General features: G+C 65.5%; 49 protein-coding genes, 1 pseudogene and 1 riboswitch (2 of these 51 cut by a window edge). Of the genes and pseudogenes, 28 read left to right on the top strand and 22 right to left on the bottom strand.

What is annotated here, in order from left to right:
- Together gbdR and KF707C_RS01805 are read right to left on the bottom strand one after the other, a co-directional pair.
- A protein-coding gene (gbdR, locus tag KF707C_RS01810) for a choline metabolism transcriptional regulator GbdR (protein ID WP_003455418.1) crosses the window boundary here: on the bottom strand, positions 1-519 show its beginning. Its footprint begins 585 nt before the window's first position; the window shows 519 of its 1,104 coding nt (coding positions 1-519); its start codon is at positions 517-519; its stop codon lies off the left edge, out of view.
- A 396-nt stretch (positions 520-915) separates the two neighbouring features.
- Positions 916-2,292: an L-serine ammonia-lyase gene (locus KF707C_RS01805; RefSeq protein WP_003455420.1), complete on the bottom strand. Its 1,377-nt coding sequence runs from the start codon at positions 2,290-2,292 to the stop codon at positions 916-918.
- 306 nt (positions 2,293-2,598) lie between these two features.
- On the opposite strand from KF707C_RS01805, the gene choX reads away from it, so the two are divergent.
- The 6 genes from choX (at position 2,599) to betI (KF707C_RS01775) (ending at position 8,818) form a co-directional block, all read left to right on the top strand.
- The gene (choX, locus tag KF707C_RS01800) at positions 2,599-3,555 is read left to right on the top strand and encodes a choline ABC transporter substrate-binding protein (protein ID WP_003455432.1); all 957 of its coding nucleotides are present in this window, start codon (positions 2,599-2,601) and stop codon (positions 3,553-3,555) included.
- A gap of 416 nt (positions 3,556-3,971) precedes the next feature.
- Entirely contained in the window at positions 3,972-5,168 is a 1,197-nt protein-coding gene (locus KF707C_RS01795; RefSeq protein WP_003455434.1) for a quaternary amine ABC transporter ATP-binding protein, read from the top strand.
- A gap of 2 nt (positions 5,169-5,170) precedes the next feature.
- Positions 5,171-6,055 carry an ABC transporter permease gene (locus tag KF707C_RS01790; protein WP_003455437.1) on the top strand — a complete coding sequence of 295 codons (885 nt, stop codon included), beginning with the start codon at positions 5,171-5,173 and terminating at the stop codon, positions 6,053-6,055.
- Positions 6,056-6,089: 34 nt separating this feature from the next.
- Positions 6,090-7,034, top strand: coding sequence for a choline ABC transporter substrate-binding protein (locus KF707C_RS01785; RefSeq protein ID WP_003455439.1), 945 nt, complete (start codon positions 6,090-6,092; stop codon positions 7,032-7,034).
- A 146-nt stretch (positions 7,035-7,180) separates the two neighbouring features.
- Positions 7,181-8,038: a glycine betaine ABC transporter substrate-binding protein gene (locus KF707C_RS01780; RefSeq protein WP_003455445.1), complete on the top strand. Its 858-nt coding sequence runs from the start codon at positions 7,181-7,183 to the stop codon at positions 8,036-8,038.
- 186 nt (positions 8,039-8,224) lie between these two features.
- Entirely contained in the window at positions 8,225-8,818 is a 594-nt protein-coding gene (gene betI, locus KF707C_RS01775; protein WP_003455447.1) for a transcriptional regulator BetI, read from the top strand.
- Between the two features lie 590 nt (positions 8,819-9,408).
- On the opposite strand, the gene KF707C_RS01770 is transcribed toward betI (KF707C_RS01775), so the two are convergent.
- Positions 9,409-10,953 (bottom strand): BCCT family transporter, encoded by a 1,545-nt coding sequence (locus KF707C_RS01770; protein ID WP_051050778.1) that lies wholly within the window; start codon positions 10,951-10,953, stop codon positions 9,409-9,411.
- Between the two features lie 288 nt (positions 10,954-11,241).
- Here KF707C_RS01770 and betI (KF707C_RS01765) point away from each other — a divergent pair, with 288 nt between their 5' ends.
- The 3 genes from betI (KF707C_RS01765) (at position 11,242) to betA (ending at position 15,133) form a co-directional block, all read left to right on the top strand.
- Positions 11,242-11,835, top strand: coding sequence for a transcriptional regulator BetI (gene betI / locus KF707C_RS01765; RefSeq protein ID WP_003455456.1), 594 nt, complete (start codon positions 11,242-11,244; stop codon positions 11,833-11,835).
- A gap of 46 nt (positions 11,836-11,881) precedes the next feature.
- Positions 11,882-13,354, top strand: coding sequence for a betaine-aldehyde dehydrogenase (gene betB, locus KF707C_RS01760; RefSeq protein ID WP_003455458.1), 1,473 nt, complete (start codon positions 11,882-11,884; stop codon positions 13,352-13,354).
- A 96-nt stretch (positions 13,355-13,450) separates the two neighbouring features.
- The gene (gene betA, locus KF707C_RS01755) at positions 13,451-15,133 is read left to right on the top strand and encodes a choline dehydrogenase (RefSeq protein ID WP_003455459.1); all 1,683 of its coding nucleotides are present in this window, start codon (positions 13,451-13,453) and stop codon (positions 15,131-15,133) included.
- Between the two features lie 80 nt (positions 15,134-15,213).
- On the opposite strand, the gene torT is transcribed toward betA, so the two are convergent.
- Positions 15,214-16,248 (bottom strand): TMAO reductase system periplasmic protein TorT, encoded by a 1,035-nt coding sequence (gene torT, locus KF707C_RS01750; RefSeq protein WP_003455460.1) that lies wholly within the window; start codon positions 16,246-16,248, stop codon positions 15,214-15,216.
- Positions 16,249-16,483: 235 nt separating this feature from the next.
- Here torT and dbpA point away from each other — a divergent pair, with 235 nt between their 5' ends.
- Positions 16,484-17,863: an ATP-dependent RNA helicase DbpA gene (dbpA, locus tag KF707C_RS01745; protein WP_003455461.1), complete on the top strand. Its 1,380-nt coding sequence runs from the start codon at positions 16,484-16,486 to the stop codon at positions 17,861-17,863.
- 7 nt (positions 17,864-17,870) lie between these two features.
- On the opposite strand, the gene KF707C_RS01740 is transcribed toward dbpA, so the two are convergent.
- Complete coding sequence (locus KF707C_RS01740; protein ID WP_003455462.1) at positions 17,871-18,620, bottom strand: substrate-binding periplasmic protein; 750 nt, start codon at positions 18,618-18,620, stop codon at positions 17,871-17,873.
- Between the two features lie 216 nt (positions 18,621-18,836).
- Here KF707C_RS01740 and yccS point away from each other — a divergent pair, with 216 nt between their 5' ends.
- Positions 18,837-21,014, top strand: a complete 2,178-nt coding sequence (gene yccS, locus KF707C_RS01735; protein ID WP_003455463.1) for a YccS family putative transporter — start codon at positions 18,837-18,839, stop codon at positions 21,012-21,014.
- A 162-nt stretch (positions 21,015-21,176) separates the two neighbouring features.
- Positions 21,177-21,626 (top strand): REP-associated tyrosine transposase, encoded by a 450-nt coding sequence (locus tag KF707C_RS01730; protein WP_003455464.1) that lies wholly within the window; start codon positions 21,177-21,179, stop codon positions 21,624-21,626.
- A 31-nt stretch (positions 21,627-21,657) separates the two neighbouring features.
- Here the strand turns inward: KF707C_RS01730 and KF707C_RS01725 are convergent, their stop codons facing one another.
- Positions 21,658-23,073 (bottom strand): aminotransferase-like domain-containing protein, encoded by a 1,416-nt coding sequence (locus tag KF707C_RS01725; RefSeq protein ID WP_003455466.1) that lies wholly within the window; start codon positions 23,071-23,073, stop codon positions 21,658-21,660.
- A 188-nt stretch (positions 23,074-23,261) separates the two neighbouring features.
- On the opposite strand from KF707C_RS01725, the gene KF707C_RS01720 reads away from it, so the two are divergent.
- Positions 23,262-23,495, top strand: a complete 234-nt coding sequence (locus KF707C_RS01720; RefSeq protein WP_003455469.1) for a DUF1127 domain-containing protein — start codon at positions 23,262-23,264, stop codon at positions 23,493-23,495.
- Here KF707C_RS01720 and KF707C_RS01715 read toward each other — a convergent pair.
- The 9 genes from KF707C_RS01715 to KF707C_RS01675 all read right to left on the bottom strand — a co-directional run bounded on the left by KF707C_RS01715 (position 23,492) and on the right by KF707C_RS01675 (position 32,993).
- On the bottom strand, positions 23,492-24,349 hold the full coding sequence (locus KF707C_RS01715) for an HDOD domain-containing protein (protein WP_003455470.1): 858 nt from the start codon (positions 24,347-24,349) through the stop codon (positions 23,492-23,494). The two genes, KF707C_RS01720 and KF707C_RS01715, sit on opposite strands and share 4 nt — an antisense overlap.
- An 85-nt stretch (positions 24,350-24,434) precedes the next feature.
- Positions 24,435-25,190, bottom strand: a complete 756-nt coding sequence (locus KF707C_RS01710; protein ID WP_003455471.1) for a substrate-binding periplasmic protein — start codon at positions 25,188-25,190, stop codon at positions 24,435-24,437.
- Positions 25,191-25,242: 52 nt separating this feature from the next.
- Positions 25,243-25,737 carry a YgjP-like metallopeptidase domain-containing protein gene (locus tag KF707C_RS01705; protein WP_003455472.1) on the bottom strand — a complete coding sequence of 165 codons (495 nt, stop codon included), beginning with the start codon at positions 25,735-25,737 and terminating at the stop codon, positions 25,243-25,245.
- 126 nt (positions 25,738-25,863) lie between these two features.
- On the bottom strand, positions 25,864-26,928 hold the full coding sequence (fba, locus tag KF707C_RS01700; protein ID WP_003455473.1) for a class II fructose-bisphosphate aldolase: 1,065 nt from the start codon (positions 26,926-26,928) through the stop codon (positions 25,864-25,866).
- A 110-nt stretch (positions 26,929-27,038) separates the two neighbouring features.
- On the bottom strand, positions 27,039-27,356 hold the full coding sequence (locus KF707C_RS01695; RefSeq protein WP_003455490.1) for an MliC family protein: 318 nt from the start codon (positions 27,354-27,356) through the stop codon (positions 27,039-27,041).
- Positions 27,357-27,402: 46 nt separating this feature from the next.
- Entirely contained in the window at positions 27,403-28,566 is a 1,164-nt protein-coding gene (locus tag KF707C_RS01690; protein ID WP_003455492.1) for a phosphoglycerate kinase, read from the bottom strand.
- A gap of 28 nt (positions 28,567-28,594) precedes the next feature.
- A complete protein-coding gene (gene epd, locus KF707C_RS01685; protein ID WP_003455495.1) occupies positions 28,595-29,644 on the bottom strand; it encodes an erythrose-4-phosphate dehydrogenase in 1,050 nt (349 codons plus the stop codon).
- A gap of 111 nt (positions 29,645-29,755) precedes the next feature.
- Positions 29,756-31,756: a transketolase gene (gene tkt / locus KF707C_RS01680; RefSeq protein WP_003455497.1), complete on the bottom strand. Its 2,001-nt coding sequence runs from the start codon at positions 31,754-31,756 to the stop codon at positions 29,756-29,758.
- Between the two features lie 103 nt (positions 31,757-31,859).
- Positions 31,860-32,993 (bottom strand): TDT family transporter, encoded by a 1,134-nt coding sequence (locus KF707C_RS01675; protein WP_003455500.1) that lies wholly within the window; start codon positions 32,991-32,993, stop codon positions 31,860-31,862.
- Positions 32,994-33,099: 106 nt separating this feature from the next.
- Between KF707C_RS01675 and KF707C_RS01670 the strand changes: the two genes are divergently transcribed.
- The 9 genes and pseudogenes from KF707C_RS01670 to ligB all read left to right on the top strand — a co-directional run bounded on the left by KF707C_RS01670 (position 33,100) and on the right by ligB (position 43,046).
- Positions 33,100-33,981, top strand: a complete 882-nt coding sequence (locus tag KF707C_RS01670; protein ID WP_003455504.1) for a LysR family transcriptional regulator — start codon at positions 33,100-33,102, stop codon at positions 33,979-33,981.
- A 77-nt stretch (positions 33,982-34,058) separates the two neighbouring features.
- Complete coding sequence (locus KF707C_RS01665; RefSeq protein WP_003455507.1) at positions 34,059-35,060, top strand: ArsR/SmtB family transcription factor; 1,002 nt, start codon at positions 34,059-34,061, stop codon at positions 35,058-35,060.
- Between the two features lie 19 nt (positions 35,061-35,079).
- Positions 35,080-36,270, top strand: a complete 1,191-nt coding sequence (gene metK, locus KF707C_RS01660) for a methionine adenosyltransferase (protein WP_003455510.1) — start codon at positions 35,080-35,082, stop codon at positions 36,268-36,270.
- A 505-nt stretch (positions 36,271-36,775) separates the two neighbouring features.
- Positions 36,776-37,462 carry a helix-turn-helix transcriptional regulator gene (locus tag KF707C_RS28965; protein WP_231992298.1) on the top strand — a complete coding sequence of 229 codons (687 nt, stop codon included), beginning with the start codon at positions 36,776-36,778 and terminating at the stop codon, positions 37,460-37,462.
- Between the two features lie 160 nt (positions 37,463-37,622).
- Positions 37,623-37,784 carry a hypothetical protein gene (locus KF707C_RS29300; protein WP_158526746.1) on the top strand — a complete coding sequence of 54 codons (162 nt, stop codon included), beginning with the start codon at positions 37,623-37,625 and terminating at the stop codon, positions 37,782-37,784.
- Between the two features lie 48 nt (positions 37,785-37,832).
- The gene (locus KF707C_RS01650) at positions 37,833-39,008 is read left to right on the top strand and encodes a YcaO-like family protein (protein ID WP_081608123.1); all 1,176 of its coding nucleotides are present in this window, start codon (positions 37,833-37,835) and stop codon (positions 39,006-39,008) included.
- 4 nt (positions 39,009-39,012) lie between these two features.
- Positions 39,013-40,758, top strand: a complete 1,746-nt coding sequence (locus KF707C_RS01645) for an ATP-binding cassette domain-containing protein (RefSeq protein ID WP_003455512.1) — start codon at positions 39,013-39,015, stop codon at positions 40,756-40,758.
- A 307-nt stretch (positions 40,759-41,065) separates the two neighbouring features.
- Positions 41,066-41,197 (top strand): annotated as a pseudogene (locus KF707C_RS01640) (methionine adenosyltransferase); the annotation flags it as partial.
- A gap of 181 nt (positions 41,198-41,378) precedes the next feature.
- Positions 41,379-43,046, top strand: coding sequence for an NAD-dependent DNA ligase LigB (ligB, locus tag KF707C_RS01635; RefSeq protein ID WP_003455515.1), 1,668 nt, complete (start codon positions 41,379-41,381; stop codon positions 43,044-43,046).
- On the opposite strand, the gene KF707C_RS01630 is transcribed toward ligB, so the two are convergent.
- Together KF707C_RS01630 and KF707C_RS01625 are read right to left on the bottom strand one after the other, a co-directional pair.
- Positions 43,040-43,492, bottom strand: coding sequence for a c-type cytochrome (locus KF707C_RS01630; protein ID WP_036993836.1), 453 nt, complete (start codon positions 43,490-43,492; stop codon positions 43,040-43,042). The genes ligB and KF707C_RS01630 overlap by 7 nt on opposite strands.
- Before the next feature lie 204 nt (positions 43,493-43,696).
- Positions 43,697-45,271 carry a methyl-accepting chemotaxis protein gene (locus KF707C_RS01625; protein WP_003455521.1) on the bottom strand — a complete coding sequence of 525 codons (1,575 nt, stop codon included), beginning with the start codon at positions 45,269-45,271 and terminating at the stop codon, positions 43,697-43,699.
- A 307-nt stretch (positions 45,272-45,578) separates the two neighbouring features.
- Positions 45,579-45,660: riboswitch (S-adenosyl-L-homocysteine riboswitch) on the top strand.
- 22 nt (positions 45,661-45,682) lie between these two features.
- Between KF707C_RS01625 and ahcY the strand changes: the two genes are divergently transcribed.
- The 4 genes from ahcY (at position 45,683) to KF707C_RS01605 (ending at position 51,055) form a co-directional block, all read left to right on the top strand.
- Positions 45,683-47,092, top strand: a complete 1,410-nt coding sequence (gene ahcY / locus KF707C_RS01620; protein WP_003455525.1) for an adenosylhomocysteinase — start codon at positions 45,683-45,685, stop codon at positions 47,090-47,092.
- 63 nt (positions 47,093-47,155) lie between these two features.
- Complete coding sequence (metF, locus tag KF707C_RS01615; RefSeq protein ID WP_003455528.1) at positions 47,156-48,001, top strand: methylenetetrahydrofolate reductase [NAD(P)H]; 846 nt, start codon at positions 47,156-47,158, stop codon at positions 47,999-48,001.
- A 151-nt stretch (positions 48,002-48,152) separates the two neighbouring features.
- The gene (locus tag KF707C_RS01610) at positions 48,153-48,914 is read left to right on the top strand and encodes a substrate-binding periplasmic protein (protein ID WP_003455530.1); all 762 of its coding nucleotides are present in this window, start codon (positions 48,153-48,155) and stop codon (positions 48,912-48,914) included.
- Between the two features lie 182 nt (positions 48,915-49,096).
- Positions 49,097-51,055, top strand: a complete 1,959-nt coding sequence (locus KF707C_RS01605; protein ID WP_003455532.1) for a DEAD/DEAH box helicase — start codon at positions 49,097-49,099, stop codon at positions 51,053-51,055.
- Positions 51,056-51,205: 150 nt separating this feature from the next.
- Here the strand turns inward: KF707C_RS01605 and KF707C_RS01600 are convergent, their stop codons facing one another.
- The 3 genes from KF707C_RS01600 to KF707C_RS01590 form a co-directional block, all read right to left on the bottom strand.
- On the bottom strand, positions 51,206-51,781 hold the full coding sequence (locus KF707C_RS01600) for a YceI family protein (protein ID WP_003455543.1): 576 nt from the start codon (positions 51,779-51,781) through the stop codon (positions 51,206-51,208).
- A gap of 31 nt (positions 51,782-51,812) precedes the next feature.
- The gene (locus tag KF707C_RS01595) at positions 51,813-52,367 is read right to left on the bottom strand and encodes a cytochrome b (protein WP_003455546.1); all 555 of its coding nucleotides are present in this window, start codon (positions 52,365-52,367) and stop codon (positions 51,813-51,815) included.
- 411 nt (positions 52,368-52,778) lie between these two features.
- On the bottom strand, positions 52,779-54,248 hold the full coding sequence (locus KF707C_RS01590; RefSeq protein WP_003455548.1) for a flavin monoamine oxidase family protein: 1,470 nt from the start codon (positions 54,246-54,248) through the stop codon (positions 52,779-52,781).
- A 162-nt stretch (positions 54,249-54,410) separates the two neighbouring features.
- Here KF707C_RS01590 and KF707C_RS01585 point away from each other — a divergent pair, with 162 nt between their 5' ends.
- A complete protein-coding gene (locus KF707C_RS01585) occupies positions 54,411-55,817 on the top strand; it encodes an adenosylmethionine--8-amino-7-oxononanoate transaminase (protein WP_003455551.1) in 1,407 nt (468 codons plus the stop codon).
- Positions 55,818-55,896: 79 nt separating this feature from the next.
- Entirely contained in the window at positions 55,897-56,616 is a 720-nt protein-coding gene (locus KF707C_RS01580) for a 16S rRNA (uracil(1498)-N(3))-methyltransferase (protein ID WP_003455553.1), read from the top strand.
- 61 nt (positions 56,617-56,677) lie between these two features.
- Here KF707C_RS01580 and KF707C_RS01575 read toward each other — a convergent pair whose 3' ends face one another.
- Complete coding sequence (locus KF707C_RS01575; RefSeq protein ID WP_003455555.1) at positions 56,678-57,148, bottom strand: chemotaxis protein CheW; 471 nt, start codon at positions 57,146-57,148, stop codon at positions 56,678-56,680.
- Positions 57,145-57,549: the end of a chemotaxis protein CheB gene (locus KF707C_RS01570; RefSeq protein WP_003455557.1), read on the bottom strand. The gene runs 627 nt beyond the window's last position; 405 of the gene's 1,032 nt are visible here — the last part of the coding sequence; the start codon falls outside the window, past its right edge; it ends in the stop codon at positions 57,145-57,147. Before KF707C_RS01570 ends, KF707C_RS01575 begins: the two co-directional genes overlap by 4 nt.

Here is a 57,549-nt window from a genome sequence, read left to right as displayed (position 1 = left end):
GGTGCCGCCGGAGGAGGTGTTGCGGTTGCGGTCGATGGAGAACAGGCGGGTGGTGATGCCGGCGCGCGGGAAAGCCTCCTGCATCGCCGCAAGGCACTCCCAGTGCACGCTGCACTCGAAGCCATCGAGCAGGCCGGCCTTGGCCAGCGCCCAGCTGCCGGTGCACACCGCGCCGAGCTGACGGCCCTGGCGGGCCTGGGACTGGAGCCATTGCACGTGCTCACGACCGACGCTGTGCTGGATATCCACACCGCCGCAGACGATGACCGCGTCCAGGGACGGGGCGTTGTCCAGGCCGCTGTCCGGGGTGATCTGCAGGCCGTCGCTCGCACTCACCGGACGACCGTCCTGGCTGAGCGTGTGCCAGCGATAGAGTTCGCGTCCCGACAGGTGGTTGGCCATGCGCAGCGGTTCCACCGCAGAGGCCAGGGAAATCAGGGTGAAGTTGTCCAGCAGCAGGAAACCGATGGACTGGGGAACACGGTTCTGGGGCTGGGCCCCCTGGTTGAACTGTGACATTTCTGAACCCTCAGGCTAGGCACGGAGCGGGCCTCGTTTGGAGGCTTTTTGTTATGACCCGGTACTGCGATGACCGGGGAGTACTCAATCTAGGCAAAGGTCGTGCCTAACTTGATTGGTCGTTCAATCAAAAACAGGGGATTCCATCCAAAGCCCATGCCAGCGGGCCTAGGCGAGAGCGACAGAATCTTTCTGATTGCGACCCGCGAAGCCCGCCGTTGGCGGGAGCTGGGGACTTAGGTGACACCGCCTGGGTCGGTGGATGTCACTGGGTCGCGCAAGACAATACCTTCAGTAACAGACGGACAATTCCAGTCTAGACCCGTTGGTCACAACGGTTTTCGCCGCCGACTGCACCATGAATGGGCGACGGCGGCATCCCCGGGCCAGGACGGGTCAGCACTCGATGGCGCTGACCGCCAGTCCGCCCCTGGAGGTTTCCTTGTACTTGTCGTGCATGTCGGCACCGGTGTCGCGCATGGTGCGGATCACTCGGTCCAGGGAGATGAAGTGCTCGCCGTCACCGCGCAACGCCATCTGCGCCGCGTTGATCGCTTTCACAGCCGCGATGGCGTTGCGTTCGATGCAGGGGACCTGCACCAGTCCGCCCACCGGGTCGCAGGTCAGCCCCAGGTTGTGTTCGAGGCCGATCTCGGCCGCGTTCTCCAGCTGTGCCGGGGTTGCGCCGAGGATCTCGGCCAGCCCCGCCGCCGCCATGGCGCAGGCCGAGCCGACCTCGCCCTGGCAACCCACCTCGGCGCCCGAGATGGATGCATTCTTCTTGCACAGGATGCCCACCGCCGCCGCCCCCAGGAAGTAGGCCACCACGTCGTCTTCCGTGGCCTCCGGGTTGAAGCGCATGTAGTAGTGCAGCACCGCCGGGATGATTCCCGCCGCGCCATTGGTGGGCGCCGTCACCATGCGTCCGCCTGCGGCATTCTCCTCGTTCACCGCCAGGGCATAGAGGTTCACCCACTCCATGGCGCTCATGGTGGAGCCGATCACGTTGGGCTTGCCCAGCTCCTGCAGGCTGCGGTGCAGCTTCGCCGCGCGGCGGCGCACGTTCAGCCCGCCCGGCAGGATGCCCTCCTGGCCCAGGCCATTGGCCACGCACTCCTGCATGGCGTCCCAGAGCTTGAGCAGCCCCGCGCGGATCTCCGCCTCGCTGCGCCAGGCCTTCTCGTTCTCCATCATCAGCTCGGAGACCCGCAGGCCGTGGCGACGACAGAGTTGCAGCAGCTCTTCGCCGCTGGAGAAGTCGTAGGGCAGCTCGGTGCTGTCCTGGTCCAGTTGGCCGGAGCGGGCCTGGGTCTCGTCGACGACGAAACCGCCGCCGATGGAGTAATAGGTGTCGCGGTGCAGCTCGCCGGCATCGCCCTCGGCCACCAGGGTCATGGCGTTGGGGTGATAGGGCAGGTTTTCTTCCAGCAGGAGCAGGTCGCGGTTCCAGTCGAACGCCACGGCGTGGCGGCCATCCAGCAGGAGTTGGCCACTGGCCTTGAGCGCCTCGATGCGCGGGCCGATCTGTTTCGGGTCCACCTGGTCCGGCCATTCGCCCATCAGCCCCACCAGGGTGGCGCGGTCGGTGCCGTGTCCGACACCGGTGGCGGACAGCGAACCGTAGAGCCGCACCTCCACCCGTTGCACCAGCTCCAGCAGGCCGCGCTCGCGCAGGGCCGTGGCGAACAACGCCGCCGCCCGCATGGGGCCCACGGTGTGGGAGCTGGACGGGCCGATGCCGATCTTGAACAGGTCGAATACGCTGATTGCCACGGGTAGAACTCCGGTAGGGGCCGCACTTGCGCACCATCATCGGCATTTCAGCAATCGCGGAACGTCCCCAACCGACCTGTTCGTGCCCAAACACGCCCTGGCCAACGCGATCGAATCCCCCAACGCGCCACCCGGTTCCACGCATCGCCCGCGACAGATACATTCTGCCTGCGACCGGGTCGGTAGCCAGGGAAAGCCCAAGCCCCGCATCATCCCGGCGCGCCGGGGAGGCGAGGCCTGCCGCAGTCCGACAGCCACGCACGTCCGGAGAACGATACAACGACCTGCCGTGGATGGACCCTCGCCATGACCCGACCTACCGCCCTCTCCCTGGCGGCCGCGCTGCTGGCCACTGCCCTTTTCACCAGCCAGGCCAGCCTGGCCGCCGCCGACCCCGAACGCTGCGGCACCGTGCATTTCGCCGACGTCGGCTGGAGCGACATCACCGTCACCACGGCCGTGACCCGGCATGTGCTCAGCGAACTGGGCTACATCACCAAGGTGAAGCGCCTGTCGGTCCCGGACACCTACAAGGCGATGAGCGAAGGCCGGGTCGACGTGTTCCTCGGCAACTGGATGCCGAGCATGGAGAACGACATCCGCCCCTATCTGGAGAACGGCACGGTGGAGAGCCTGGGGGCCAACCTAACCGGCGCCAAGTACAGCCTCGCGGTGAACCAGGCGGCCTGGGACGGCGGAGTCAGGACCTTCGCCGACCTGGCCCGCCACCGCGAGCAGTTGGGCGGACGGATCTTCGGCATCGAGCCGGGCAACGACGGCAACAAGCTGATCCTGAAGATGATCGAGAGCGACGCCTTCGACCTCGGCGGGTTCAAGCTGATGGAGTCCAGCGAGAACGGCATGCTGTCCCAGGTCAAGCGCGCCGACCACCTGGGCCAATGGGCGGTCTTCCTCGGTTGGGAACCACACCCGATGAACAACCAGTTGAAGCTGCATTACCTGGCCGGCGGGGACGACTGGTTCGGCCCCGACTATGGCGGCGCCACCGTCCATACCAACGTGCGCAAGGGGCTGACCCGGGAGTGCCCGAACCTCGGCCGGCTGCTGGCGAACCTGAAGTTCAGCCTGGCCATGGAGAACCACCTGATGGAGGCCATACTCAATAGCAGCACCAACCGCAGACGCGAGGCCAAGGCCTGGTTGCAGGCCAATCCCGACACCCTCGCCCGCTGGCTCGAAGGCGTCACCGCCCGCGATGGCGGTGCGCTACCGGCGACCCTCGTCCAGGCCGACACGCGCTGACGGGGGCCATTCCGCGATATCCACTGGCCATGTCGCCACCCAACATATGAACGTCGCAAACCGACAATTGCCAAGGCCTCAAGGCTTTATCGTTGAGACACCCGATTTCGTCGCTGTCGGTTCCCGTGGATCGACAGACCGTGGGCACTCCGCCCCGGACCGAATAACACAAGCGGCAGCCTCCCCCCGAGTCGAGGCTGGCCTAATAAGAAATTTCGGAAGTACGCGCACCTCCGGTCGAGGTGCAGAACCCGCCCAGGGAATGGGTTTCGTAGCACTGCCAGAGGGCTGTCAGGTTCTCGAAACATTGTTATCCACACAGGCAAGACAGTCGGCATCACCAGGCTGGGCGTCGTCGAGCGCCCGATCTGGCTCCGTGTAGCTGACCTGGATGTCTACTGAAGGGGAACTATCCCATGCAGTCTGGAAAGATCGTGGTTCAAAACCTTTACAAGGTTTTCGGGCAACAACCACAAGAAGCAATCGATTTACTCAAGCAAGGCTGGAGCAAGGAAAAGATCCTCGCCGAGCGGGGCGCCGTGATCGGCGTCAGCGATGTGTCCTTCAGCGTCAACGAAGGTGAGATCTTCGTGCTGATGGGGCTGTCGGGCTCTGGCAAGTCCACCCTGATCCGCCTGATCAACCGCCTGATCGAACCCACCGCCGGCGATGTCTTCATCGACGGCCAGAACGTCGCCAAGCTGCCCAAGTCGCAATTGATCGACCTGCGCCGCCGCGACATGAGCATGGTGTTCCAGTCCTTCGCCCTGATGCCTTCGCGCAGCGTGCTGGACAACGCCGCGTTCGGCCTGGAAGTGGCCGGCAAGGGCAAGAAGGAGCGCGAGAAGCGCGCCATGGAAGTGCTGGAGCAGGTCGGCCTGGCCAGCTTCGCCCACAAGTACCCCCATGAGCTGTCGGGTGGCATGCAGCAGCGTGTGGGCCTGGCCCGCGCCCTGGCCGTGGACCCCTCGATGATCATCATGGACGAGGCCTTCTCCGCCCTCGACCCGCTCAAGCGCCGCGAGATGCAGGACGTGCTGCTGGACCTCCAGAAGAAGCACAGCCGCACCATCATCTTCGTGTCCCACGACATCGAGGAAGCCATGCGCATCGGCTCGCGCATCGGCATCATGGAAGGCGGCAAGCTGATCCAGGTGGGCACGCCCCAGGAGATCATCGAAAACCCCGCCAACGACTACGTCCGCAACTTCTTCAACACCGTCGACACCAGCCGCTACCTCACCGCCGGCCAGCTGAAGTCCGACAGCGTTCCGCTGTTCGTGCACAACGGCAGGGCGCCCGACGCCCAGGCCGTGTGCCAGAAGCTGCTGGCGATGGACAAGCACTACGCCTTCATCGTCGACGAGAAGAACAACTTCCGTGGCTCCATCAGCCTGGAGAAGATCGCCCTGCTGGTGGAGGGCGGCCGTACCCTGGAGCTGGAGCAGGACCTGCTCAAGCACATCGACCCGGTACCGGAAGACCTGCCTCTGGACAGCGTCATCCAGCGCCTGGTGATCAATGAAGGGCCGATCCCGGTGGTCGACCAGAGTGGCCGCTACAGCGGCGCCATCAGCAAGGGCCGCCTGCTGAGCCGCCTGCGGGGAGAATGACGATGAGCGAGAAACTGGATCTGGGTAGCTGGGTCAACGATGTCGTCCAGCACCTTCTGGACAACTACAGCGGTGCCTTCGAAAGTGTCGGCCAGGTGGTCAGCGGCTTCTCCGAGCTGATCGAACGCTTCCTCATGTGGCCGCCGGCCTGGGTGCTGATCGCGGTCTTCGTCGGCCTCGGCCTGTGGCGCATCGGGGTGAAGTTCGCCCTGTTCACCGCCGCCTCCCTGATACTCATCGTGCTCACGGGCTTCTGGGAGCAGACCGTGGTCACCCTCGGCCTGACCTTCTCCTCCACCCTGATCAGCCTGCTGCTGGGGATTCCCCTGGGGATCTGGGCCGCCAAGAGCGAGCGCGTGGCCGTCGTCATCCGCCCGATCCTGGACTTCATGCAGACCATGCCGGCGTTCGTCTACCTGATCCCGGCCGCCATGCTGTTCGGCCTGGGCCGGGTCCCCGGCATCATCGCCACCGTGATCTTCGCCATGCCCCCGGCGGTGCGCCTGACCGCCCTCGGCATCCGCCAGGTGAACAAGGAAATCGTCGAGGCCGGGCAATCCTTCGGCTGCACCGGTTGGCAGCTGCTATACAAGGTGCAGCTGCCCAATGCCATGCCGTCCATCATGGCCGGCGTGAACCAGACCATCATGATGGCGCTGTCCATGGTGATCATCGCCTCGATGGTGGGCGCCGGTGGCCTGGGTAACGACGTGCTCGCCAGTATCCAGCGCCTGGACATCGGCCTGGGCTTCGAGAGCGGCATGGCGGTGGTACTGCTGGCGATCATCCTCGACCGCATCACCGAGAGCTTCGGCACCCGCCAGGCGTCCCGGGGTCGCATGTTCGGCCGGCTCGGCGCCAGATTGCAGCGGCAGCAAGCGCAATAAGAACGCTTCACCTTCACTGTCAGGGAGTCGCTTAATGAAGAAAATCAAGAAAGTCGCAGCGCTGGGCCTGCTGGCCTGCGCACTGGCCCAGGGTGCCTGGGCCCAGGAACCGCAGAGCTGCAAGCAGGTGCGCTTCGCCGAAATCGGCTGGGCGGACATCGCCGCGACCACGGGCGTCGCCATGGTGCTCACCGAGGGGCTGGGTTATACCCCGCGCAAGATCATGGCCTCGGTTCCCATCGCCTTCACCGGCGTGAAGAACAAGCAGATCGACGTCTTCCTCGGCTACTGGGCGCCCTCCATGGACGCGGTGATCGAGCCCTTCACCAAGGACAACGGCGTGAAGGTGCTGCCGACCCCCAACCTCGAAGGCGCCAAGTACACCCTGGCGGTGCCGACCTACGCCGCCGAGTCGGGCCTGAAGAGCTTCCAGGACATCGCCAAGTTCAAGGACCAACTGGGCGGCAAGATCTACGGCATCGAGCCGGGCAACGACGGCAACCTGCTGATCGACAAGATGATCAAGGGCAACCAGTTCGGCCTGGGTGAGTTCCGCATGGTGGAATCCTCCGAAGCCGGCATGCTGGTCCAGGTCCAGCGCGCCGTGAAGAAGAAGGAACCGGTGGTGTTCCTGGGCTGGGCGCCGCACCCGATGAACACCCAGTTCGACATCACCTACCTGGCCGGTGGGGATGATGTCTTCGGTCCGGACTACGGCGCCGCCAAGGTCTACACCGTGGTGCCGCCGGATTACGAGGCGCGCTGCGGCAACGTCGGCAAGCTGCTGAACAACCTGCAGTTCACCGTCGAGATCGAAAGCCAGCTGATGGAGAAGATCCTCGAGAAAGAGGATCCGGTGAAGGTCGCCACCACCTGGCTCAAGGCCAACCCCGCCGCGCTGGACAAATGGCTGGCGGGCGTCACCACCTTCGACGGCCAGGACGGCGCCGCGGCCGTCAAGAAGCACCTCGGCCTCTGAACCCAGGGCTCCCCTGAGCCCGCTTCCTTGCATCACGCCCATCGTGGCCCGGTAACGGGCCACGAGAGGCACAGTCGCACCCCCGCTTTAGAACGGGCCATCGACCACGTAGTTGGCTGCCAATCCCACCTGATGGAGCAATACGTATGCGCAAGTTGAAATCCCTTTGTCTCAAGACGCTCGGCGTCGCCACCCTGGCCCTCGGCATGGGCATGGTCCAGGCCGCCGATAAACCCACCCTGAAGATCGGCTTCGTCAATGGCTGGGACGACAGCGTCGCCGCCAGCTACGTGGCCGGCGAAATCCTCAAGGAAAAGCTCGGCTACGGCATCGAGCTGAAGCCCGTCGAGCCGGCCATCATGTGGCAGGGCGTAGCCCGGGGCGACCTGGATGCCACCCTCTCCGCCTGGCTGCCAGCCACCCACGGCGAGTACTACGCCAAGCTCAAGGACAAGGTCGTGGTGCTGGGTTCCAACTACACCGGCGCCAAGATCGGCCTGATCGTGCCTGACTACGTGCAGGCCAAATCCATCGAGGACCTGAATACCTACAAGGCCGACTTCGACGGCAAGATCACCGGCATCGACGCCGGCGCCGGCGTGATGCGCCGCACCGAGGACGCCATCAAGCAGTACAACCTCGATATCAAGCTGATGCCCAGCTCCGGCCCGGCCATGGCCACCGCCCTGACCCGTGCCGAGAAGGCCCAGAAGCCCATCGTGGTGACCGGCTGGATCCCGCACTGGATGTTCGCCAAGTGGAAACTGCGCTTCCTCGAAGACCCGAAGAAGGTCTTCGGCGATGACGAGCACGTCGACACCGTCGTGAACCCCGGCCTGGAAGCCAAGGCTCCCGAAGCCACCGCCTTCCTGAAGAAGTTCTCCTGGTCCGGCGAGGAAGTCGGCGCCGTGATGCTGGCCATCCGCGAAGGCGCCAAGCCGGAAGCCGCCGCCAAGGACTGGATCGCCAAGAACCCGCAGCGCGTGGAGGAGTGGCTGAAGTAAGCCGCACCACCTTCCCCCTGAAAGCCCCCGCCGGCCAGCGCCTGCGGGGGCTTTCCATTTCGGCTGGCGCCAGCCTCCCCGGAGCCGCCCGCCGGGCACGGCCGTGCAAGGGTTGATTGATCGATCAATCCTGTTCCCCCTAGACTGCGCGCTCCCGATTCCCGCACAAGATGGTGGAAATACCCGATGCCCAAGGTCGGAATGCAGCCGATCCGCCGCTCGCAATTGATCCAGGCCACGCTCGAAGCCGTCGACCAGGTAGGCCTGGCCGATGCCAGCATCGCTTACATCGCCCGTGTCGCCGGCGTTTCCAACGGCATCATCAGCCACTACTTCCAGGACAAGAACGGCCTGCTCGAAGCCACCATGCGCCACCTGATGTCGGCCCTCAGCGGTGCCGTACGCAAGCGCCGCGCGGCCCTGCGGGACGACAGCCCCCGCGCGCACCTGCGGGCCATCGTCGAAGGCAACTTCGACGACAGCCAGGTCAGCGGCGCGGCCATGAAGACCTGGCTGGCCTTCTGGGCGGCGAGCATGCACCAGCCGTCCCTGCGCCGCCTGCAGCGGATCAACGACCACCGGCTCTACTCCAACCTCTGCTGCGAGCTGCGCCGCGCCCTGCCCCAGGACCAGGCGCGCATCGCCGCCCGGGGCCTGGCCGCGCTGATCGACGGCCTCTGGTTGCGCGGCGCCCTGTCCGGGGACGCCTTCAATATCCAGCAGGCCCTGCAGATCGCCTTCGACTACCTGGACCAGCAGCTGGACAAGGCCGAGGCCTGAGCCCCAACAGAAGGGTCTTCCCGGATCATCGGCGAAGGGGAGTGCTCAAGCGGGATTGGCAATCTTGTGTGAGATCTCGTGGGCGCCCAGCTCATTACCCTGTGGGCTGAAGGTTTCTGTTTCGCCTTCCCAGGCGAGTCCCTTTTCCAATCGTTGAAAAGGAACCAAAAAACTTGCCCCTGCATCCGGCCCGGCTACGCCGGGTTCCCTCCCTGCATCGTCGCTCCGGGGGCCCGGCACGAGGGGCCATCCATGGCCCCGCGTGCCTCTCGCGGCATCCATGCCGCTCGGCCACCTGCGCAACGATTCCGCTCGGCCTTCTGAAGGGGCGATTCGCACGACTTCACCTTCATTGCGTCATTTCGGGTCCGTAAAGGCTTCAGGGCTACCTGGACTCGCCAGCGCGAGTCACCCCTCTCCTCTTCAGGGAGAGGGGCGGGGGTGAGGGAAACATCCGCAAGCTGGGAAATCGTCAGGGCACTCACACCAGATTGCCAGCCAGGCGTGAACAGGCATTCCCCGACAATCCGCGACGCATCAAAAAAGCCCGGTCAACTGACCGGGCTTCTTCGTTGTCGACGTCTCGCCGCTCAGGCGGCCTCGCCGCGCAACTCGACCACCTTGGCCGGGACGGGCGCCGGCTGCTGCGCCGCCACGTCCGCCTTCATCTGCTTGAGCAGGGCGAACATGTAGAGCAGCAGCACCACCGAGAACGGCAGGCCGGCCAGCACCACCACCGTCTGCATCGCGGTGAAGTTGCCGGCGAAGAGCAGGCCGATGGTCGCCAGGGTCACCACCACGGACCAGAAGATCCGCAGCCAGTTGGGCGCGTCCTCATCCAGGTCGCCTTCCTCCCGGGACAGGTTGGCCAGCATCACCGAACCGGAATCCGCCGGGGTCAGGAAGAGCACGAAGCCCACGCAGATGGACAGGCCGATCACCACCTTGGACCAGGGGTAGTGCTCCAGCAGCAGGTAGATGGACATCGCCGGCTGCTCCAGCGCGGCCTTGCCGAGGTCGGCGGCGTTCTGGTTCATCACCAGGTCGATGGCGCTGTTGCCGAACACCGACAGCCAGGCCAGGGTGAAGCCCAGCGGGATCAGCAGCACGCCACTCACCAGCTCACGCACGGTACGGCCTCGGGAAATGCGCGCCACGAACATGCCGACGAAGGGTGCCCAGGAAATCCACCAGGCCCAGTAGAACAGGGTCCACAGGCCCATCCACTCCTCGCTCTTGCCGGACTGGCCGGTGTAGACGTAGAGGTCGAAGGTCTTCAGCACCAGGCCGTTGAGGTAATCCCCCAGGTTCTGCACGAAACCGTTGAGCAGGTGCAGGGTCTGTCCGGCCAGCAGCACGAACACCAGCAGCCCGCTGAACAGGATGATGTTGAGGTTCGAGAGGCGGCGGATGCCCTTCTCGATGCCCGACACCGCGGCCAGGGTGGCCACCGCGCTCATCACCAGGATCACCGCCAGCAGGGCGCCCTGGCTGTGGGGCAGGCCGAACAGGTACTCCAGGCCCGAGGACACCTGCAGCGAGCCGATGCCGAGGTTGGTCACCAGGCCCAGCAGGGTCACGAAGATGCCGAAGCAGTCCACCGCGTTGCCCACGCCGCCTTTCATCCGCCGCTCGCCGAACAGCGGGTAGAGCGCCGAACGCAGCGCCAGCGGCTTGTTGTGGCGGTAGGCGAAGTAGCCCACCGCCAGGCCCACCAGCGCATAGATGGCCCAGCCATGCACGCCCCAGTGGAGGAAGGTCAGCTGCAGCGCCTGGCGCGCGGCCTGCTGGCTGCCCGGCTGCCCTTCCGGCGGGTTGAAGAGGTGGTCGATGGGCTCGGAAGCGGCGAAGTAGAGCAGCGAGATGCCGATGCCGGAGGAGAACAGCATCCCGGCCCAGGCGCCGTAGCTGAAGTCCGGCTTGCTGTCGTCGGCCCCCAGGCGCAGCTGGCCGTAGCGGGAGAAGGCGACGTAGAGGACGAAGAACAGGTAGGCGCCGATGGCCAGCATGTAGTACCAGCCGAAGCTGCGGGACAGCCAGGCCTGGGCCTTGCCGAGCAGGGTGCCGGCGTCTTCGGGGAAGGTGATCAAGGCGACCGTGAGAAGCAGGATCAGCGCCGTGGACCCGAAGAACACGACCGGGTTCAAGCGCACCTTCCCAGGGCTTGTTGTTATTGGAGCTTGGCTCATGAAGGACATTCCAGGGCAGTGAAAGCAGACGCCAAAGGGCGCAAAACAGACCCGCGCCTTCGGCCGGCGACGAACGGATTCCGCCGGCCGAAGGCCTGGAATCAGGTGCGGCGAACTGCCGCATCCCGATCCACGGCGCGGAGCATATTCTTTGTTGTTTGAACGATCAATCAAAATAAAGTAGGCTGGATTTCAACCCGTCCGGAATGGTTCCGGAAGAGGAGGAAATCCCCCATGCCCAAAGTCGGAATGCAGCCCCTGCGCCGCACCCAGTTGATCCACGCCACGCTCGACGCGGTGGACCAGGTGGGCATGGGCGACGCCAGCATTTCCTACATCGCCAAGCTGGCGGGCGTCTCCAACGGCATCATCAGCCACTACTTCCAGGACAAGAACGGCCTGCTCGAAGCCACCATGCGCTACCTCATGGGCGACCTGCAGGACGCCGTGCGCAAGCGCCGCGTCGCCATGGGCGACGACAGCGCGCGGGGCTACATCCGCTCCATCATCGACGGCAACTTCGACGAGACCCAGGTCAACGGCCCGGCCATGAAGACCTGGCTGGCGTTCTGGGCCAGCAGCATGCACCAGCCCGCCCTGCGCCGGCTCCAGCGCATCAACGACCTGCGGCTCTATTCCAACCTGTGCTGGCAGTTCCGCCGTGAACTGGACCCGAACAGCGCCCGCGCCGCCGCTCGCGGCCTGGCCGCGCTGATCGACGGCCTCTGGTTGCGCGGCGCCCTGTCCGGCGAGGCCTTCGATACCGAACAGGCCCGCCACATCGCCTACGAATTCCTTGATCAACAACTGGCCAAGCAGGCGGCCTGACCGCCCGGCCGCCTTGCGCTCAACACTTACAAGAGAGGACACCACCATGGCTCGATTCGACGAACAGAAGCTCTACATCGGCGGCGGCTATGTCGACGCCACCAGCGGCGCCACCTTCGAGACCGTCAACCCCGCCACCGGCGAGGTCCTGGCCAAGGTCCAGCGCGCCAGCAAGGAGGACGTCGAACGTGCCGTCGCCAGCGCCATCGAGGGCCAGAAGGTCTGGGCCGCCATGACCGCCATGCAGCGCTCGCGCATCCTGCGTCGCGCCGTGGACATCCTCCGCCTGCGCAACGATGAACTGGCCGCGCTGGAAACCCTCGACACCGGCAAGCCCCTGGCCGAGACCCAGGCGGTGGACATCGTCACCGGCGCCGACGTGATCGAGTACTACGCCGGCCTGATCCCCGCCCTGGAAGGCGAGCAGATCCCCCTGCGCGAAACCAGCTTCGTCTACACCCGCCGCGAGCCGCTCGGCGTGGTCGCCGGCATCGGCGCCTGGAACTACCCGATCCAGATCGCCATGTGGAAATCCGCCCCGGCGCTCGCCGCCGGCAACGCCATGATCTTCAAGCCCAGCGAAGTCACCCCGCTGACCGCCCTGAAGCTGGCCGAGATCTACACCGAGGCCGGCGTGCCGGACGGCGTGTTCAACGTGCTCACCGGCAGCGGCCGTGAAGTCGGCCAGTGGCTGACCGAGCACCCGCAGATCGAGAAGATCTCCTTCACCGGCGGCACCTCCACCGGCAAGAAGGTCATGGCCAGCGCCTCCAGCTCCTCGCTGAAGGAAGTGACCATGGAACTGGGCGGCAAGTCGCCGCTGATCATCTTCGACGACGCCGACCTGGACCGCGCCGCCGACATCGCCGTCATGGCCAACTTCTTCAGCTCCGGCCAGGTCTGCACCAACGGCACCCGCGTGTTCGTGCCCAAGGCGCTGGCCGCCGCCTTCGAGGCCAAGGTGCTTGAGCGCGTGAAGCGCATCCGCCTGGGCAATCCGGAAGACCCCAGCACCAACTTCGGTCCGCTCACCAGCTTCGCCCACATGGAAAGCGTGCTGGGCTACATCGAGGCCGGCCGCAAGGAAGGCGCCCGCCTGGTGATCGGCGGCGAGCGCGTGAGCGACGGCGAGTTCGCCAAGGGCGCGTACGTGTCGCCCACCGTGTTCGCCGACTGCCGTGACGACATGACCATCGTCCGCGAAGAGATCTTCGGCCCGGTGATGAGCATCCTCACCTACAAGACCGAAGAGGAAGTGATCCGCCGCGCCAACGACACCGACTACGGCCTCGCCGCCGGCGTCGTCACCCGCGACCTGGCCCGCGCCCACCGCGCGATCCACAAGCTGGAAGCCGGCATCTGCTGGATCAACACCTGGGGCGAGTCCCCCGCCGAAATGCCGGTGGGCGGCTACAAGCAGTCCGGCGTCGGCCGCGAGAACGGCATCACCACGCTCGCCCACTACACCCGCATCAAGTCGGTGCAGGTGGAACTGGGCGACTACGCCTCGGTGTTCTGAGCAGACGATCCAGCGCGCCGGGCGCCGACGGCTGATCCCCACAGCCGCGGCGCTCCCGCCTTCCGCTTTCATCCCTCCGAAGGAGGAGACTATCCAATGGAATTCGATTACATCATCGTCGGCGCGGGCTCGGCCGGTAACGTCCTGGCGACCCGCCTGACCGAAGACGCCGACGTCAGCGTCCTGCTGCTGGAAGCCGGTGGCCCCGACTACCGCCTCGACTTCCGCACCCAGATGCCCGCCGCCCTCGCCTTCCCGCTGCAGGGCCGCCGCTACAACTGGGCCTACGAGACCGATCCCGAGCCCTACATGAACAACCGCCGCATGGAGTGCGGCCGTGGCAAGGGCCTGGGCGGCTCCTCGCTGATCAACGGCATGTGCTACATCCGCGGCAACGCCCTGGACTTCGACGGCTGGGCCAAGCTGCCGGGCCTGGAGGACTGGACCTACCTCGATTGCCTGCCCTATTTCCGCAAGGCGGAAACCCGCGACATCGGCCCCAACGACTACCACGGCGGCGACGGCCCGGTGAGCGTGACCACGCCCAAGGCCGGCAACAACCCGCTGTTCCACGCCATGGTCGAGGCCGGCGTGCAGGCCGGCTACCCGCGCACCGACGACCTGAACGGCTACCAGCAGGAAGGCTTCGGCCCGATGGACCGCACCGTGACCCCGGAAGGCCGCCGCGCCGCCACCGGCCGTGGCTACCTGGACCAGGCGCGCAACCGCCCGAACCTGACCATAGTCACCCACGCGCTGACCGACCGCGTGCTGTTCAGCGGCAAGCGCGCCATCGGCGTCACCTACCTGCAGGGCAACAGCGACAGCGCCGTGACCGCCCACGCCCGCCGCGAAGTGATCGTCTGCAGCGGCGCCATCGCCTCGCCGCAGCTGCTGCAACGCTCCGGCGTCGGCCCCAGCGCCCTGCTGCGAGACCTGGACATCCCCGTGGTCCACGACCTGCCCGGCGTCGGCGCCAACCTCCAGGACCACCTGGAGCTCTACCTGCAGTACGCCTGCAAGGAACCGGTGTCGATCTACCCGGCCACCAAGTGGTGGAACCAGCCGGCCATCGGCGCCCAGTGGATGTTCCTCGGCACCGGCCTCGGCGCCAGCAACCAGTTCGAAGCCGGTGGTTTCATCCGCACCCGCCCGGAATTCGCCTGGCCCAACATCCAGTTCCACTTCCTCCCGGTCGCCATCAACTACAACGGCAGCAAGGGCGTGCAGGAACACGGCTTCCAGGCCCACATGGGCTCCATGCGCTCGCCCAGCCGGGGTCGCATCCACCTCAAGTCCCGCGACCCGCGCCAGCATCCGAGCATCCTGTTCAACTACATGTCCCACGAACAGGACTGGCAGGAGTTCCGCGACGGTATCCGCCTCACCCGCGAGATCATGGCCCAGCCGGCCCTCGATCCCTATCGCGGCCGCGAGCTGAGCCCGGGCGTGGACAAGCAGAGCGACGCCGAACTGGACGACTTCATCCGCAACCACGCGGAAACCGCCTTCCACCCGTCCTGCTCCTGCAAGATGGGCACCGACGACATGGCGGTGGTGGACGGCCAGGGCCGCGTGCACGGCGTGGATGGCCTGCGGGTGGTGGACGCCTCGATCATGCCGGAGATCATCACCGGCAACCTCAACGCCACCACCATCATGATGGCCGAGAAGATCGCCGACCGAATCCGTGGTCGCCAGCCGCTGCCCCGCAGCACCGCCCGCTACTACGTGGCCGGCGACAAGCCGGTTCGCGGCACGCCGATGCGCAAGCTGTAAGCGCAGCGGCATCAACGAAGACGGCCCCTGGCGCAGCGCGCCAGGGGCCGTTTCGTCTTCCGGGAAAGACCGCCCTCCCGCTACTGCTCCGGCAGCTCCTGGCGGATCATCCAATGGCCGCTGGGCGGCATCAGGTGCGAGATGTCGAAACGCCCCAGGCTCCGCTTGTCGATCACCTCGATGCGCGGGCTGACCCGTTCCGGCATGCCCTTGCCTTCCAGCGCCCGGACCGCCAGGTCCACCGCCACCCGCGCCTGGATCACCGGGGAATCCGTGGGGGCGGCCAGCACCGTACCGTCGGCGATCGCCTCCAGGACCCGCTCGGTGGCATAGAGCGACACCACCTGCGCCTTGTAGCGCTGCCCACCGGTGCGCACCAGCTGGCCGGCGAAGGCCGCCGCCTCGGCGTTGCCGAGGATGTAGTCCAGCTGTGGCTCGCGCGCCAGCAGGCGGCGCACCAGCACCGCCTGGCTCGAGCGGTCCACCGGTCCGTAGCCGCCCGTGACCACCACCACCCGGCCCTCCACGCTGGCCTCGGCCAGGCCACGCTCGGCGTCCAGCACCCAGCCCGCATCCTGCGGCCCCGGTAGCCAGCCGACGCGAACCGGCCGCCCTTCGCTGTGTTCGAGGATGTAGTTCAGCGCCGCCCGGGCCATCTCGGCGAAGTCCACCTGGGAGCGGGCGGTCACGCCGGGGCACTCGATGCGGTTCACCAGGTCGATCACCGGGACCCGTCTGCGCGCCAGCTCGTCCAGCTCAGCGCAAAGCCCCCGGGTGTTGATCGCCGCGATCACATAGGCGTCGGCGGCCAACTGGATGCAGCGGGCCAGTTGCGCCTTCTGCATGGCCGCGTGCTGGTAGCCCCCCGCTTCGTAGACCCCGAGATGCACCCCCTGGCGCCGCGATTCCTCATCCAGCCCCCAGGCAACGCCCCACCAGTAGCGGTCCATGCCGTGGGGCAGCAGGGCGCAGATGCGCCAGGGCTTGCTCGCCGCCGTGAGGGGCCGGTAGCTGGCCTCGCGGCCATCGATGTTCACCGGCAACGGGAACCACTCCGTCGCCCGGACGGGAACGACGACCAGGAAACTCAGCAACAGGGCACAGAACGTCCGCATGGGCCATCCATGGTAGGGAAGGGTGAAGTCGAGGGAATAGTCGCAAGCCTAGCAGCCAATCGCCACCCCGCTCTTGTCCGGGGTCAACGGGCAGGGCCTGCGGCGGCAATCGCCTTCCAGGCGTCCCGGGAAAGCGTCCGCGCACCTCCGGCTGTACCCGGGCCTCGACGAGTGACCGGGAAGGCGCGCGGCGGCCTGCTACACTGCGCGCCATTTCGATCGACAGGCCCGCCCCGTGACCACCACCGCCTTCACCTCCCTGCCCCTTTCCCCGGCCACCCTGGCCAACCTGGAGAGCCTGGGCTACCGCGACATGACGCCGATCCAGGCCGAAAGCCTGCCGCTGATCCTCAAGGGGCGTGACCTGATCGCCCAGGCCAAGACCGGCAGCGGCAAGACCGCCGCCTTCGGCATCGGCCTGCTGGAGCCGCTGAACCCGCGCTTCTTCGGCTGCCAGGCCCTGGTGCTCTGCCCCACCCGTGAGCTGGCCGACCAGGTGACCAAGGAACTCCGCCGCCTGGCCCGTGGCCACGGCAATATCAAGGTGCTGACCCTCTGCGGCGGCGTGCCCTTCGGGCCCCAGGTGGGCTCGCTTGAGCATGGCGCCCACGTGGTGGTGGGCACCCCCGGCCGCGTGCAGGAACACCTGCGCAAGGGCACGCTGGTGCTGGACGGACTGAACACCCTGGTGCTGGACGAGGCCGACCGCATGCTGGACATGGGCTTCTACGACAGCATCGCGGACATCATCCAGCAGCTCCCGGCGCGTCGGCAGACCCTGCTGTTCTCCGCCACCTACCCGGACGGCATCGCCCAGCTGGCCAGGACCTTCATGCGCGACCCGCAACAGGTGAAGGTGGAAGCCCTGCACGACGACAGCCAGATCGAGCAGCGCTTCTACGAGATCGACCCGCGCCAGCGCATGGAGGCGGTGCTTCGCCTCCTGCAGGCCAACCGCCCGCAATCCTGCGTGGCCTTCTGCGCCACCCGCCAGCAATGCCAGGAACTGGAGGCGTACCTGCAGCAACAGGGCGTCTCCGCCCAATCCCTGCATGGCGACCTGGAACAGCGCGAGCGTGACCAGGTGCTGGCCCTGTTCGCCAACCAGAGCTGCAGCGTGCTGGTGGCCACCGACGTCGCCGCACGCGGGCTGGATATCGCCGGGCTGGAACTGGTGATCAACGTCGAACTGTCCCGGGACCCGGAAATCCACATCCACCGCGTCGGACGCAGTGGCCGTGCCGGCGAGAAGGGCCTGGCCCTGAGCCTGGTGGCCCCGGCGGAAGCCCAGCGCGCCCAGGCCATCGAGACCCTCCAGCAGTCTCCACTGAACTGGCAGCGCCTGGATGAGCTGATCGTGAAGAACCGCGAGCCGCTGTTGCCGCCCATGAGCACCCTGTGCATCAGCGGTGGCCGCAAGGAGAAACTCCGCCCCGGCGATATCCTCGGCGCCCTGACCGGCGAAGCGGGCCTGCCCGGCAGCCAGGTGGGCAAGATCGCCATCTTCGACTTCCAGGCCTTCGTCGCCGTGGAGCGGGGCGTCGCCAGGCAGGCGCTGAAGCGCCTGTCGGAAGGGAAGATCAAGGGGCGCAGCTACAAGGTGCGCATTCTCTGAGGCGGACTCAGTTCCCGGGCGGCGGGAGGCCGTGGCGGGCGAAGATCGCGGCGTAGGTCCCGTCTTCGCGCATGGCGTCCATGGCCTGGTCGAAATCCTCCACCAGCGCCTCGTGTCGCGGGTGGCTGCGACGCACCAGGATATGCAGGCCGTTCTCCGACAGCGGCCGGGGCAGGAACTCCAGCCGCTCGCGAATGCCCTTCAACTCGCCGTTGAGGTAGTAGCGGGCCACCAGCTCATCCTCGAGGGTCAGGTCCACCCGGCCGGCAGCCAGCATCCGGGCGCCCATCTGGAAATCCTTCACCATCACCTTGTCCAGGCTGACGTCGGCGTCGAAGCCCGGCAGGTAGCTGTAGCCACGCACCGCCGCGATGCTGTAGCGACCCAGGTCCGCCGGGGAGCGGACCTCCACCGGGGCGCCCTTGCGCTTGAGGAAGAGGATGCGATTGGTCAGGTAGGGCCGGGAGAAGTGGCCGAACACGTTGCGTTCATCGCTGTACCAGGCGTTCACCACCAGGTCGTACTCGCCCAGCTGCACCCCTCGCAGCACGCGGGCCCAGGGTGCCTGGACGTACTCGCTGCGGTGCCCCGCCCGCTTCAGGGCCGTGGCGACCAGTTCCGTAGCCAGGCCGTTGCCCGGCAACCGGGCGTCGGCGAAGGGTGGCCAGACATCCGCCGCAATGCGCAACGTCTCGGCGACGGTGTTCGTGCAGGCGAGCAGGAGGGCAACCAGGACAACACCACAACGATTCCTCATGCACAGGCATCCGAGATCAGGTTCGACCGGCAAGCTCGTCAAGACTGCACCAAATCGGGAATCGCCACCAGCGCCAGTCTGTACTTTCGTACCTGAATGTTCACTCAAGCCCCAGCGACTCTTCTCCATCACCTACATCGAATGGCTCGAGTGGCTGACAGCACGAATCGCCTCCCTTAGGCTGTAGCCCGCAGCCCTGACGCCCACAAGGCCCCTATGCCCTCAACACCCTTCGTTCACACGCTGCGCCGCCTCTGGGCGGTGGACAAGTTCAGCTACAGCCTGCGCGTCTTCATCGCCCTCACCGGGAGCATGGCGCTCTGCTGGCAGCAGGACCGCATGGACCTGCTGATTCCCCTGTTCCTCGGCATCATCGCCAGCGCCCTGGCGGAGACCGACGACAGCTGGCAAGGCCGCCTCACCGCGCTGCTGGTCACCCTCGGCTGCTTCAGCATCGCCTCGCTGTCGGTGGAGCTGCTGTTCCCCTATCCCTGGGTGTTCGTCGGCGCCCTGGCGCTGGCCAGCTTCGGCCTGACCATGCTCGGCGCCCTGGGGGAGCGCTACGCCACCATCGCCTCGGCCACCCTGATCCTCTCGATCTACACCATGATCGGCGTGGACCAGCGGGATGGCAGCCCTGCCAACCTCTGGCGCGAGCCCGTGCTGCTGGTCGCCGGTGCGGCCTGGTACGGCCTGCTTTCGGTGCTCTGGCAGGCCCTCTTCACCCACCAGCCGGTGCAACAGAGCCTGGCCCGGGTGTTCCGCGAGCTGGGCCAGTACCTGAAGCTGAAGTCCGCGCTGCTGGAACCCGTCCGCCACCTCGACCAGGAGGCCCGCCGCCTGGAGCTGGCGCGACAGAACGGCCAGGTGGTGGCGGCGCTGAACGCGGCCAAGGAGATCATCCTGCACCGGGTCGGCAACGGCCGGCCGGGCCCCAAGGTCAACCGCTACCTGAAGCTCTATTTCCTCGCCCAGGATATCCATGAGCGCGCCAGCTCCTCGCACCACCCCTACAACGAGCTGGCCGAGGCCTTCTTCCACAGCGACGTGCTGTTCCGCTGCCAGCGCCTGCTGCGCCAGCAGGGCGGCGCCTGCCAGGCCCTCGGGCGGGCCATCCGCATGCGCCAGCCCTTCGACTACCTGGACGGCACCCAGGCGCTGGAAGACCTCAACAAGTCCCTGGAGCACCTGCGCATCCAGAGCAACCCGGCCTGGCGCGGCCTGTTGCGCTCGCTCAACGCGCTGGCCCGCAACCTCGCCACCCTGGACCGCCTGCTCACCGACGCCAGCAACCCCGACGCCCTGGCCGAAGCCCAGGACGCCAGCCTGCTGGACCGCTCGCCCCAGGGCCTGATGGACGTCTGGGAGCGCCTCAAGCAGCACCTCACGCCCACCTCGCCGGTATTCCGCCACGCCCTGCGCATGGCCCTGGCCCTGGCCACCGGCTACGGCGTGCTGCACCTGATCCACCCGGAGCAGGGCTACTGGATCCTGCTGACCACGGTCTTCGTCTGCCAACCCAACTTCGGCGCCACGAGGCGCAAGCTGGTGCAGCGGATCGCCGGCACCCTGCTGGGCCTGGCCCTGGGCTGGGCGCTGTTCGACCTCTTCCCCAACGCCCTGGTGCAATCGGCCTTCGCCGTGGTCGCGGGGGTGATCTTCTTCGCCACCCGCGCCACCCGCTACACCCTGGCCACCGCCGCCATCACCCTGCTGGTGCTGTTCTGCTTCAACCAGATCGGCGACAGCTACGGCCTGTTCCTGCCACGGCTGGTGGACACCCTGCTGGGGGCGCTGATCGCCGGCCTGGCGGTGATCTTCATCCTCCCGGACTGGCAGGGTCGGCGACTCAACCAGGTGGTGGCCAACACCCTGTCCTGCAACGCCCGCTACCTGCGGCAGATCATGCAGCAGTACGCCAGCGGCAAGCGCGACGACCTGGCCTACCGCCTGGCCAGGCGCAACGCCCACAACGCCGACGCCGCGCTGTCCACCACCCTGTCCAACATGCTCATGGAGCCCGGCCATTTCCGGAAGGAGGCGGACATCGGCTTTCGTTTCCTGGTGCTGTCCCACACCCTGCTCAGCTACCTCTCCGCCCTGGGCGCCCACCGCAGCGAGACGCCGGGCGAGGCCCTGGCGCCCACCGTCGAAACCGCCGCCGAACGCATCGCCGCCAGCCTCGACGAGATCGCCGGAAGCCTGACGGAGAAGCGCAGCGTCAGCATCCAGTGCGACGAGGAGGACGCCCTGGCCCGGGAGCTGGCGCAACTCCCCGAGGACATGGACGACCGCCCGCGGCTGGTCCAGACCGAGCTGGGCCTGGTCTGTCGCCAGCTGGGGCCGTTGCGGACGCTGGCGGCGCATCTGTTGAACGAGGGAAAGGCGGGGTAGCGCCACTCAGCCCTGTCCGATGAGGTCCATCGATTCGCGAACAGGCCTCATGGCCGGGCGGAAACCGGCCCGTCGCAATCAGCCCGTTCCACCGGCAGTCGGGCGCACATCGACGACTTCGACTCGTAAAGTCTTTGCCTTCCCCCCGAGGAGGCAATGGATATGCCGAGCAAGGACCAGCGACGCGGCGGGCTGTCCATCCCAGGACAGGTCCACCACATCACCCTCACGACGGCGGGGCGCCGCCCACTCTTCGAAGACTTCAGCCATGCGCGCCTCGTCATCGCGGAAATGCGCCGCCTCCAGGAGCAGAACATCGTCCACTCCCTCGCCTGGGTCCTGATGCCCGACCACCTGCATTGGCTGCTTCAGTTGCGGGGCCCCATCGGGCTCGCCAATGCGATCAAGGTGTTCAAGGGCCGCTCGGCGCGCCGCCTCGGAGGGGTTCTGGAAACGGGCGGATCGATCTGGCAGGCGGGTTTCCGCGACCACGCCCTCAGGCGAGAATCCGACCTGATCCAGGTCGCCCGCGACATCGTGGCCCGTCCCCTGAGGGCAGGGCTGGTGAAACGCATCGGCGACTATCCGTCTTGGGATGCCCAATGGCTCTGACGAATCCCTGGGCGGGGAGATGGCCCGTCGCCTATTCCCCCAGCATCTCCCTGATGGTCTCCCCCACCGCCCGCACCGCCGCCTCGATCACCGGCGTGGGCTTGGCGGAGTAGTTCATCCGCAGGCAGTTCCGGTACTTGCCGGAGGCGGAAAAGATGCTGCCGGCGGCGATCTGTACCCCCTTGGGCAGCAGGGCGCGGTTGAGGCGCAGGGTGTCGAAATCCTCGGCCAGCTCCACCCAGAGCATGAAGCTGCCCTGGGGCCGGCTGGCACGGGTGCCCTCGGGGAAGTAGCGCATCACCCAGTCGATCATCTGGTCGCGGCTGTGCTGGTACTGGCTGCGCATGCGCCGCAGGTGGGGCTCGTAGTGGCCCTGGCCGAGGAACTCCGCCAGCGCCAGCTGGGGCTGGGTGGCGGTGGCGCCGGTGGAGATGTACTTCATGTGCAGCACCCGGTCGAGGTAGCGGCCGGGGGCTATCCAGCCGACGCGGATGCCCGGCGCGACGGTCTTGGAAAACGAACTGCAGAACAGCACCCGACCATCCTCGTCGAAGGACTTGATGCTGCGCGGACGCGGATACTGATAGGCCAGGTCGCCGTAGACATCGTCCTCCAGGATCGGTACGTCATACCGCTGGGCCAGGGTCAGCAGGGCGCGTTTGCGGGCCTCCGGCATGATGTAGCCCAAGGGGTTGTTGCAGCTGGGCGTGAGCTGGATCAGCTTGATCGGCCACTGCTCCAGGGCCATTTCCAAAGCCTCCAGGCTGATGCCGTTGAGCGGGTCCGTGGGCAGTTCCAGGGCCTTCATGCCGAACCCCTTCAGGGTCTGCATGGCACCGTGGAAGCTGGGCGAGTCCACCGCGACGATGTCCCCCGGCTCGCAGGTGGAACGGATCGCCACCGACAGCGCCTCGTGGCAACCGGTGGTGATGACGATGTCGTCCGGGGGGACCTGGCAGCCCGAGTCCAGCATCAGGCGCGCCACCTGCTCCCGCAGGGCTTCGGTGCCGTGGATGCTGTCGTAATAGAGCCCGCTGCCGTCCTGGCGGCGGCTGATGCGGCCGAGACTGCGCAACAGCGGCTTCAGGGTCGGGCTGGAGATGTCCGGCATGCCGCGCCCCAACTGGATCACGCTGTCCCGGGCACTGCGCTTGACCAGGTCGAGCACATCGTTCCACTGGGACACATCCACCGGCCGCTGGGGCGTGCGGCTGACGGCGGGCAACGCCGGCGCCTGGCGGCGCGGCGGGACGAAGTAGCCCGACTTCGGTCGCGGCTCCACCAGGCCGCCATCCTCGAGGATGCGATAGGCCTGCTGCACCGTACTCAGGCTGACGCCGTGCTCCTGGCTCAGGGCCCGCACCGAAGGCAGGCGGTCGCCCGGTCGGTAGTAGCCCTGCTCGATACGTTCGCCCAGGGTTTCGGCCAGCTTGATGTAGAGTTTCATGACAGCCCCTCGATTCACCCGATACCCGCCCACGCAACCATACAGATCGCATCGAAACGGAAGATTCAGATAGAAAAACACGCCTTCTGTATGAAAAAAATATACAGATCGTGAATCTGTATCCTTTTTCTGCCGCTAGCCATCATGACTCCACCCCGATTCATCACAGGGCACGAGGAGAACGCAGCATGAATGGCTTGAGCGATGTACGCCTGACGCTTCGCGCGGTGGAGCTGGAACGGGAGCACTGCGCCCGGGTGACGGGGACGCCGCCGATGCCCGGGAACCGCTGGAGCCGCTTCTGGATGCGCCTGCATACCCGCCGCGCCCTGCTGGCACTGGACGACCGGGCGCTCAAGGATATCGGCCTGAGCCGGGCGCAGGCGCTGGAGGAGGGTCGCAAGCCCTTCTGGAAAAGCTAGCGGAGGAGGCTGGCGGTGCGCCTGATGCTGTCCTGGTGGGCGAACACCAGGGCCAGGCCACCGCCGGCGTCCAGGCCATCCAGGGGCGGCGCCAGCTTGCGATAGGCGGCGAGCTCGCCGAGGGCGGGCAGGCGGGGCGCGGGATGCTCGTCCCTCAGGGCGTGCCAGATGCCGAGGTTGACCAGGTCCACCAGGGACAACCGGGGGCCGCTGTCGAGGTCCCACTGCCGGGCGCCCCGCACCACCTGGATATAGGCATCGTCCACGGCCCACTTCTTCAACACGATCACGCTCAGGGACTGGCCGTATTCCCGACACAGGCGGGTGAACACCTCGGCGCTGGGCACCTGGCTGGCGTCCTTGAACGCGGAGAGCACGGCCAGTTCGCCCACGTCGCAGAGCAGGCTGGCCAGCAGTGCATGATCGGGCGAGGGAATGCCCAGCGGCCGCGCCAGCGCCGCACTGACGGCGGCCTGGCGGGTGAGCCGCCCCCACACGCCGATGAACAGCTGCTTGTGGGCGGCGCTGTGGAGCGTGAACAGGCTTTTCAGGCTGTGGACCAGGGTGACGCGGTCCACCTCCTGCAGCCCCAGCAGGCGAATCACGTCCTCCAGGGTCCTGGGAGGCTGGCTGGAACGGAACATGATGCTGGAGGCGTGCTTCATCAGCAGGGCGCTGAGGGCCGGGTCGCGGCTGATGAGCTGCTTGAGCTTGGCCACCGTGACATTGGGATCGGTCAGGGCGCGGCGGATGTCGAGAGTGATCATCGGCAGGCTGGGCAATTGCTCCTCGCCGTTCATCAGCTGTGTGACCACCTTGCGGTAGACCGAGTAATCCGACTCTGCTGCGCTCAATCCGACTCTCCCCGTTCCGGTGGGGCGGCAGTGTACCCACACGCCGGGTGCGCGCCCACCTCCCCTGCCCAATCAGACGCTCCGTTCAGGGCAAGGGCACAGCATAGGGACGAGCGAGCTCAGCCAGCCGACCATCGGCACGCATCCGCCGAAGAATGCGCTCGATGTCTTCCCGCAGAGGTCGCTGGGACTCCCCCCGGGGCAGCGCGAAATAGCCCACCTGGGTGTCGATGACCGGCTCCAGCGGACTCACGTCGCCCTCCAGGCCGAGCTCGGCGATGCGCGGGCGGGAATCCCGTTCGTTGCTGGCCACCAGGTCGACGCGCTCCGCCATCAACAGCTTGAACGCCAGCTCCACCGAAGGGGCCACGTGGAGGTCGAGGTAGGGTTTCAGGCTGTCGAAGCGCGCGCCATAGGCCCAACCGTGCATGATCGCGATCCGCCTCCCCTGGATGCTGGTGACGCGTCCGTCCCAGCTGTAGCCCGACTGGCGCCGGACGTAGAAACGCAGGTTGTCGCGGTAGAAGCCGGGTTCGACGAACTGGAAGCGCCGCTCCCGCGCGGCCGTGCGATAGGGCCCCACCAGGACATCGGCACGGCCCTCCTCCACCATTTTCTGGGCCCGCGCCCAGGGATAGATCTCGAACCGCACCTGGTCACCCCGTTCGGCGGCGATCATCCGCAGCACGTCGACCCCCAGTCCCCGGGGCGTGCCATCGGGGGCGGTGAAATGGATACCAGGAAACTCGGCGCTGACCGCTAGCAGTTCACGGGCCCCGGCGAAGGGAACCAGGCCCAGCACCCAGAGGATGACGCAGAGGGCGCGGTGAATCGCCAACATGTCCGATGACCTCGCTCGGCCGCTCTCCTGAGCCTAGCAGCCGCCGGGAAACTCAACCCTCCAGCTCGCGCCAGGTGAGGTAGACGCGCAGGTCGAATTCCAACTGGTGATAGCCCGGCAGCATGTGCTCGCAGAGCTGGTAGAAGGCCTTGGTGTGGTCCCGCTCCTTCAGGTGGGCCAGTTCGTGGACCAGGATCATTTCGAGGAATGCCGGTGCGGCCTCCTTGAACAGCGAGGCGACGCGGATCTCCTTCTTCGCCTTCAGCTTGCCGCCCTGGACCCTGGAAATGGCGGTGTTCAGCCCCAGGGCCTTGTGCACCACATCCAGCTTGTTGTCGTAGATCACCTTGTCCGGCGCCGGGGCGTTGCGCAGGTGCGCCTGCTTCAGTTCCATGGCGTAGCCGTACAGGGCCTTGTCGCTCTGCACCTCATGACGGCCCGGATAGCGCCGCTCCAGGTACTCCCCGAGGCGACCGGCATCGCGCATCCGCGCCACCTGCGCCAGCAGGTCGGCGGGGTATCCACGGAGGTACTTCAGGTCATGCATGGCGGTGCGGGTCCGGCGAAAGGGGCGTCAGTCTACCGGAGCCCACCGGTTCCGGCGTGCCCTCCGTCAGGGGCCGGATACGAAAGAGCCCCGCATGGCGGGGCTCCTCGTTCGAACGCGGTGGGATCAGTTGACCTTGGCGTCCAGTTCACCCTTGGCGTAGCGCTGGAACATGCCTTCCAGGGAGATCGGCTTGATCTTGGAGGCATTGCCGGCGGTGCCGAAGGCTTCGTAGCGGGCGATGCAGATGTCGCGCATGGCCTTGACGGTTTCGCTGAAGAACTTGCGCGGGTCGAACTCGCTCGGATGCTGCGCCATGTAGCGACGGATGGCACCGGTGGAGGCCAGGCGCAGGTCGGTGTCGATGTTGACCTTGCGCACGCCGTACTTGATGCCCTCGACGATCTCCTCGACCGGCACGCCGTAGGTTTCCTTAATGTCGCCACCGAACTCGTTGATGATGGCCAGCCAGTCCTGCGGAACGCTGGAGGAACCGTGCATCACCAGGTGGGTGTTGGGGATGCGCTTGTGGATTTCCTTGATGCGGTCGATGGCGAGGATGTCGCCGGTCGGCGGCTTGGTGAACTTGTAGGCGCCGTGGCTGGTGCCGATGGCGATGGCCAGGGCGTCGACCTGGGTCTTCTTGACGAAGTCGGCGGCCTCTTCCGGATCGGTCAGCATCTGGCTGTGGTCCAGGATGCCCTCGGCGCCGACACCGTCTTCCTCGCCGGCCTGGCCGGTTTCCAGGCTGCCCAGGCAACCCAGTTCGCCTTCAACGGACACGCCGCAGGCATGGGCGAAGGCAACGGTCTGCTGGGTCACGCGGACGTTGTATTCGTAGTCGGCCGGGGTCTTGCCGTCTTCGCGCAGGGAGCCGTCCATCATCACCGAGGAGAAGCCCAGCTGGATGGAGCGCTGGCAGACGTCGGGGCTGGTGCCGTGGTCCTGGTGCATGCACACCGGGATATGGGGGAATTCCTCGATGGCGGCCAGGATCAGGTGGCGCAGGAAAGGCGCGCCGGCGTATTTGCGGGCACCGGCGGAAGCCTGCACGATCACCGGGGAATCGGTCTTGTCGGCCGCTTCCATGATGGCGCGCATCTGTTCCAGGTTGTTGACGTTGAAAGCCGGGACGCCGTAGCCGAATTCGGCGGCGTGGTCCAGCATCTGGCGCATGCTGATGAGTGCCATGGTGTATCAGTCTCCCGAGTGGGTGGGCTGTCAGATTGCAAAGCCTGCCCCAGGGGCAGGCCGGGTTCAAGTTTCCGGGGAGGAGCGGTCATGCCCTTCCCGGGGGAATATCACGGGGCTTTGCAACCGCGACCGATGAGGTCGTCAGTGGCGACCCAGTAGACCAGGCCTTCCTCACCCCGGGTGTGGAAGGCCAGGTTGCCGTCGCTGTACAAGGCGCCGGAGCCCGAAGGCTCCCGCTTCAGGCGATGGGCGATGTCGCCGCCGCCCAGGCGCAGGTCGATGCTGTTCCTACCCGCATCGGCGAAGCGCCAGAGCACTTCGGTCTGGCTGTCGCAGACCCAGCGGGTCCAGTTGTCGCTCGGCGCCTCTTGGCTCGCGCAACCGGCCACCAGGGCCGTTGCGACAAGGGCGAACGCTGCTCTCATGCGAATCTCCTTCCCTGTGCACGGGAGCGGTGACGCCCCCGCGGGCTCACGCCTTGGCGCGCTGTTCCAGCACGTCCACGGCCGGCAGGACCTTGCCCTCGACGAACTCGAGGAAGGCGCCGCCGCCGGTGGAAATGTAGGAGATGCGCTCGGCCACGCCGTACTTGTCGATGGCCGCCAGGGTGTCGCCACCACCGGCGATGGAGAAGGCCGGGCTGTCGGCGATGGCCAGGGCGAGCGCCTTGGTGCCTTCGCCGAACTGGTCGAACTCGAACACGCCTACCGGACCGTTCCAGAGAATGGTCTTCGAGGACTTCAGCAGCTCGGCGAAGTGGGCGGCGGTCTGCGGACCGATGTCGAGGATCATGTCGTCGTCGGCGACGTCGGCGATGGCCTTGATGGTGGCGACGGCCGTCTCGGCGAATTCCTTGGCGACCACGACGTCCACCGGCAGGGGCACGCTGACCTTGGCGGCGATGGCCTTGGCGGTGTCGACCAGGTCGGCCTCATGGAGGGACTTGCCAACCTTGTAGCCCGCCGCGGCGAGGAAGGTGTTGGCGATGCCGCCGCCGACGATCAGCTGGTCGCAGACCTGGCTCAGGGAGTTCAGCACGTCCAGCTTGGTGGAGACCTTGGAGCCCGCGACGATGGCGGCCATCGGACGGGCCGGGTTGCCCAGGGCCTTGCCCAGGGCGTCCAGTTCGGCGGCCAGCAGCGGGCCGGCGCAGGCGACCTTGGCGAACTTGGCCACGCCGTGGGTGGAACCCTCGGCGCGGTGGGCGGTGCCGAAGGCGTCCATCACGAACACGTCGCACAGGGCGGCGTACTGCTGGGCCAGCTCATCGGCGTTCTTCTTCTCGCCCTTGTTGAAACGCACATTCTCGAACAGCACCACCTGGCCGGGGGCGACATCGACGCCGCCCAGGTAGTCGGCCACCAGCGGCACTTCGCGGCCCAGGGCCCTGGACAGGTAGTCGGCCACCGGCTTGAGGCTGTTCTCCTCGGAGAACTCGCCTTCGGTGGGACGGCCCAGGTGGGAGCAGACCATCACCGCCGCGCCCTTCTCCAGTGCCAGCTTGATGGTCGGCAGGGAGGCGAGGATACGCGCGTCACTCTTCACGACGCCGTCCTTCACCGGCACGTTGAGATCCTCACGGATCAGCACGCGCTTACCCTGGAGGTCGAGGTCGGTCATTTTCAACACGGTCATGGGGTCAGTCCTTCACGGGGGCTGGTGGTTAACGGGGTGCAGCGGAAACCCGCAGGTAGTGACCTGCGGTGTCGAGCATGCGGTTGGCGAAGCCCCATTCGTTGTCGAACCAGGCCAGCAGGTTCACCAGGCGCGGGCCGGACACGCGGGTCTGGCTGCCGTCGACGATGGCCGAATGGGGGTCATGGTTGAAATCGCAACTGGCGTGGGGCAGCTCGGTATAGGCCAGCAGGCCCTGCAGCGGGCCATTCTCGGCGGCCTCCCGCAGCACCCGGTTGATCTCGGCGGCGGAGGTGTCGCGGGCGGTCTGCAGGGTGATGTCCAGACAGGACACGTTCACCGTGGGCACGCGAATGGCCTTGGCCTGGATGCGTCCGGCCAGCTCCGGCAGCAAGCGCTCGATACCCCGGGCGAGACCCGTGGACACCGGGATCACCGACTGGAAGGCGGAGCGCGTGCGGCGAAGGTCTTCGTGGTGATAGGCGTCGATCACAGGCTGGTCGTTCATGGCCGAGTGGATGGTGGTGATGGAGACGTATTCCAGACCCACGGACTCGTCGAGAAGTTTCAGCAGCGGCACGCCGCAGTTGGTGGTGCAGGAGGCGTTGGACACCAGCGTCTCGTCGCCGGCCAGGCTGTCCTGGTTGACGCCGAAGACCACGGTGGCGTCGATGTCGGCCTCGCTGGCCATCGGCTGGGAGAACAGCACCCGGGGCGCACCGGCGCGGGTGAAGCGCTCGGCTTCGTCCCGCGTGGTGTACTGGCCGGAGCACTCCAGCACCAGGTCCACGCCCAGGGCGGCCCAGTCGATGCCCTCGGGCTCGGCGCTGCGCAACACCTTCACGCAATCGCCGTTGATGTGCAGGCAGTCGCCGTCCACCTTCACCTCGCCGGGAAACCGGCCGTGGGTGGAGTCGAAGCGGGTCAGGTACTCGATGCTGGCCTGGTCGGCCAGGTCATTGAGGGCGATGATCTCGAAGCCGTCACGGCCACCGCGCTCGTACAACGCGCGCAGCACGCAGCGGCCGATACGGCCATAGCCGTTCAGGGCGACTTTGAAGGGACTATTGCTGGACATGGGGCGCTCGCGAGGTTCGGGGGGCAGGAAACCCTGTAGGAGCGAGCCTTGCTCGCGAACCCCGCGCGAGGCACGAAGCTTCGCGAGCGGAGCTCGCTCCTACGATAGGGGTCAGACGTCCAGAAGCTCTTCTGCGGTAGCGACGATGTTCTCGACGGTGAAACCGAAGTGCTCGAACAGTGCGCCGGCCGGGGCGGACTCGCCGAAGCTGGACATGCCGATCACGCGGCCTTCCAGGCCCACGTACTTGTACCAGTAGTCCACATGGGCGGCCTCGATGGCGATGCGCGCGCCCACCTGGACCGGCAGCACGGCCTGCTTGTAGGCGGCGTCCTGCTGGTCGAACACGCTGGTGGACGGCATGGACACCAGGCGCACCTTGCGGCCGGCGGCGGTCAGCTTGTCGAAGGCCTGAGCGGCCAGGCCCACTTCGGAACCGGTGGCGATCAGGATCAGTTCGGGCTCGCCAACACTGTCCTTCAACACATAGCCACCGCGGGCGATGTTGGCGATCTGGCCGGCATCGCGCGGCTGGTGCGGCAGGTTCTGACGGGAGAAGACCAGGGCGCTCGGGCCGTCCTGGCGCTCGATGGCGGACTTCCAGGCCACGGCGGATTCCACGGCGTCGGCCGGGCGCCAGGTATCCAGGTTCGGCACCAGGCGCATGCTGCCCAGTTGCTCGATGGGCTGGTGGGTCGGGCCGTCCTCGCCCAGGCCGATGGAGTCGTGGGTATAGACGAAGAGCACCCGCTTCTTCATCAGGGCGGCCATGCGTACGGCGTTGCAGGCGTACTCCATGAACACCAGGAAGGTGGCGCCGTAGGGGATGAAGCCGCCGTGCAGGGCGATGCCGTTCATGATGGCGCTCATGCCGAACTCGCGAACGCCGTAGAACAGGTAGTTGCCGGAGGCATCATCGGCGGCCACGCCCTTGCAGCCTTTCCACAGGGTCAGGTTGGAGCCGGCGAGGTCGGCCGAACCGCCGAGGAACTCCGGCAGCAGCGGGCCGAAGGCGTTCAGGGCGTTCTGGCTGGCCTTGCGGCTGGCGATGGTCTCGCCCTTGGCGGCGACTTCGGCGATGTAGGCGTCGGCCTTGGCGGAGAAGTCGGCCGGCAGCTCGCCCTTGATGCGGCGCTGGAACTCGGCGGCGAGCTCGGGATAGGCGGCGGCGTAGGCGTTGAAGCGCTCGTTCCAGGCGGCTTCGCGCGCGGCGCCGGCGGCCTTGGCGTCCCACTCGGCATAGATGTCGGCCGGGACTTCGAAGGGGCCGTGGTTCCAGCCGAGGGCGGCGCGGGTCAGGGCGATCTCGTCGTTGCCCAGCGGCGCGCCGTGGCACTCTTCCTTGCCCTGCTTGTTGGGCGAGCCGAAGCCGATCACGGTCTTGCAGCAGATCAGGGTCGGACGGTCGCCGGTCTTGCGGGCGGTCTCGATGGCGGTCTTGATCTCGTCGGCGTCATGGCCGTCGACATTGCGGATCACCTGCCAGCCGTAGGCCTCGAAGCGCTTCGGGGTGTCGTCGGTGAACCAGCCGTGGACTTCGCCGTCGATGGAGATGCCGTTGTCGTCGTAGAAGGCGATCAGCTTGCCGAGGCCCAGGGTGCCGGCCAGGGCGCAGACTTCATGGGAGATGCCCTCCATCATGCAGCCGTCGCCGAGGAACACGTAGGTGTTGTGATCGACGATGGCGTGGCCGTCACGGTTGAACTGGGCGGCCAGCACCTTCTCGGCAAGGGCGAAGCCCACGGCGTTGGCGATGCCCTGGCCCAGCGGACCGGTGGTGGTCTCGACGCCGGCGGTGTAGCCGTATTCCGGGTGACCCGGGGTGCGGCTGTGCAACTGGCGGAAGTTCTTCAGGTCCTCGATGGAGAGGTCGTATCCGGTCAGGTGCAGCAGCGAGTAGACCAGCATCGAGCCGTGGCCGTTGGACAGCACGAAGCGATCCCGGTTGGCCCACTCGGGGTTGGTCGGGTTGTGCTGCAGGTAATCCCGCCAGAGCACTTCGGCGATATCGGCCATTCCCATGGGGGCGCCGGGGTGGCCGCTGTTGGCTTTCTGCACCGCATCCATGCTCAGGGCACGAATGGCATTGGCACGCTCACGACGGCTGGGCATCGCTTATCTCCTGCAGGTCTGAATAGACGGCTAATCAAAAAAAGGCCGCCATTTTCGCCCAGCCGACAGGTCGCGGGCAATCACAGATGGTCGAAGATTCGCCTCAGCGTCCCGACGGGCAGGTGACAGCCTCCAGACAGGGCGCCCGGAACAGCTCGCCATGCCAGAGCCCGGCCAGGGTGCGGACCATGACCTGCAGCCAGATCAGCGCCAGTCCCAGGGCCAGGACCGCCCCGGCCAGCGCGAAGAATCCAAGGCCAGTGCGGTGCGCCAGCTCGAAGGTGGCCAGGGTGAAGACCCCGAGGGGGAAGGTGAAGCCCCACCAGCCGAGGTTGAAACGCATCGCCTGGCCCAGGTGCCGGCGAGTGCAGAGCAGGGCCATGGCCAACCACCAGGCGGCGGCGCCCCAGAGCAGCAACCCGGCCATCAGGCCAAGGTCCCGGGCGACCCCGGCGACACCTTCCAGGGTGGTACCGGCGAAGGCTTCGGGCATCGCCCGGCCCAGGCTCAGCAGTCCGAGGCAGCCGGTGGCCAGCGGCCCCACCGGCAGCCAGCTGGTGGCGGCGAACTCGCTGCCCGGCAGCTTGTGCAGGGTCAGTCGCAACAGCACCAGGGTGATCAGGGAAAACGCCAGGGACAGGGACAGCCCCCACAGCAGATAGCCGATCACCAGCACCTGCCGCGCCGCCTCGGGCGCCAGGTGCGGGGCCAGGCCGCCCGCCGACGCCGCCGCCACCTCCGGCGCGACGATGGGCAGCAACCAGACCGCCGTGAGCTTCTCCAGCGCGTGGGACTGATGGGTGAACATCAGGTAAGGCACCAGCAGGGCCACGCCCAGGGCCAGCGCGACGTCCCCCCACCAGAGCGCCTCGGCGAGTGCGACGGCACGTGCGCCCCAATGCGGCACGCCGAACAGCAGCAGGCCGTTGATGAAGGTGGCCAGGCCCATGGGGACGGCACCGAGGAACATGGACTGCACCGGGTGCAGCAGCATGGGCTTCAGAGTGTCGCGAAACAGCGCCAGGCGGGCTCCGAACAGCAGCGCGAAGCCGAGGAAAAGCATGCCGTTGAACAGCCACAGCCCTTCCGCCAGGCGGCGCTCCGGTGCGCCACCCCAGGGGAGCGAGGCCATCACCAGTGCCAGGACGCCTGTACCCATGGTCACGGCGAACCAGCTGGGGGTGAACTGGCGGACGAAGGCGAAGGGTTCGGCGAGTCGGGTGAAGGGGCGCGGCATGCTGGACTCCGGTCGGGTGATCCCGTGGCGGGAAATGCAGCCAGGCTAGGCAAGCGCGTGCTATATGAAAAATACATATTCAGCATTCTATGCATGCCTTCCATTTATGAATCTTCACCATCTCAAGGTCTTCCTCGCCGTCGCCGAGAGCGGCAGCATCAGCGCCGGGGCCAACCGCCTGTTCATCAGCCAGCCGGCCGTGACCCGGGAAATCCGCGACCTCGAGGCCAGCGTCGGGCTCGCCCTGTTCGACCGCCGCCCACGCGGCGTAACCCTGACCGAAGCCGGCCAGCGCCTGCTGCACTACGCCCAGCGCATCTTCGCCCTGGAAGCCGCCGCCGAGCGGGAGCTGCGGGACTTCGCCGACCTGGACGAGGGCGAACTGCGGCTGGGCGCCAGCGCCACCCTGGGCAGCTACCTGCTGCCGGCGCTGATCGAGGACTTCCACCGGCGACACCCCGCCCTGTCGGTGGAGCTGCTGGTGAGCAACACCCACGAAGTCGCGGCACAGCTGGAGGACGGCCGCATCAGCCTGGGCTTCGTCGAGGGCGCCTTCGACACCGACGCCTTCGCCAGCCAGCTGCTGGACCGCGACCGCCTGCTGCCGGTGGCCGGCCCCCGGCATCCGCTGGCCGGATGCCCACACCTGCAACCGGAAGACCTGGCCCCCCATGACCACTACCTGCGGGAACCGGGGTCGGCCACCCGCGCCAGCGTCGAGCGGGCCTACCGGGAGCGAGGCATCGAGCTGCGGGTCCGCATGTCCCTCGGCAGCAGCGAGGCCCTCAAGCGCCTGGTGCGCGAAGGGCGCGGCATCGCCTGGCTGTCGCCGCTCATGGTCCGCGACGAGTTGGCGGACGGGCGTCTGGTGCGCCTGGACGTGGACGGCCTGGCCATCGAACGGGAGTTCCACGCCCTCTGGCGCCCCGGCCAGCGCCTGAGCCCCGCGCCCGCCGCCTTCCTGGCGCTCGCGCGGCAGCCCCGATGACCACCGATCAGCCAATATCAAAACTTTTTGATATTGGCATTGCAGGCCTCCGACCCGGGGACTAGACTGCGCGCCCTATGAGCCTGCGCGTACCCCAGATCCGTCACGACGACAGCGACGAGCTGGCCGCCCTGTGCAAGGCCGGCGGCGACCCGCTGCGGCTGAACGTGCTGCGAGCCCTGGCCAACGACTCGTTCGGCGTCCTGGAACTGGCGCAGATCTTCGCCACCGGCCAGTCCGGCATGAGCCACCACCTCAAGGTCCTGGCCCAGGCGGGCCTGGTGGCCACCCGGCGCGAAGGCAACGCGATCTTCTACCGCCGCGCCCTGGCCCAGAGCGAACGGATCGGCGGCACACTGCACGCCGCCCTGCTGGCCGAAGTGGACGACCTGGCGCTGCCGGCGGACATCACCGCCCGCATCGCCGAGGTGCATGCCCAGCGCGAGGCGGTGAGCCGCGACTACTTCGCCCGCACGGCGGATAAATTCCAGGCCCAGCAGGACCTGATCGCAGGACTGCCGCAATACCGCGATAGCGTACTGGCGGTACTCGACGCCCTGGGTTTCGGAGCCGAGGCCAGTGCCCTGGAAGTCGGTCCCGGCGACGGCGGTTTCCTGCCCGACCTGGCCCGGCGCTTCGCCCGCGTCACCGCGCTAGACAACAGCCCGGCGATGCTCGACCTGGCGCGTACACGCTGCCAGGAGGAAGGCCTCGGCAATGTCGAACTGCGACTGGCCGACGCCCTGAACGACCCGCAGGCGGCCGCCGACTGTGTGGTGCTGAACATGGTCCTGCACCATTTCGCGGCACCGGCCGATGCGATGAAACAGTTGGCCCAGCGGGTGCAGCCGGGAGGCAGCCTGCTGGTGACCGAGTTGTGCAGCCACAACCAGAGTTGGGCCAGGGAGGCCTGCGGCGATCTATGGTTGGGCTTCGAACAGGACGACCTGGCCCGTTGGGCCAATGCCGCGGGGCTCACGCCCGGCGAGAGCCTCTACATTGGCTTGCGAAACGGCTTTCAGATTCAGGTGCGGCACTTCGCCAAGCCGGATTCACGAAGCGAACTCACCCACCGGTAACTAATAGGAAAACCGATAGATGAGCGAATACTCCCTGTTTACCTCCGAATCCGTGTCCGAAGGCCATCCGGACAAGATCGCCGACCAGATTTCCGATGCCGTGCTCGACGCCATCATCGCCCAGGACAAGCACGCCCGCGTCGCCTGCGAAACCCTGGTCAAGACCGGTGTCGCCATCATCGCCGGTGAAGTGACCACCTCCGCCTGGGTCGACCTGGAGGAGCTGGTGCGCAAGGTCATCATCGACATCGGCTACGACAGCTCCGACGTCGGCTTCGACGGCGCCACCTGCGGCATCCTCAACATCATTGGCAAGCAGTCCCCCGACATCAACCAGGGCGTGGACCGCGCCAAGCCGGAAGACCAGGGCGCCGGTGACCAGGGCCTGATGTTCGGCTACGCCAGCAACGAAACCGACGTGCTGATGCCCGCCCCCATCTGCTTCTCCCACCGTCTGGTGGAGCGCCAGGCCGAGGCCCGCAAGTCCGGCCTGCTGCCCTGGCTGCGCCCGGACGCCAAGAGCCAGGTCACCTGCCGCTACGAGAACGGCAAGGTGGTCGGCATCGACGCCGTGGTGCTGTCCACCCAGCACAACCCCGACGTGAAGTACTCCGACCTGCGCGAAGGCGTGATGGAACTGATCGTCAAGCATGTGCTGCCGGCCGAACTGCTGCACAAGGACACCCAGTTCCACATCAACCCGACCGGCAATTTCGTGATCGGTGGCCCGGTGGGCGACTGCGGCCTGACCGGTCGCAAGATCATCGTCGACTCCTACGGCGGCATGGCCCGCCACGGCGGCGGCGCCTTCTCCGGTAAGGACCCGTCCAAGGTCGACCGCTCCGCCGCCTACGCCGGCCGCTACGTGGCCAAGAACATCGTCGCCGCGGGCCTCGCCGAGCGTTGCGAGATCCAGGTGTCCTACGCCATCGGCGTGGCCCAGCCCACCTCCATCTCCATCAACACCTTCGGCACCGGCAAGATCAGCGACGAGAAGATCGTCCAGCTGGTTCGCGAGCATTTCGACCTGCGTCCCTATGCCATCACCCGGATGCTCGACCTGCTGCACCCGATGTACCAGCCGACCGCGGCCTACGGCCACTTCGGTCGCAATCCCTATGAAATGACCTACGGTGACGACACCTTCACCGCATTCACCTGGGAACGGACCGACAAGGCCGAAGCCCTGCGCGCCGCCGCCGGCCTCTGACGAGCCCGACCGGCCACACGAAAAGCCCCGCCCCGCGCGGGGCTTTTTCATGCTGGCCGCACCCGGTCGCCGACCGAATCTCCCGACAGGCAACAGCGTCCCGCCCCACAGGGCATTCAGCCCCCCGGGCCCCACCCGCTTCCTAGACTGGCCACCTCCCCCCAGAGCAAGGAGGCTCGCCATGCCGCGTCGCATCGTTCCCCTCACCCTCGCACTGCTGCCCCTCGCCACACTGACCTGCTCTTGCGGGTCTCCCGAGCGAGCGCGCCTCGAACTGGAACAGTTACTCAGTCAGATCGATCCTATGGGACCGGGACTATAGTTTCTGCTGTTCTTGAGATTTATTCTCCTATTCTGCAGGGCTTTTCTTGCATTTATCGCGGCAACCCCACCTAACAAAGACCTGCATAAGTTGCTTTGATAGCGCTCATTCGAATTGACCCTCCCTGAGGTTGCTGAGTGAGCGATGCTTATGTCTGAGCGTTCGATTTCGGAGTGGCGCTATTTGGCTGAGAAAGAAATTTCTTGTGCAGATAGCTGTGAGGATATCTCTGCGGCCTTGACACAAGCGGCATCGCACCTGGGATTTGATAATTGCTCATGCATGATTTCAATTGCATCCTCATTCAAGTCAAGGTGCTTTCAATTTATCGGCGAGCATCTTGAACGATGCGCAAGAGAATCATTCGACAACTGGCCACTATTCCGAAAGGGAGTTATTCAAGACCACATGAATGATGAAGGAATGATCGTTTTGGAGGGAGATCATTTTCTTGATAGAAACACAGGAGGAAGGGGACAGGAAAATAGAGAAAACTTTGGCGTGGCTTGTGTTGTTTTCCCACGACCACCTATAACTGGAGTCGTGGTATTAGCTAGAGAAAGTAAAAGCATAACCGAGGAAGAGTACAAGGTTCTGAGTTGCGAGTTCAGGTACTTGGTCATTCAGGCTATATACAAATTATCTTCTCTAGGCGAAAAAACCATTACCCATAGAAAGACACCATTGAGCATCAGGGAGACCCAAGTCCTTAGATGCATTGCTGACGGCGACACATCTAAGCAAACGGCAAGATCTCTTTCCATATCAGTTGATACAGTGAATTTTCACCTGAGAAACATCTATAACAAGTTGGGAGCTTGTAATAATGCACAGGCTGCAGCCTATGCGGCTATCCATGGACTGATTTAGCTCTCGGGTAAGAATTGGAGAAAATCCAGACAGGAAAAATCTGAGCAGAGAGACTACAAGTTTTAGTAGTTTTGATTATGCCCATGTGATGTTTACTACAGGCGTCAGCTGAGCAACTAAATCGGCAGACACAAAGCCAATCAACTCAAGGAGAGTAGACATGGGACGTAAACGCTCAGAGCGCACAGGTGGAATCTGGCATATGAGTCCACAGCAAGGAGAGTTGACTCAAAGTGAAATTGAGTTCTTCAAGGAAGAACTCAAGGAAGTGGAACCAAATGATGTAGCTGAGCTCATTGATTCAGCTGCAATGCCAGAGTAAGCCAAATGAGTAGCGCGAGGTATCTCGCGCTACTCTATAGGAAGAGCTATGGATATCCATAACTACGAAAGGGAAAACCTTGGAGCCTCAAGGATATTGATATTAAAAAATTGTTTCAAGTCTCTAGGACTGGACAGTGTGATTGACAAGATAGATGAAAGTATTGCCATTGCTGCACTTTATGCTCAAGGAAAGTTGATCGCAGAGGGGGCAGGCAAAGGAAAGTCTTGCGAAATTGGTGCGCTGGCTGAGGCTTTTGAGCATTATTGTTTGCAGAATGAGATCTTAAATGAAACACCAATCGAAGCTGCCAAGATCGCTAAGCAGCACGCGCTGCATTCTGACGGAGTAATTCAAAGCCTAAGCTGCTTCAACGAACATGTCGAAGTGGTTAAGTTTAAGAGTTTATTTGGGGAGGACGAGATCGCTATTCCCCAGCTTCTTGTTAGCCCCCGTGATGCTTTACCTGAAGGTATTTGCCATAAAATTATAGAGCGCTACGCCACCAACTCAGGAACTGCTCTAGGGTGCAGTTTTGAGGAAGCAATCCTGCACGGTTTAAATGAAGTAATTGAGCGCCACATCCTGTCACTGCTTATGCTTGATTCTATCGGGGAAGAATGCGAGGTAAAAATCCATGAAATATCCAAGAAGAATATAAATTGCTTGCTTTCCTGCATTGACTTTAAACCTCATGGCAGCATCAGGGTTTATTTCGTTGATGAATTGCTTGGTTCTTTTTTTTGCCTTGCAGTAAGGGATGGAGAAGAAGATACTTTTTCTCTACCGCAGATCGGATCAGGATGCTCACAATCATTCTTGTTGGCATTTAGCAGGGCCGTATTTGAACTGGTTCAAGCTGAGACGCTGTACGGGTATGAAGAGCGCTGCATCGATGAGCAAGCGATTAGGATTATTTCTCGATCCAAGCGTTTAGAAGGCTTACGAAAAATGCGCCCTATAAGCTCAAAGGTGACTGATTATTTACCAGAACCAAATGGGAAATTTCCTAATAGGCCACGCGAACAAGTTAATAGTGCTCTTAATAGCCTTAAGCGCAGCGAATTCGCACCCTATTATAGGGTACTGAATGAAATGGCAAGTTCTGTTTTTGTGGTTCAAGTTTACGTGCCCGGCATGGAGCGCTTCAACTTGATCAGAAGTGGAAAGTGGGTAGCGCCACACGCCGCATTATTACATTCGCCTTTTGACAAGGAAAGCTGAACCAATGCTGGACCAGAGAATAATAACCGCATTAGGGTCTCGCCCATGGAAAGTTCTTCAGGTTCTTCTCTTCGTCTCACTTAGCAAGCTTACGTTTGTTGCGGCTCCAATATTGCTTGGCCATATCGTTGATGGATTGACGTCGGAAAGAAGTTATTCCGAGAGAATCCCCATACTGCTTGTTGCGTTCTGCATAGCAGGAGCAGTTCAAGTAGTTATCAATCCCTTGCAGTCTCTACACCTATCTAGGTTGGTTCAGGACTGCGTTTATGAGAGTTCATTGCAATGGGCGCGTAGTGTTATGGGGAAGGAGTTTGAGGTTTTTTCCTCTCTCCGAATAGGCGGATTAATAAACACTGTTGATCGCGGAATTACAGCTTATGAAAGACTACTAGGATTTCTACTCATTTCGGGAGTGCCTCTTGCAATAGAAATCGCAATTGTGGGCGGCGTACTTTTGTTCTATGGGGGTATTGGGGTTTTTTTCACTGTCCTCTGCACTGCATTAAGTTATCTTTACCTTAACCATCGGATAATACGCTGGCGCAGATGCCATATCGATAATCTGAATGATCAAGAGGACGAGGTTGCATCGAGCTTCGCACAGACATTTACTGCTGCGAAGGCAATAAAATGCGAGGGAACTCCAGAGTCAGCTTTTTTATCACTAGACAATGCTTATCGTAATTATGCGTTGAGTGCGGTTAGAATTGGGTTTTCCGCATCAATACTGGGCTCTGTCAAGGCACTATTCATTTGTTTATCAACAGCCGGAATCCTTCTCTTCGGGTTCGTGGATCAACTGTCAGCCGCCCCTTTCATGACGGTTGGTGAAATGGTTGCAATGTTCACTATTGCCACGGCCTTCTTCAATAATGTTGCCTCAGTAGCAGAGGCTCATCGTTTTACCGATCAATTTTCCTCTGATCAGAGGCGATTTCAGCAAATATTAGATTTGCAAGATTTTAGAAAAAACACCTGTCTTGATGATAAAAAGGAAACTGAAGTAGAAGTTTTGACGCTGGAGCCGTTTTCTGTTCAGCGGCCTGAGGCCAATCTCCTTGAGCTCGTAGAGCCTCTATCAATTATGAAAGGCGAAAGCATTGCTATTGTCGGCAGCAGCGGTGCTGGCAAGACAACATTGCTCGAAGCACTCGCGGGCGTCTTGGTTGAATCCACCAACACCTTGAAATTAGATAGCGCCTATTTGAGTAGCTTTTCAAGCAAAGATCAATTTTCTCTTCTTCGATACTGCCCACAGTCGCCCTGTATCTTAAGCGGAAACATCACTGACTCAGCACTCTTCGGGCAGGCGTGCGATCAAGCTGAACTTGCCTATTATCTGAGACTTATAGCATTGCCCCGACTTGCTTCCGAGTTAAGAACTTTTGAAATAGAGAATCAGGGAACAAATCTCTCCGGAGGGGAACTTAAGCGTCTTTCGCTGCTGCGGGTAATCATGAGGCCGGGAGCATTCAATTTGTTTGATGAGCCAACAGCTTCGTTGGACGCTGCTTCAGCGGAGCGGGTTTGGAGCTTACTATTCGAACGTTTCAAAGGTCGGGCATTAATTTGTGCTACCCATGATCTTGAGTCTCTTAGTAGATTTGATCGAGTCTTAGTCGTTCACGCTGGGAGGATCATAGCCGTAGGCGAATGGAGTGAACTATCAGGAAACGAACGAATAACATCTATCCTTAAACAACAGATACAAGAGAACGATTCGGAGCGTAAATTCGATCGAGACTGATTGATGGGCTAGTGCGTCAAGTCTGTAGAGTGCCATGCTTCGATCACTCCTCGCTTGGCAGTTGGTTACGGCTCATCCCTGCATTCTTTCGATCCTGCTGCATGTCTGTGGCTGGCGCTCGATCACCGACTGGTACCAGCGCCCTTTCCCGAGGTGCGGCGCATGCTGCCGCCGACGAATGATTACGGGCATCTGGAGATGGGGGCGTGGTGCGCTAGATTGTCAACACAGGCCTTCTATAGCCATCCACCAAAACGGCCGCACGGCCGCCACGGCGGCGGCGCCTTCTCCGGCAAGGACCCGTCCAAGGTCGACCGCGGCCTACGGCCACTTCGGCCGCAATCCCTATGAAATGACCTACGGTGACGACACCTTCACCGCATTCACCTGGGAAAGGACCGACAAGGCCGAAGCCCTGCGCGCCGCCGCCGGCCTCTGACGAGCCCGACCGGCCACACGAAAAGCCCCGCCCCGCGCGGGGCTTTTTCATGCTGGCCGCACCCGGTCGCCGACCGAATCTCCCGACAGGCAACAGCGTCCCGCCCCACAGGGCATTCAGCCCCCCGGGCCCCACCCGCTTCCTAGACTGGCCACCTCCCCCCGAAGCAAGGAGGCTCGCCATGCCGCGTCGCATCGTTCCCCTCACCCTCGCCCTGCTGCCCATCCTCGCCACGCCCTGCCCCCGCTGGACCCCGGACCGCGCGGCTACCGAGCTGGAGCTGCTGGCCAGCCAGATCGGCCAATGGAACCTGGACTACCACCGCCTGGGCCGCTCGTCGGTGGACGACGAACTCTACGACCAGGCACGCGCCAGGCTCGAGCTGCTCCGCGACTGCTTCCCGGAGGTCGCACCGGAGCCACCCGACCCTCTGGCGGGCAACCGGGGGCCTCTGCCCCACCCGGTGCCCCAGACCGGCCTGGACAAGCTCGGCGGCCCGGACAGCCTCGAAGCGTGGCTGGGGCAGCGTCGGGACCTCTGGGTCCAGCCCAAGGTGGACGGGGTCGCCGTCACCCTGGAGTACCGCAAGGACCGGCTGGTGCGCGCCATCAGCCGGGGCGACGGCCGCCACGGCCAGGACTGGAGCGCCCAGGCCCGCCGGATACCGGCCATTCCCAAACTCCTGCCCGGCCTGGGCGATGCCGTGCTCCAAGGCGAGCTGTACTGGCGCCTGGCGGACCACGTGCAGGCCGAGCGCGGCGGCCAGGGCGCCCGGGGCAAGGTGGCGGGCCTGCTCAACCGCCGCGAACTGAAGACGGCAGACGCCGCCGGCATCGGCCTCTTCGTCTGGGACTGGCCGGACGGCCCGATGGACATGGAAGCGCGGCTGGACGGCCTGGAGCGGCTGGGATTCGTCGATGCCAAGGCCCTCACCCGCCCGGTGGCGGGCGCCGACGAGGTGGCCGCCTGGCGCCAGCGCTGGTACCGCTCGCCACTGCCCTTCGCCAGCGATGGCGTGGTGATCCGCCAGGGCCGGCGCCCCGCGGCGTCACGCTGGAAGCCGGAGCCGCCGCACTGGGCCGTCGCCTGGAAATACCCCTACGGCAAGGCACTGGCCGAGGTCCGCGCGGTGACTTTCAGGGTCGGCCGGACCGGACGCATCACACCGCTGCTGCGCCTGCAGCCGGTGGAGCTGGACGGCCGTCGCATCCGCCAGCTGGGCCTGGGCTCCCTGGAGCGCTGGCAGGCGCTGGATGTCCGCCCCGGCGACCAGGTGGCCATCGTCCTGGCCGGGCTCACCATTCCACGGCTGGACAGCGTGGTGCTGCGCGCCGCCGAGCGAGCGCCGGTAGCCGTTCCCGATGCCGGGCGCCATCACGCCCTCAGCTGCTTCCGACCGAGCCCCGGGTGCGAAGAGCAGTTCCTCGCCCGCCTGGAATGGCTGGGCGGCAAGGGCGGCCTGGACCTGCGGGGCCTGGGGCGCGGCACCTGGGCACGACTGGGGCTGGAGGGGATGCTGGACTGGCTGGGGCTGGACGCCGAGACGCTTCAGGCCAGGCCCGGAATCGGCCGGGCGCGGGCCCAGGCGTTGCAGGCGAGTTTCACCGCGGCGAGGCAACGGCCCTTCACGCGCTGGCTCAAGGCCCTCGGGCTGCCACCCAGCGGCGGAGCGGCGCTGCAGGGGGACTGGCAGGAACTGAGCGAACGGACGGCGCTGGACTGGCAATCCCGGGACGGCCTGGGACCGGTGCGGGCCGAGCGTCTGGTGGCCTTCTTCCAGCACCCGGAGGTCCAGGCCCTGGCGGCCACGCTGCAAGCCGAGGGGATCAGCGGCTTCGCGCCTCAGTAGGCGCGGAATTCCTGGTGACAGGCCTCGCAGCCGTCCTCCACCTTCTGCACCAGGGGCGCGACACCCTGGGCGGTGAAGGGACGCACCTTCACCGCGCTGGCCAGCTGGACCGTGGCGGCCTCCAGTTCCCGGGCCAATGCCTGGAAACGCTCCTGGCGCTGCCAGACCTCGTCGCGGGCGGCGCTGTCGGCATCGCCCTCATGGGCCTGCGGGAAATGCTGCCAGGGCTGGCGGGACAGTTCCTCCAGGCGGACGGCGCCCTGGGCGAAGCGGTCGTCATCGAAGGCGATGCGTCCACGCAGCATGCCCCCCAGGTCTTCACTGGTGCGGAGCATGTCCTTGAAGATCGCCTGGCGCTTGCCCAGCGGCGAATTGGGGTCAACCCCGCCACAGGCGGCAAGGCCCAGGCAGAGGGCGGCGAGGATCAGAAACTTCTTGGCGTTCATCGGCAGGATCACGGGTCGGGCTTAAGGCGGGCGACAGAGTACTCCCTGGCAGGCGGGTGAAAAACCACCTGCGTTGCCGTCGCGGCGACGAAGACGGCCCCGGATCGCGCCCCTGCCTCACCCGGACCGCCCGTCCCCGCCTGTTTGAACCGACTGCGCAAGCCCTCGCCGCCAACCGGGCGACCCTTTGTCGCACCCGGCCGGTCAGGTGCGAAAATGATCCAGGTGCCCGTTCAGTTCCTGCACTTCCCCCTGAATGCGCTGGCTGGCCTGCATCACGCTGTGGGCGTCATCGCGGCTGCGCTCGGCCAGGCTGGAGATTTCCGTCACCCGCTGGTCGATATCCTGGGCCACCTGGCTCTGCTCCTCGGCGGCGGTAGCGATCTGGGTATTCATGGCGCTGATGCTGTCCACCGCCACGACGATGCTGCCCAGCACCTCGCTGGCCTGCTCGATATGGCTGAGGTTCTCGCTCACCAGGCGGTTGCTGTCCTGCAGCGCGGACACCGCCTGCTGGGCGCCGTCCTGCAGGCGCTGGATCATGGCCTGGATCTCGCCGGTGGACTGCTGGGTGCGGCTGGCCAGGGTGCGCACCTCGTCCGCCACCACGGCGAAGCCACGCCCGGCCTCGCCGGCCCGCGCCGCCTCGATGGCGGCGTTCAGCGCCAGCAGGTTGGTCTGTTCGGCGATGCCGGTGATCACCTCCAGCACCTTGCCCACGCCTTCGGTCTCGTCCCGCAGGGCATTCATCTGCCCGGCGCTGGCGGCCATCTGCGTGGACAGGGCGCCGATCAGCAGGGAGCTGCGCTGCACCGCCTGCTGCCCGGCCTTGGCACAGCCATCGGCATTGCGCGCCGACTCGGCGGCGTGGGCCGCGTGGCGGGCCACTTCGGCGACCGTGGCGCTCATCTCGTTCATCGCGGTGGCCACCTGGTCCAGGTTCTCGTGCTGCAGGCGCACGCCGTCGCTGGCGGCTTGGGCGGCCGTCACCACGGTGTCCACATGCTGGCGGGTATGGCCGCCGGTTTCCTTCACCTGCCCCAGCAGGCCACGCACCTGCTCGCGCATCAGGTTGTAGCCGGCGACGATGCGGCCGATCTCGTTGTCCTGGCGCTGGCCCACCAGGGGCTGGGTGAAATCCCCCTGCCCCACCCGGGTCAGCGCGCCCTCCAGTTCGCCCAGGCGATGGATCAGCGGACGCAGGCCGAACTGCCGGCCCAACACCACCAGCAGGAGAATGCCGATCACGCAGGCGAAGGCCAGCCACATCTGCCGGCGCTGGGAGTTCTCGGCATGGGCGGCCATCAGGCCCACCGCCTTGTTCATCTCCCTGAGCAGGTTCAGGGAGGCGGACTCCAGGGTGGCCAGGTCACCTTCGCCCCGTTCCAGTTGCGGGCGGAAGGCGGCCCAGAGCTGCCCCACCTGGCGCATCTGCCGGGCTATCGCCGGCTCCTGGAGGGCGCTGATGTTGCGCGCCGGGTTGCCCTGCAGCAGGTCGCGGTGGGCCTGGTCGAACTGGGCGATGGTGGCGTCCAGGGTGGCGCGGGGGATGGCGCCCTGGCGCAGCAGCAGCGCTTCCTTGGTCATCTTCTGGCTGAGCATGCGCTGGGCACCGGCCACGTTGATGGTCTCCGGCGACACCGACATGCTGAGGTAGAGCGCCACCGAGGCGGTGACCGCCAGCAGGAACATCAGCGCATAGGAGAAGAGGAACTGCTGGTTGAGGGTACGCAGCCCGACGGAACGGAGCAGCGAATCGAAGAGGGACGTGGCGGACATGGGAGCCTCCTGGCCGAACAGGCCCCGGACGGCACATCCCGGGGCTCCGGGTTGCACAGCAAGAAGGCGGCCAGGTCAGGGCGGCGGCGGGTTGCCGGGAAAATGCCGGGCGCGACGCCCCGTTTCGGGTCGGGCGAGCCCGCGACACGCACCAGGATCGAGCACGCACGAAGGGGAGAAAATCCTTGCGGGCGATCCCGTTGCGCCCATCCAGACGCGGGGCGACGGAAAACCTTGGGCTCGCCCGTCGGCGCCGCTATAATTCGCCGGTTTCAAACGGCCGGCGCTGCCCGGCCGTTCCCGCCTCCCTTCCGAGGGGCGCTGCAGCAGGCACGGCCTGTCAGGCTCGGAAGGGGCGTTGCATAACGCATCAACGGCGCCCATTCGCACACTACGAATGGAGACTCACGCATGAGCGCTGTCATGACGCCTGCCGATTTCACCGACTACAAGGTCGCCGACATTTCCCTGGCCGCCTGGGGCCGCCGCGAGCTGATCATCGCCGAATCCGAGATGCCCGCCCTGATGGGCCTGCGTCGCAAGTACGCCGCCAGCCAGCCCCTGAAAGGCGCGAAGATCCTCGGCTGCATCCACATGACCATCCAGACCGGCGTGCTGATCGAAACCCTGGTCGCCCTGGGCGCCGAAGTGCGCTGGTCCTCCTGCAACATCTTCTCCACCCAGGACCAGGCCGCGGCCGCCATCGCCGCCGCCGGCATCCCGGTGTTCGCCTGGAAGGGCGAGACCGAGGCGGAGTACGAGTGGTGCATCGAGCAGACCATCCTCAAGGACGGCCAGCCCTGGGACGCCAACATGGTGCTGGACGACGGCGGTGACCTGACCGAGATCCTGCACAAGAAATACCCCCAGATGCTGGAGAAGATCCACGGCATCACCGAAGAGACCACCACCGGCGTGCACCGCCTGCTGGACATGCTCAAGGCGGGCACCCTGAAAGTCCCGGCGATCAACGTCAACGACTCGGTCACCAAGAGCAAGAACGACAACAAGTACGGCTGCCGCCACAGCCTGAACGACGCCATCAAGCGCGGCACCGACCACCTGCTGTCCGGCAAGCAGGCCCTGGTGATCGGCTACGGCGACGTGGGCAAGGGTTCCGCCCAGTCCCTGCGCCAGGAAGGCATGATCGTGAAGGTCTCGGAAGTCGACCCGATCTGCGCCATGCAGGCCTGCATGGACGGCTTCGAAGTCGTCTCCCCCTACAAGGACGGCCTCAATGACGGCACGCCGGACAGCATCGACGCCGCCCTGCTGGGCAAGATCGACCTGATCGTCACCACCACCGGTAACGTCAATGTCTGCGACGCCAACATGCTCAAGGCGCTGAAGAAGCGCGCCGTGGTGTGCAACATCGGTCACTTCGACAACGAGATCGACACCGCCTTCATGCGCAAGCACTGGGCCTGGGAAGAGGTGAAGCCCCAGGTGCACAAGATCCACCGCACCGGCAATGTCGGCTTCGACCCGCTGAATGACGACTACCTGATCCTGCTGGCCGAAGGCCGCCTGGTGAACCTGGGCAACGCCACCGGCCACCCGAGCCGCATCATGGACGGCTCTTTCGCCAACCAGGTGCTGGCCCAGATCCACCTGTTCGAGCAGAAGTTCGCCGACCTGCCGGCCGACGAGAAGGCCAAACGCCTGACCGTGGAAGTCCTGCCCAAGAAGCTGGACGAGGAAGTGGCGCTGGAAATGGTGAAGGGCTTCGGCGGCGTGGTCACCCGTTTGACCCCGCAGCAGGCCGACTACATCGGCGTCGACGCCTCCGGCCCGTTCAAGCCGGACACCTACCGTTACTGACAGCCCCAGGCTGCGGCCCGCGCAAGCGGACCGCAGCCTGCCGCTGGAACGAGACCGCTTTCCATGTCCCAAGACCGTCGTTACAGCTTCGAGTTCTTCCCCGCAAAGACCGAAGCCGGCCACGAGAAACTGCTGGCCACCGCTCGCAACCTGGCGAGCTGCAAACCCGATTTCTTCTCCTGCACCTACGGTGCCGGCGGCTCCACCCGTGATCGCACCCTGCAGACCGTGCTGCAGCTGGACGGCGAGATCCAGGTGCCCACCGCGCCGCACCTGTCCTGCGTCGGCGACAGCAAGGCCGAACTCCGTGCCCTGCTGGCCCACTACAAGGATGCCGGCATCCAGCGCATCGTCGCCCTGCGCGGCGACCTGCCCTCGGGCATGGGCATGGCCAGCGGCGAGCTGCGCCACGCCAACGACCTGGTGGCCTTCATCCGCGCCGAGACCGGCGATCACTTCCACATCGAAGTGGCCGCCTACCCCGAAGTGCACCCCCAGGCGCGCAACTTCGAAGAAGACCTGAAGCACTTCGTGAACAAGGTGAACGCCGGCGCCAGCAGCGCCATCACCCAGTACTTCTTCAACGCCGACAGCTACTTCTACTTCGTCGAGCGCGCGCGCCGGCAGGGCGTCGAGATCCCGATCGTGCCGGGCATCATGCCCATCACCAACTACAGCAAGCTGGCGCGTTTCTCCGACGCCTGCGGCGCCGAGATCCCGCGCTGGGTGCGCAAGCAACTGGAGGCCTACGGCGACGACGTGGCCAGCATCCAGGCCTTCGGCGAGCAGGTGATCACCGAGATGTGCGAGCGCCTGCTTCAGGGCGGGGCCCCGGGCCTGCACTTCTACACCCTGAACCAGGCCGAACCCAGCCTGGCGCTCTGGCGGAACCTCAAGCTGCCGCGTTGAGTGCATGGAATGACGAAGGCCGGGCCTGTCCCGGCCTTTTTCATTCCGGCGCCCGCTCGCACCGCACGTCCGCCCGGCGAAAGCCTGAACCGGCTCACACTCGACCCAAGGCTCACTACCCAGGGCCTTTCCGTCCACGTAATCTGGCTAGATGCCAGTAGCCAGACTGCTTCTCCTCACCCTGCTCGCCTGCCTGGGCCTCGCCGCCCGGGCGGAGCCCCTGCGCATCGTCAGCGAGCCCTGGGCGCCCTACGTCTACGAGGAGCACGGCGAGATCCGCGGTCTCGACTACGAGGCCAGTGCCGAAGTCTTCCGGCGCCTGGGCGTCGAGGTGGAATGGAGCCTGCAACCCTGGAAACGCTGCCTGATGGAACTGGAAAGCGGCCAGGCCGATGGCGTGCTGGACATCTTCCACACGGACGAGCGGGAAAGCTGGATGGTCTACCCCGCCGAGCCCCTGTCGAAGGTCGAATTCGTGCTCTTCCATGACCGCCAGCGCCCCTACCCCTTCAACCGCCTGGACGACCTGCGCGGTCTCAAGGTAGGTGTTTCGCCGGGCTACTGGTACGCCGACCCGCAGTTTCGCACCTCGCCCCTGTTCACCCGCGAAGCCGCGCCAACCCATGAAGCGAACCTCGGCAAACTGGTGCGCGACCGTGTGGACCTGGTGGTGAACGACCGCCTGGCCGGGCGCTTCCTGATCCACAAGATGGGCCTTGCCGGAAAGGTGGGCGAACACGCCAGGGTGATCAGCCGCGACCGCCTGTACCTGTCCTTCCGCCGGACACCGGAGCTGGAGCGCCTGGCCGGGCGGTTCTCCGCAGAGCTTCTACGCTTCAAGCAGGAGCCCGCCTACGCTCAGTTGAAATCCCGCTACCAGGCCACCGCCGCGTCGCTGGATGGCAACCGTTGAGCGCAGGAAGGGCTGTACAACGCTGCGGAGCTGTTATACTCGCCCGGCCATCAGGCTTACGCCCGGACGCTGAGCACCCACTTCGCCAGCAGGACCGGTCGGGATCGCAGGCCTTTGCCGTGATTCAAGCCAGGCACGACTACCCTATCGGGCCAGCCCCCTAGCACTACACAGGATCTCCCATGTCCTTTGCCTCCCTCGGTCTCTCCGAGGCATTGGTCGGCGCCGTCGAGGCCGCCGGCTACGCCCAGCCCACTCCCGTGCAACAGCGGGCCATTCCCGCCGTGTTGCAGGGTCGCGACCTGATGGTCGCGGCCCAGACTGGTACCGGCAAGACCGCCGGTTTCGCGCTGCCCATTCTGGAGCTGCTGTTTCCCGACGGGCACCCCGACAAGTCCCAGCGCCACGGCCCACGCCAGGCCCGCGTCCTGGTCCTGACCCCGACCCGCGAACTGGCGGCCCAGGTCCACGACAGCTTCCGCCTCTACGCCCGGGACCTCAGCCTGAACAGCGCCTGCATCTTCGGCGGTGTCGGCATGAATCCCCAGATCCAGGCGCTGTCCAAGGGCGTCGACCTGCTGGTGGCCTGCCCCGGTCGCCTCCTGGACCTGGCCGGCCAGGGCAACGTCGATCTCTCCCATGTGGAAATCCTGGTGCTCGACGAAGCCGACCGGATGCTCGACATGGGCTTCATCCACGATGTGAAGAAGGTCCTCGCCCGGCTCCCGGCCAAGCGCCAGAACCTGCTGTTCTCGGCGACCTTCTCGAAAGACATCGTCGAACTCGCCAACAAGCTGCTCCATGACCCCGAACGCATCGAAGTGACCCCGCCGAACACCACGGTGGAGCGCATCGAGCAGCGCGTATTCCGCCTGCCCGCCAGCCATAAGCGGGCCCTGCTGGCGCACCTGATCACCCTTGGCGCCTGGGAACAGGTGCTGGTGTTCACCCGCACCAAGCACGGCGCCAACCGCCTGGCCGAGTACCTGACCAAGCACGGCCTGCCGGCTGCGGCGATCCACGGCAACAAGAGCCAGAACGCACGCACCAAGGCCCTGGCCGACTTCAAGGCCAACGAAGTACGTATCCTGGTGGCCACCGACATCGCCGCCCGTGGCCTGGACATCGACCAGCTGCCCCATGTGGTGAACTTCGAGCTGCCCAACGTCGAGGAAGACTACGTGCACCGTATCGGCCGGACCGGCCGTGCCGGTCGTAGCGGGGAAGCGATCTCCCTGGTGGCGCCGGATGAAGACAAGCTGCTCAAGGCCATCGAACGCCTGACCAAGCAGAAGATCCCGGACGGCGACATGCTGGGCTTCGACCCCGCCAACGTCGAGGTGGAACGCCCCGAGGCGCGCCCGCCGAAGCCGGAGCGCCAGCCGCGCGCCAACAAGCCCAAGCGCGAGCCGAAGGAGAAGGACAAGGCCCCGGTCGCCCAGGGCGTCGCCGAGGGCCAGGACACCGAAGCCGGGTCCGAAGGTGGCGACGGCAAGCCGCGCAAGAGCCGCAACCGTCGTCGCGGCAAGGGCAAGGGCCAAGGCCAGGAACAGGGCCAGCAGCCGGCAGCCGCCCAGCAGAAGCAGCAGCCCCGCCAGCCGAAGCAGAAGCAGCCCAGGGCTCAGTCCCAGGGTGCCCCGCAATCGCCCGCCGACCGGGACCCGGAAGAGTTCCTCGACGATGAAGTCGATAACTTCGGCAACCGCGTCGACTACGTCAGCCCTTACCCACCCAAGGGCCAGGACCAGCGCAAGCGGCGCGGCGGCCAGGCCCCGGGACAAGGCCAACGCCAGCAGGGCCAGGGTCAGGGCCAGAACCGCAGCGGTGGCGGTGGCCAGGGCCGCAGCAACCAGGGCGGCAACCCGGGTCAGCGCCAGGGCGGACAGGGCGGCCAGAAACAGCGCCAGGGCAAGGCCGCAAAAGGTGGGCGAGGCAATGCGCCGCGCCGCGATGATCAACTGGTGAGCCGTGGTCGCGATGAGCCGGCCGTGCAGGATCCTCGCGCCAGCAAGCCTGCACCCAAGATCATCATGAAGGAGTCCCGCGCGGACCGCTTCCCGACGCCGGAGCAGCTGGAAGAACTGCAGCAACAGTCGCGCCCCCGTGGCGAGAAGCCGGCGTTGCTGACCCGCAACCGCTGAGTTCCTTCGCGTCCTGGAAACGCCGGCCTCGTGCCGGCGTTTTCGTTTCCAGGGATCACCGGACAGGGCCTCGCACCGACCGACGAACATCAGCACGCGACGATGAAAAACGCCGGCACAGGGCCGGCGTCTTGTGCAGCGGGGTTGGGCTTAGGAACGCACGCCCTCGAAGGAGATGATCAGCTCGGCTTCCTGGGAGGCCGGGCCAAGGTCCTTCTGGATGTCGAAGTCCTTCAGCTTGATGCGGGTGGAGCCTTCGAAACCGGCGCGGTAGCCGCCCCAGGGATCGCTGCCCTCGCCCACGAACGTGGCCTTGACCACCACCGGCTTGGTCACGCCGTTCAGGGTCAGGTTGCCGGTCACGTCGGCGGTGCCCTCACCGGTGGACTTCACCGAGGTGGACTCGAAGGTGGCGGTGGGGTTCTTGCTCACATTGAGGAAGTCGCCGCTCCGGATGTGCTTGTCACGCTCGGCGTGGTTGGTGTCCACGCTGGCGGTCTTCAGGGTCACCTTGACCTTGCTGGCTTCCGGGTTCTTGGCATCGAAGCTGAAGGTGCCGTCGAAGTCCTTGAAGGTACCGTAGATGTAGCTGTAGCCGAGGTGGCCGATCTTGAAGTTGACGAAGGCGTGCTGGCCCTCTTTGTCGATGGTGTAGTCGGCGGCCATGGCCTGGCCGGCGAAGAGGGCGGCACCCAGGGTCAGGGCGGCGAGGGATTTCTTCAGCATCGGTAATTCTCCTTGTTGAGAAGTTGCAGCGTTACTTGGCGGCGCGACCGAACATCCGGGTCAGGGTCGCGTCGCGATCGATGAAATGGTGCTTGAGTGCGGCCAGGGCATGGATGCCGGCGAAGATCAGCAGTCCCCAGGCGAGGTATTCATGAATGAGGCCCGCCACGTCCTCCTGGTCGGGGATGGCGGTCAGGGTGGCGGGCACCTCGAACAGCCCGAACACCTGGATGCCGCGCCCGTCGGCGGTGGAAATCAGGTAGCCGGAGATCATCAGGGCGAACAGGCCGACGTAGAGCACCAGGTGGCCGACCTTGGACCCCAGGCGCGTCATGGCGCCATGGTTGGGCAGGGCCGGAGGCGGCGGGCTGACGAAGCGCCACACCAGGCGAGCCAGCATCACCAGGAACAGCAGGATGCCGACGCCCTTGTGGATATCCGGGCCGGTCTTGTACCAGCTGCTGTAGTAATCGAGGCCGACCATCCACAGGCCAAGGCCGAACAGGCCGAAGAAGACCAGGGCCACGCCCCAGTGCAGGACGATGCTGACCAGGCCGAAGCGGGAGGAAGTGTTACGCCATTGCATGAAGGATTTCCTGGAAAGTGTCGGACCGGATGAACCCCACCGAACGGATCGACGCCGCCGTCATGGCTTCGGCTCGGGGAAGTATCGGGCAGGACGTCGGCCATCCGAGAGCGGCCCCGCACCAAAGGAGCGACGGACTCGGCCTGGCTCGAGGGCAAAGGGGTACGAAAGGGAGGGCAAGGGGGACATCCTGGAATGCGGTCCTGCTGAATGCGACCGATTTAGCCTAGCGGCAAATCTATCGAATAAAAGTGGAAAATTTCGCTTTGAAATATCGAGCAATACGATGCTTGCAAGGAAGCACGCCGCCAGGACCTTCAGTGACAGCCTGGACTGAAAGTTCCTCGGAAAGCTCCGAGCGACGGGGAAAGGGAGGACAGGCGGCGGAGCGCGCCACCGCCTGGAACCTGATCAGTCGAACAGGCGGGAGAAGAAGCCTTTCTTTTCTTCCCTGGCCACGGGCCTGGGCGCGGGCCTGGCTTCAGCGACCGTCTCCACCGGCCCGACCGACTTGCCGGCCTTGAGGTCGATGACCTGGGCGGCGGCGCGCTCGCCACTGCGCAGCGCCCCCTCCAGGGTGCCGGGATAGAGTGCGTCGGTGTGTTCCCCTGCGAACACGACGCGCCCCAGGGGTTGCTCCCAGAGGCGCCAGTAGAGGCTGATCTCGCCCGGGCCATAGGCCAGGTAGGCACCGCCGGCCAGGGCGTCCTTGCCATAGCGGCGCAGTTCGTAGCCCTTGAACTGCTCGCGGGCGCCCGGATAGAGCTTGTCGAAGCGGATCAGCACCTGGTCCACCATCTGCCGGTCACCGAAGGCCTGCATCAGTCGGGCGTTGTCGCCGGACAGGTTGACCAGCAGGTTGGCGCCGCCCTTCAGCGCCGGTTCGACCCAGAGCATGCCCAGGCCCTGGTCGCTGTAGACCTCGCCGGAGAGGCGGCTCTTGCCCCAGACGGGCTTCCTGAACTTCAGCAGCATCTGGTCGCGCCAGCCGTAGTTGATGTCCTTCAGGGCCTTGAGCTGCAGGGCGGAGAGGGAGGGGGTCTGGCTGATCCTGCCCAGTGCCGGCAGCGGCACGGCGAGCACCACGTAATCCGCCGTGTAGCCGGTCCCGCCCACCTTCACGGTGACGCCGTCCTTGTCCTGGACGATGGCGGAAACCCGGGCGTTGGTCTTGATGGTCTTCAACCGCTTGGCCATGGCCTGGGCCAGTACCTGGCTACCGCCGGGCAGGCGCGCGGAACGCATTTCGGTGTCCGGCAGGCCGCGATAGACCCGGGCCTGCTGGGCGAGATAGAGCAGCGACAGGCGCGAAGGCTCGTCATAACGGGAACGGATGCGCTGCTCCACCAGGGCCTTCGCGGTCGGCGGCAGGTTCAGCTTTTCCAGCCAGCGGGCCACGGTGATGGCATCCAGGCTCTGCAGGGTGTGGTTGGCCAGGGGCTTGAGCGGGTCCTCGATGGAGGCCGCCAGGTCGTCCAGGCTCTTGTCGAAGCGCTTCAGGCCCTCCAGGGTGCTCGGGGCCTCCTTCAGCAGGTCCGCCTCCGAGAAATAGCGGCCTGCCACGAGATAACCCGGTGTGCGCACGTAGTCGGGCGCGGGCACGGCCTTCACCTTGAACTGGTCCAGGTAGCGATAGAGGGTGGGTTGCAGCCTGGCGCTGCCGATCCACTCGCTGGTGGCCAGGGCGGAGCGGCCACCCAGGGAAGGCCTGGCTTCCAGCAGGGTGACCTGCCAGCCCTTCTGCTGCAGTTCGTAGGCCGAGGTGAGGCCGGCCATGCCGCCACCGATGACGATGGCGCTCGGTTGCTTGTCCTTGGCCAGCGCCGTCGCGCTGAGCCCTCCCACGATGATGAACGCCAAGGCGCGCCAGGCTGCAGGCATGAAGAATCTCCCGGTGAAGCGGTGCTGGTTCGAAAGTGGCGCGCAGGATACGCCAGCCCCGGATGCCGGGCCAGACGTGCCTCGGGAACGGCCGGGCGCGTCCCGCTTGTTCGACCCCGCGCCTTTGCATAGGCTTCGCCGATCGCCACAGGAGAACGACACATGGGCCTCAACGCCGACTGGATGCAACGCGACCTCGCCGTGCTCTGGCACCCCTGCACCCAGATGAAGGATCACGAACGCCTGCCGGTGGTGCCGATCCGCCGGGGCGAGGGTGTCTGGCTGGAGGATTTCGAGGGCAAGCGCTACCTGGATGCCGTCAGTTCCTGGTGGGTGAATGTCTTCGGCCACGCCAATCCGCGCATCAACCAGCGCATCAAGGACCAGGTGGACCAGCTGGAGCACGTGATCCTCGCGGGCTTCAGCCACCAGCCCGTGGTGGAGCTGTCCGAGCGGCTGGTGAAGATCACCCCCAAGGGCCTGGACCGGGTGTTCTACGCCGACAACGGCTCCTCGGGCATCGAAGTGGCGCTGAAGATGAGCTATCACTTCTGGCGCAACCAGGGCCTGGAACGCAAGAAGCGCTTCGTGACCCTGACCAACAGCTACCACGGCGAAACCGTGGCGGCCATGTCGGTGGGCGACGTGGCGCTGTTCACCGAGACCTACAAGTCGCTGCTGCTGGACACCCTCAAGGTGCCGAGCCCGGACTGCTACCTGCGCCCCGAAGGCCTGTGCTGGGAAGAGCACTCCCGGGCCATGTTCGCCCACATGGAGCGCACCCTCGCCGAGCACCACCAAGAGGTGGCCGCGGTGATAGTCGAGCCCCTGATCCAGGGTGCCGGCGGCATGCGCATGTATCACCCGGTGTACCTCAAGCTGCTGCGCGAGGCCTGCGACCGCTACGGCGTGCACCTGATCCATGACGAGATCGCCGTGGGCTTCGGTCGCACCGGCACGATGTTCGCCTGCGAACAGGCCGGCATCGCCCCGGACTTCCTGGTGCTGTCCAAGGCCCTGACCGGCGGCTACCTGCCCATGGCCGCGGTGCTCACATCGGAGACCGTCTACCAGGGCTTCTACGACGACTACCAGACCCTGCGCGCCTTCCTCCACTCCCACACCTACACCGGCAACCCGCTGGCCTGCGCCGCGGCCCTGGCGACCCTGGACATCTTCGAGCAGGACCGGGTGATCGAGCGCAACCGCGCGCTGGCCATGCGCATGGCCCAATCAACCGCCCACCTCGTGGATCACCCGCACGTCGCCGAAGTGCGCCAGACCGGCATGGTCCTGGCCATCGAAATGGTCCAGGACAAGGCCGCCAAGACGCCCTACCCCTGGCAGGAACGCCGTGGCCTCAAGGTCTTCCAGCACGCCCTGGAGCGCGGCGCCCTACTGCGGCCGCTGGGCAACGTGGTGTATTTCCTGCCGCCCTACGTGATCACCCCGGAACAGATCGACTTCCTCGCCGAGGTGGCCACCGAAGGCATCGACATCGCCACCCGCGATGCGGTGAGCGTGCCGGTGGCGGCGGACCTGCATCCGAACCATCGGGATCCGGGCTAGCGCAGTCCGACGCTGGAAGCCGGAAGCGCCTGGCGGGTAGACTTCCGGCTTTCAGCTTCCGGCCTCCAGCACCCCCTCTATGCGCCTCTCCCGCTTCTTCATCGACGCCCCGCTTTCCCTCGGCCAGCACGAACTGCCCGAAGCCCAGGCCCACTACATCGGCCGCGTGCTGCGCCTCGCCGCCGGCGACGCCGTGCAGCTGTTCGACGGCTCCGGCCAGGAGTTCCGCGGTGAACTGGTGGAGGTGGGCAAGAAGCGCGTGCAGGTGGAGCTGAGGGAGGCCTTCGCCGGCCTGGCCGAATCCCCCCTGAGGGTGCACCTGGGCCAGGGCCTGTCCCGTGGCGAGCGCATGGACTGGGCGATCCAGAAGGCCACCGAACTGGGTGCCGTCGAAATCACTCCGCTGGTCAGCGAACGCTGCGAGGTGCGCCTGAAGGACGAACGTGCCGACAAGCGCCTGGCCCACTGGCGCCAGGTGGCCATCAGCGCCTGCGAACAGTGCGGTCGCTCGGTGCTGCCGGTGATCCATGCCCCGGTCGCCCTGGCCGACTGGCAACGGCAGGTCGAGGCGGACCTCAAGCTGGTGCTGCACCCGGTGGCCGCCCCCCTGGCCAGCCATGCGCGCCCCGGCACCCTGGCGTTCCTGATCGGGCCGGAGGGTGGGCTTTCCGACACCGAGGTGGAGTCGGCCAAGGCCGCCGGCTTCCACGCGGCCCGCCTGGGCCCACGGGTACTGCGAACCGAGACCGCCCCGGTGGTGGCCCTCAGCGTGGCCCAGCAGCTCTGGGGCGATTTCTGACGCCAGATGAAGGATGGGTTGAGCTTGCGATACCCATCAGCGGTGGCCGAAGGGTGCCGCTTCAGATCAGCCCGGCATCCGCCAGCATCTGCTCCAGCGCCATCAGGTCCGGAATCCTCGCCAGGTCGGTGCCCAGTTGCACCGCATCCAGCTCCAGCACCGACAGCGGCGCATTGGCGCGGGGCAGGTTCTCCTCGAGCCTGAGGGAACGGGGAATGCCCTGCAGCAGCAGGGCGATGAACTTCACATGGGGGCGCCCGCCCAGGGCGTTGAGTACCGCCACCCGGGCGCCGGGACCGACCCGTACCTCGCCGCCGGCGGCCGCCTCGAAGGACAGCAGGGGCAGGCGCAGGTCACGCCAGGCAATCTGGCCCAGGAGCCAGGCGGGCAGGCCCGGCGAAGCCTGGGGAGCACGGTAGGGAATGAGTTCCGCCAGCGCCACGTTGGGCACCAGCAGGGCACGGTCGGAAAGGGGCAGCAGCAGGCCGGTGAGGCTGCTGGCGCCGGTCTGTTGGGTCACGACTTGGGTCATGGCGAATCCTGGTTGAGCGAGGCGGCCAGGTGCTCCACCAGCTTCGCCGCGAGTTCCCGCGGGTTGCCACTGAAGCTGCTGTAACCGCCCTCGCGCAGGCTGTCGGGCATGCTCGAACAGGCACAGCTGTCGGCACTCTGGGTCCAGATCAGGCCGCCCTGGCGCTTCAGGTAGGCGGCTGCGGCGCTGCCGTCGCTGCCCATTCCGCTGAAGGCGATGACGCCGCAATCCGCACCGAATTGCTGGCCCAGGTTGAGCATCGCCTGGTCGATGGACGGGCTGTAGGGCTCCGGCCAGGGCCGGTCGGCCAGTTGCACGCGGCCGTCCTCGTCGAAGGCCAGCTCCTGGGCGATGGGTACCACCACCACTTCGCCGCAGCGGACCGGCTCGCCGGGGCGTAC

Origin of the sequence: Pseudomonas furukawaii (assembly GCF_002355475.1) — a bacterium.
GTDB classification, from domain to species: Bacteria; Pseudomonadota; Gammaproteobacteria; order Pseudomonadales; family Pseudomonadaceae; genus Metapseudomonas; species Metapseudomonas furukawaii.
The sequence above is the reverse complement of the archived record's forward strand: the minus strand, read 5'-3'. Positions and strand labels throughout refer to the sequence as shown.

Coding starts and splice junctions, on each gene's coding strand:
- betI (WP_003455456.1), top strand. CDS start 11,242: ATGCCCAAAGTCGGAATGCAGCCCCTGCGCCGCACCCAGTTGATCCAC.
- KF707C_RS01670 (WP_003455504.1), top strand. CDS start 33,100: ATGAATCTTCACCATCTCAAGGTCTTCCTCGCCGTCGCCGAGAGCGGC.
- betB (WP_003455458.1), top strand. CDS start 11,882: ATGGCTCGATTCGACGAACAGAAGCTCTACATCGGCGGCGGCTATGTC.
- KF707C_RS01610 (WP_003455530.1), top strand. CDS start 48,153: ATGCCAGTAGCCAGACTGCTTCTCCTCACCCTGCTCGCCTGCCTGGGC.
- KF707C_RS29300 (WP_158526746.1), top strand. CDS start 37,623: ATGGGACGTAAACGCTCAGAGCGCACAGGTGGAATCTGGCATATGAGT.
- KF707C_RS01575 (WP_003455555.1), bottom strand. CDS start 57,148: ATGACCCAAGTCGTGACCCAACAGACCGGCGCCAGCAGCCTCACCGGC.
- KF707C_RS01605 (WP_003455532.1), top strand. CDS start 49,097: ATGTCCTTTGCCTCCCTCGGTCTCTCCGAGGCATTGGTCGGCGCCGTC.
- KF707C_RS01590 (WP_003455548.1), bottom strand. CDS start 54,248: ATGCCTGCAGCCTGGCGCGCCTTGGCGTTCATCATCGTGGGAGGGCTC.
- KF707C_RS01695 (WP_003455490.1), bottom strand. CDS start 27,356: ATGAGAGCAGCGTTCGCCCTTGTCGCAACGGCCCTGGTGGCCGGTTGC.
- KF707C_RS01790 (WP_003455437.1), top strand. CDS start 5,171: ATGAGCGAGAAACTGGATCTGGGTAGCTGGGTCAACGATGTCGTCCAG.
- choX (WP_003455432.1), top strand. CDS start 2,599: ATGACCCGACCTACCGCCCTCTCCCTGGCGGCCGCGCTGCTGGCCACT.
- KF707C_RS01665 (WP_003455507.1), top strand. CDS start 34,059: ATGAGCCTGCGCGTACCCCAGATCCGTCACGACGACAGCGACGAGCTG.
- KF707C_RS01645 (WP_003455512.1), top strand. CDS start 39,013: ATGCTGGACCAGAGAATAATAACCGCATTAGGGTCTCGCCCATGGAAA.
- ligB (WP_003455515.1), top strand. CDS start 41,379: ATGCCGCGTCGCATCGTTCCCCTCACCCTCGCCCTGCTGCCCATCCTC.
- KF707C_RS01795 (WP_003455434.1), top strand. CDS start 3,972: ATGCAGTCTGGAAAGATCGTGGTTCAAAACCTTTACAAGGTTTTCGGG.
- yccS (WP_003455463.1), top strand. CDS start 18,837: ATGCCCTCAACACCCTTCGTTCACACGCTGCGCCGCCTCTGGGCGGTG.
- fba (WP_003455473.1), bottom strand. CDS start 26,928: ATGGCACTCATCAGCATGCGCCAGATGCTGGACCACGCCGCCGAATTC.
- KF707C_RS01705 (WP_003455472.1), bottom strand. CDS start 25,737: ATGCATGACCTGAAGTACCTCCGTGGATACCCCGCCGACCTGCTGGCG.
- epd (WP_003455495.1), bottom strand. CDS start 29,644: ATGTCCAGCAATAGTCCCTTCAAAGTCGCCCTGAACGGCTATGGCCGT.
- KF707C_RS01625 (WP_003455521.1), bottom strand. CDS start 45,271: ATGTCCGCCACGTCCCTCTTCGATTCGCTGCTCCGTTCCGTCGGGCTG.
- metF (WP_003455528.1), top strand. CDS start 47,156: ATGTCCCAAGACCGTCGTTACAGCTTCGAGTTCTTCCCCGCAAAGACC.
- KF707C_RS01595 (WP_003455546.1), bottom strand. CDS start 52,367: ATGCAATGGCGTAACACTTCCTCCCGCTTCGGCCTGGTCAGCATCGTC.
- KF707C_RS01710 (WP_003455471.1), bottom strand. CDS start 25,190: ATGTTGGCGATTCACCGCGCCCTCTGCGTCATCCTCTGGGTGCTGGGC.
- KF707C_RS01675 (WP_003455500.1), bottom strand. CDS start 32,993: ATGCCGCGCCCCTTCACCCGACTCGCCGAACCCTTCGCCTTCGTCCGC.
- torT (WP_003455460.1), bottom strand. CDS start 16,248: ATGCGGACGTTCTGTGCCCTGTTGCTGAGTTTCCTGGTCGTCGTTCCC.
- KF707C_RS01785 (WP_003455439.1), top strand. CDS start 6,090: ATGAAGAAAATCAAGAAAGTCGCAGCGCTGGGCCTGCTGGCCTGCGCA.
- KF707C_RS01725 (WP_003455466.1), bottom strand. CDS start 23,073: ATGAAACTCTACATCAAGCTGGCCGAAACCCTGGGCGAACGTATCGAG.
- KF707C_RS01630 (WP_036993836.1), bottom strand. CDS start 43,492: ATGAACGCCAAGAAGTTTCTGATCCTCGCCGCCCTCTGCCTGGGCCTT.
- KF707C_RS01720 (WP_003455469.1), top strand. CDS start 23,262: ATGAATGGCTTGAGCGATGTACGCCTGACGCTTCGCGCGGTGGAGCTG.
- KF707C_RS01600 (WP_003455543.1), bottom strand. CDS start 51,781: ATGCTGAAGAAATCCCTCGCCGCCCTGACCCTGGGTGCCGCCCTCTTC.
- ahcY (WP_003455525.1), top strand. CDS start 45,683: ATGAGCGCTGTCATGACGCCTGCCGATTTCACCGACTACAAGGTCGCC.
- KF707C_RS01740 (WP_003455462.1), bottom strand. CDS start 18,620: ATGAGGAATCGTTGTGGTGTTGTCCTGGTTGCCCTCCTGCTCGCCTGC.
- tkt (WP_003455497.1), bottom strand. CDS start 31,756: ATGCCCAGCCGTCGTGAGCGTGCCAATGCCATTCGTGCCCTGAGCATG.
- betI (WP_003455447.1), top strand. CDS start 8,225: ATGCCCAAGGTCGGAATGCAGCCGATCCGCCGCTCGCAATTGATCCAG.
- KF707C_RS01780 (WP_003455445.1), top strand. CDS start 7,181: ATGCGCAAGTTGAAATCCCTTTGTCTCAAGACGCTCGGCGTCGCCACC.
- metK (WP_003455510.1), top strand. CDS start 35,080: ATGAGCGAATACTCCCTGTTTACCTCCGAATCCGTGTCCGAAGGCCAT.
- betA (WP_003455459.1), top strand. CDS start 13,451: ATGGAATTCGATTACATCATCGTCGGCGCGGGCTCGGCCGGTAACGTC.
- KF707C_RS01690 (WP_003455492.1), bottom strand. CDS start 28,566: ATGACCGTGTTGAAAATGACCGACCTCGACCTCCAGGGTAAGCGCGTG.
- KF707C_RS01650 (WP_081608123.1), top strand. CDS start 37,833: ATGGATATCCATAACTACGAAAGGGAAAACCTTGGAGCCTCAAGGATA.
- KF707C_RS01580 (WP_003455553.1), top strand. CDS start 55,897: ATGCGCCTCTCCCGCTTCTTCATCGACGCCCCGCTTTCCCTCGGCCAG.
- KF707C_RS01730 (WP_003455464.1), top strand. CDS start 21,177: ATGCCGAGCAAGGACCAGCGACGCGGCGGGCTGTCCATCCCAGGACAG.
- KF707C_RS01585 (WP_003455551.1), top strand. CDS start 54,411: ATGGGCCTCAACGCCGACTGGATGCAACGCGACCTCGCCGTGCTCTGG.